Genomic DNA, 54,671 nt, shown 5'->3' with positions numbered 1-54,671 from the left:
GCTCGGTGGCGCGGGAGGTGCCGCGCTCGCCGAGCGAGAGCTCCTCCTACCGGGTCGGCCAGTCGGACGCCGCCAAGCTCCGCGAGGCCGCCCAGGAGGCCCGCCGCTGGGACTCCAAGTACGGTGGCGGGGACTGGCGTTCGTCGATGGTGCCGGAGTGCCTGCGGGTGGAGGCGGCGCCGCTGCTGCTGGCCTCGTACAGCGACGCGGTCGGCCGGGCGCTGTTCGGCGCGACGGCCGAACTGACCAGGCTGGCCGGGTGGATGGCCTTCGACACCGGGCAGCACGAGGCCGCACAGCGCTACTACATCCAGGCCCTGCGACTCGCCCGGGCCGCCGCCGACGTGCCGCTCGGCGGGTACGTGCTCGCCTCGATGAGCCTGCAGGCCGGCTACCGGGGCTTCGCCGAGGAGGCCGTCGACCTCTCCCAGGCCGCGCTGGAGCGCAACCGGGGCCTGGCCACCGCCCGGACCATGAGCTTCTTCCACCTGGTGGAGGCAAGGGCCCAGGCCAAGGCCCGCAATGCGGCGGCGTGTGCGACGGCGCTCGGCGCCGCGGAGAGCGCACTCGAACGAGCGCGCGCCGGGGACCCCGATCCGGCGTGGATCGACTTCTACGCCTACGACCGGCTCGCCGCCGACGCCGCCGAGTGCTTCCGCGACCTCGGTGTGCCCTCCAAGGTCCGGCAGTTCACCCGCGAGGCGCTGGCCAAGCCCACCGAGGGCTTCGTCCGCTCGCACGGCCTGCGGCTGGTGGTCTCGGCGATGGCCGAGGCGGAGGCGGGCAACCTGGACGCCGCGGTCGCCGCCGGCGAGCGCGCCGTCGAGGTGGCCGGCCGGATCTCCTCGCAGCGCAGCCGGGAGTACGTGGTGGAGATGCTGCGTCGACTGGAGCCCTTCCAGGGTGAACGCCGGGTGCGGGAGTTGACGGAGCGGGCGCGGGCGGTGATCGTCGCTCCGGCGTGAGCGGCGCGACGTCGGCGGTAAATCAGATGCACCTGCGGGAGAGGCCTCGCTAAGGTCTCTCTCGTCCAGGTGCGCAGGCAGAGGTTACTTCCACTGTTAATGGGCGGGTCGCGGGTTCGAGTCCCGTCATCGGCTTCGGGCCGGTGTAGCTCAGTTGGTAGAGCAGCTAAATGTCACCTCAGCCGACCTCGAACTCTGGACACCTATACGTGAATAGAATTCCGCACCTCCCGGTGCGACGGCAGCGGTTACTTCTGGTAGGCGCCGGTATTCCGGTGCAGCGGTTCGAGCCCGCGAAACACCGCCGCCAACCTGATCTCGGGAGGCATCGCGCTTCGGAGTGCCCGGTGCGCAGGCGGGGGTTACTTCGGATCTTGCGGTTCCGGGTTCAAGTCCCGGGCGTGCCGTGCGTGAGTGCGGCCGCTAGCTCAATTCGGTAGAGCACAAGGCATACACCTCCGCCGGCGTCGGCCGTCCAACGGTCGACATGATCTCGGGCACCCCTCACCGCGTCATGCCTCCCTCCCGTCGACACCACCGACAGACCGAGGGGGGCTGTTGCATGTCCAGGTTCAACATCCGTCAGGCCAAGGCGGGTCCGAGTTCGCCGGTGACCACGACCGGGCAGCGCGGCCGCGCCCACGAGGGCGGCGTCGGCTACGTCCGGGACCGCAAGTCCGAACTCTTCCTCCTGTCGATCGCCAACATGGTCGGCCAGGACACCTTCTACGAGCGCGGCGGCGACCGCGACGACCGCTACACCGCGCTGGTGCGCGAACTCGCCGTCGCCGACCCGGAGTGGACCCTCGGGCTGCTGCGCTGGCTACGGTACGGGGCGCAGATGCGCACCGCCGCGCTGGTCGGCGCCGCCGAGTTCACCCGGGCCCGGTTGGACGCGGGCGCCCACGGCCACTCCCGGCAGGCCGTCGACGCCGTGCTGCGGCGCGCCGACGAGCCCGGCGAGCTGCTCGCGTACTGGACCTCGCGCTACGGCCGGGCGCTGCCCAAGCCGCTCAAGCGCGGCGTCGCGGACGCGGTGCGGCGGCTGTACGACGCACGCTCGCTGCTCAAGTACGACACCGCGGCCAAGGGGTACCGCTTCGGCGACGTCCTGGAGTTGACCCACCCGACGCCGGACCCGGACAAGCCCTGGCAGGGCGCACTGTTCGGCTACGCGCTGGACCGCCGGCACCGGCCGGAGGAGGCTCTCCCGCCCGCGGCCGTCCCGCTGCTGACCGCCAACCGCGAGCTGCTCGCGCTGCCGGTCGAGGAGCGCCGGGCGACCGTGACCGCCGAGGACGGCGCCGAGCGGCTGGCCGCCGCCGGGCTGACCTGGGAGGCGCTGGCCGGTTGGCTGCAGGGCCCGCTGGACGCCGCGGCCTGGGAGGCGATCATCCCCTCCATGGGCCCGATGGCGCTGGTGCGGAACCTGCGCAACTTCGACAGGGCCGGGGTGTCGGACGCGGTCGCGGCCGGGGTGGCCCGGCGGATCTCCGATCCGGGCGAGGTGCGGCGCTCGCGCCAGTTCCCGTTCCGCTACCTGGCCGCCTACCGGCACGCGCCCTCGCTGCGGTGGGGGCACGCGCTGGAGACGGCACTCGGCCACTCGCTCGCCAACGTGCCCGAGCTGCCCGGCCGCACGCTGATCCTGGTCGACCGCTCCGGCTCGATGTTCGACCGGCCCAGCGCCCAGACCCAGCTCAACCGGGCGGACTCGGCGGCGATCTTCGGCACCGCGCTGAAGGTCCGGGCGGCCGAGGCCGATCTGGTCGAGTTCGGCACCACCAGTCGGGTGATCGAGGTCGGCCGCGGCGAGGCGGTCCTGCGCGTGCTGGATCGTTTCAGCAGCCTCGGCGGCACCAACACCGCCCAGGCCGTCCGCAGCCACTACCGGGGCCACGACCGGGTGGTCATCGTCACCGACGAGCAGACCGGCTTCGGCTACCGGGGCAGCGATCCGCTCTCCGCGATCCCGGCCGGCGTCCCGGTCTACACCTGGAACCTGGCGGGCTACGCCCAGGGCCACGGCCCCAGCGGCGGCGCCAACCGGCACACCTTCGGCGGCCTGAGCGACGCGGCCTTCCGGCTGATCCCGCTGCTGGAGGCGGGGACGAACGCCGGGTGGCCCTGGGAGGCCTAGCCGACGGGGGACGGCGGTGACGCGCGGGGCCGGGGGCCGGCGCGGCACGCCGAGACACGGCCGGGGGGACGGTGTGACGCGCGAGGTCGGGGGGCCGAGCGCGGCACACCGTGGCCGGACGAGAAGAGGGGGGAAGCGGCGGCGCCCGGGGTCGGGGGACCCGGCGCGCCGCACCGCGGCCGGCGGGGAGACCGGCCGCACGCTGCGGCGGCGGGCCCGGCAGGGCCACCGCCGCAGCGGCGGAGCCACCAGGGGGAGGCTCCGCCACACCCGGGGTGGGCGGCGACACACTGCCGCCCACCCCGGCGTGCCAGCACGTGAACGGGCGGGGGGACCAAGCAGCCGCGCGGCGGAGCCTTCACGGGCCGACCGGCGTGCGGGGAAGCGGCTCCACCCGACGGCACGACGCACTCTCGACCCCCACCCGTCCCCGTGGCAGCATCGGCGGCAGACGGGGCCGGGCGGCAGACAGGAGCGCGAAGTGGCGGGCGAGTTCGATGTCGTGGTCGTGGGTGGCGGGATCGTCGGGCTGGCCACGGCCCATGCGCTGACCCTGGCCGACCCCGGTCTGCGGATCGCCGTACTGGAGAAGGAGCCCGGCTTCGCGGCCCATCAGACCGGGCGCAACAGCGGGGTGATCCACAGCGGTGTCTACTACCGCCCCGGTTCGTACAAGGCCCGGTTCGCCGTCGCGGGCGCCGCCGAACTGGTGGCGTTCTGCCGCGAGCACGGCATCCCGTACGAGGTGACCGGCAAGCTGATCGTGGCCACCGACGCCGCCGAGCTGCCCCGGCTGTCCGCGCTGGCCGAGCGGGGGCGGGCGAACGGGATCCCGGTGGCCGAGCTGGACCGGGCCGGGATCGCCCGGCACGAGCCGGAGGTCAGCGGCCTGGCCGGACTGCACGTCGGGACGACCGGCATCTGCGACTTCCCGGCCGTCGCGACGACGTACGCCCGGCTGGCCCGGGAGGCGGGCGCCGAGCTGCGGCCCGGCACCGAGGTGCGGACGGTGGCCAGGCGGAGGGACGGCGTGACGGTCGGCACCGCCGCCGGGGAGCTGCGCGCCCGGGTGCTGGTGAACTGCGCCGGGCTGCACAGCGACCGGATCGCCCGGCTGGCCGGGGACGACCCCGGCGTGCGGATCGTGCCGTTCCGCGGCGAGTACTACGAACTGACCGAGAAGCGACGGGACTTGGTGCGCGGCCTGGTCTACCCGGTGCCCGACCCGGCCTTCCCCTTCCTCGGCGTGCACCTCACCCGGGGCGTCCACGGGGACGTCCACGTCGGCCCGAACGCGGTGCCCGCGCTGGCCCGCGAGGGCTACGACTGGCGCACCGTCCACCCGCGCGACCTGGCCGACACCCTCGCCTTCCCCGGCACCTGGCGGATCCTGCGCCGACACTGGCGCTACGAGGTCGGCGAGCTGCACCGCTCGCTGTCCAAGCGGGCGTTCACCACCGCCGTCCAGCGCCTGCTGCCCGCCGTGACCGGCGCCGACCTGGTGCCGACCACCGCCGGGGTACGGGCCCAGGCGGTGGCCCGGGACGGCTCGCTGCTGGACGACTTCGCCTTCGCCGGCTTCGACCCGGAGGACCCGCGCTCCCCGCGCCGCACCGTCCACGTGCTGAACGCCCCCTCCCCCGCCGCGACGGCCTCGCTGCCGATCGGCCGCGAGGTGGCCCGCCGGGCGCTGGCCGCGCTGGAGGCGGGCGGCTGAGCCGCTCCTGGCCGGATCGGGACGGACCGGGCGGCTGGAACCCGCGGACGAGCCGCCCGGCCGCAGCCCGGATGAGCCCCGTCACACACCCCGACGGGTGCCCCGCACGGCCCCGTAGACTCGGGTGATTGTGACTGCCACCGCCCCGATCCCCCAGCAATCGCCGTCCGCCCGGATGTCCGCCGCGCCGGCCGCCTACCCCGCGCCGATGTACCCGCACAAGGCCACCGAGGCCCAGCACCGCGAGCGGCGCGTCCGCAGCTTCCAGCCGCGCCGGGGCCGGATGACCAACGCCCAGGCGGGCGCCCTGGACCGCAGCTGGGAGGCGTACGGCATCCCGATCGACGGCAGTCCGCTGGACCTGCGGGAGCTGTTCGGCGGTCTGCCGGTCACCCTGGAGATCGGCTTCGGCATGGGCGAGACCACCGCCGCGATGGCCGCCGCCGACCCGTCGACGGGCATCCTCGCCGCCGACGTGCACACCCCGGGCCACGGCAACCTGCTCGGTCTGCTGGAGCGCGACGGTTCGCAGAACGTCCGGCTGGCCGCCGGTGACGCCGTCATCCTGCTGCGCGACATGCTGCCGGACGCCTCGCTGGCCGGACTGCGGGTCTACTTCGCCGACCCGTGGCCCAAGCCCAAGCACCACAAGCGCCGGCTGATCCAGCCGTCCTTCCTCGACCTCGTGCTGCCCCGGCTCGCCCCCGGCGCCCTGGTGCACTGCGCGACCGACTGGGAGCCGTACGCGGAGCAGATGCTCGCCGTGCTGTCCGCCTCGCCGGAGCTGGAGAACCTGCACCCGGAGGGTGACGGCACCGGCTGGCTGGAGCCCGCGGACCACCCGGACGGCAGCATCCCCGGCTACGCACCGCGTCCGGCCTGGCGACCCGTCACCAAGTTCGAACGCGCCGGGATCGCCAAGGGCCACGTGGTCCACGACCTGCTGTTCCGCCGCCGCTGAGCCCCCGGCCGCCGTTCGAACAGGCGGCGGCCGACTGAGCGGACCGTCGCGCGACCGGCGGACGGTTCGTCCCGAGTCCTCCCGACGGGCGGCTGCCGTGGCCTACCCTGTGCCGCATGGGCAGCCCGTCCGGCGGCGGGTTCCGGACGCCCGGCCGCGCCGCCGCCGACGTACCGGGGACGGCCCCGCGCACCGGCGGCACCCGGACCATCCCGGGGCCCCGGGGGCGCCGGGCCCACCGGCTGCTGCCCCGGCCGGGCGGCGCGTTACCGCCGGCCGGCTCCGTCTCTCCTGTCTCTCCCGCCGTGACGAGCGCGTCCGCGCCGCCGCCGGGTCGCGGCCGCTCGATGGCGCTCTCCTCGGTCACCGCGACCGCCGTGCTGATCCTGATCGGCTGCGGGGTGCTGATCCTGCACCTGGTGCAGCGGCAGACCGGCACGGTCGGACTGCTGGTCGGCCTGGGCCTGGCGATGGTGCCGCTGCCCTTCGTGCTCGGCGGCCTGGCCTGGCTCAACCTCACCGCCCGGGTGCCGCTGCGGCACACCGTGTTCTGCCTCGGCTGGGGCGCCTGCGCAGCCACCACGGTCGCGATCCTGGCCAACAACTGGACCGCCGACTACCTGACCGCGCACCCGGGCCGGCTCGGTGAGCTGCTCGGCGCCGGGATCGCCACCCCGCTGATCGAGGAGAGCGCCAAGGCCACCGCCCTGGTGGTGCTGCTCCTGCCGCTCGGCCAACGGCTGCGCTGCCACGGCCGCCGCACCGGGCGACCCTGCGCACCGTTGCTGCAACGGTCGCCCACGTCCCGGCGCCCCCACCCGTACGAGCGCCGCCCGGCCGGGCCGCACGCCCGGGGCCGGCTGCGGCTGCGCCCCTACCTGCGGCCGCTGCCGTACCTGTGCCCGGCCCCGCTCGCCGGGGGCACCCCGCACCGCCGCTCCCGGCCCCGCACCCTGGCCGCCGGCGTGGTGCTCGGCGGGATGACGGCCTGCGGCTTCGCCTTCGTCGAGAACGTCCTCTACCTGGGCCGGGCCTTTGCCACCGACCAGCGGAACCGGCTGGACAACATCGGCCTGGGCGACCGGCCCAGCCTGCGGGACTTCGACAGCACCGTGCAGACCTTCGTGCTGCGCGCCCTGCTCTCCCCCTTCGCCCACCCGCTGTTCACCGCGCTCACCGGGATCGGCCTGGCCGTCGCCCTGACCACCGGGCGGCGCTGGCTGGCCCGGCTGGCCGCGCCGGCCGGGCTGCTGCTGGCGATGGTGCTGCACGGCGCCTGGAACGCCGCGGCCGACCTGGGGACGGACGGGTTCCTGGTGGTCTACGGGGTGCTGATGGTGCCCTGCTTCGCGGCGCTGGTCTGTTTCGCGGCCTGGGCGAGATCCCGGGCGGCCCGGCATGGCTCGCGGCGCGGGCGGCGGGTGGCCGGGGCGGCCTGAGAGCCCTGCTCGGCGCCACCGGCGGAGGCGCCCGAAGAACCGATTTCCCATCTCGGCGACTTCCACGTATTGTTGTGTTCACCGACGCGGGGTGGAGCAGCTCGGTAGCTCGCTGGGCTCATAACCCAGAGGTCGCAGGTTCAAATCCTGTCCCCGCTACTCAGTAGCAGAAAGGCCCGGAGGATTCTTCCTCCGGGCCTTTCGCGTTCCCGGGTACGGGCAGAGCACGTTCCTGCCACGAACCTGTAACAGGGGCCGGATCCAAGATCTGCTGTCCGAGGCCTCCCCCATACTGCTGAGGAAAAATTCATCCAGTTGGGGGCGGCAGGGCCGTGCCCCGGGACAGGAACCACCTCATGCTGTCGAAGCGCCTGGTCAGCACCGCCGCGATCTGCCTTCTGCTCGGAGCGGGCACCGCCGCCTGCGGCGACAACAAGGACAAGTCCGCGGACAAGGCCGCCGCGCCCGCGACCGCCGCCGCGACCACCGCCGCCGCGACTCCGACCGCTACGCCGACGCCGACCCCGACCGCCCCGACGCTGGACACCGACAAGCTGACCGCGCAGGAGATCGAGAAGCAGGCCAAGGACGCGCTGGCCGCCACCACCGCCCTCAGGATGTCCGGCACCATTGCCGACCAGGACGGCAACATGGACATGGACCTGGCCATGGACAACAAGGGCCAGTGCAAGGGCACCATGTCCCTGCCGGGCATGGGCAAGATCGAGATCATCAACGACGGCAAGGCCTCCTACATCAAGGGGGACAGCGCCTTCTGGACGGCCGTCGGCGGCAAGGACGGCGGCAAGGCCGCCGAGCTCTTCAAGGGTCGTTACCTGACCGGGTTCGACAGCGACCCGAAGATGAAGATGATGACCAGCTTCTGCAACCTCACCGACTTCAGCAAGCAGATCGCCGACGGCAAGACCAAGAAGGCCGAGAAGGGCACTCCGGGCAACATCAACGGCCTGAAGACCTTCAGCCTCAAGGTCACCGACGACTCGGGCGAGCTGTCGACGCTCCACATCGCCACCGAGGGCAAGCCCTACCCGGTCCAGATCGAGACGGACTCGGCCAAGGACGGCAAGACCACGATCAACCTCACCGACTTCGACAAGCCACTGACCGTCCAGGCCCCGCCGGCCGACAACACGATCGACTTCTCGAAGTTCAAGGACCAGATCAAGACCGCCTGAGCAACGGCCGCGAATAATCCGTTGCCCTTCCGCCGGTGGGCTGCCTACAGTGGCGGCACACTGAAAGGAGGTGATCCTGAATTGAGTTCCATCAGGATGCGTGAGGTGGCTGCTCGCTAGAGCCGCCCCTGCCTGCGCAGGGTTAGGCCCTGAGGCCTCCGGCAGGCGAAATCCATAGCAGTCACCCGGCCCGCGGGCTCACCGGTACATCCCCGGTGCCTCGGCGCCAGGCCAGTGCACGGGCCGGCGTCGGGGAGCAGCCCGCGGGTCGTCTGCGTTTCCGGGCACGCACCGGCCCCGTCGTAGCCGGGCCGCCCCCGGGCCGTTCCCGTGGTGGGGCCGCGGCGCTAGAGTCGGCGCGGCCCCACCACGGGAACGACGGGGCGCAGCGGCGCGGACACTGGGGGTGGGCGATGGCGAAGGCACGACGGGTCGGCACGTCGGCGCTGCGGACGGCGCAGCGGGCGGCCGCCGGGGTGCTCGGCGGGACGGGACTGCTCGGGCTGCTGCTGTTCGCACTCGGCCGGGAGCACGCCTGGCAGGCGCTCGGCGGCGGGCTGGTGGTGGCCGGGGCCTCGACGGTGGTCGGCGGTGCGCTGGGCTTCCTGTTCGGGGTGCCCCGGGTGAAGAGCGGCTCCGGCGAGCCGCAGGGCTCGTACGCGCCGAACACCAACCTGGAGCAGGTGTCGGACTGGCTGACCAAGGTGCTGCTGGGCGTCGGGCTGACCCAGCTCGGTTCGCTCGGTGAGCGACTGCACCAGCTCGGTACGGCACTGGCCCCCGCGCTCGGCGGGGAGGACGCGGCGGTGCCGTTCGCGGCCGCGCTGGTGCTGTACTTCCTGGTCCTCGGCTTCCTGGCCGGCTGGCTGGTGACCCGGCTCGCGCTGCCGCAGGTGCTGACCGACGCGGACCAGGCGCTGGACCTCTTCCTGGCCGGGCAGGACCGCGACCGGCACGGCGACAAGGTGGGCGCGGACGACCTGCGGGTGCGCGCGATGCAGCACCTCGGGCTGCTCGGCGGCAGTGCCGAGCAGCCGGCGGCGCTGGCCGCGCAGTTGCCGCCGTCCTCGGGCTCCCCCGCCGGGCCGGAGGGCGTGGTCGCCGAGGTCCGCTCCACCGCGAGGCGCTCGGCGCTGACCGTCGACCAGGTGCGGGACCTCTTCGCGGACGGCTCCGAGGGCCGCCGGATCCAGGCGCTCGCGCTGATGCAGGGCGACCCGTCGCTGGCGGACCTGCCGAGCGTGCTGGACGCGATCGAGCACCCGCGCTCGGGCTTCGAGCAGTACCACGCGCTGCTGGCCGCCCGGGGCCTGCTCTCCCGGCTGCCCGGCACCGAGGCGCAGCGGCTGCGGGACTCGGTGGCGGCGCAGTTGGTCGACCCGCGGGGGATTCCGTACGGGTCGGACCGCAGTTGGCTGGCGGAGAAGATCCTGTCCCGGCTGCAGGTGGCGGCACTCGTCCCGGCGCAGGCTTCGCCGCCTTCGTCGGCGGCCCGGCCGGCTCCGCCGGTACCGTCGGCGCCGTCGGCACCGCCCGTTCCGCCGGCCGGTGACGACTCCTAGACGGTGAAGCGCAGTTCGGGCTGCTCCCAGGGGGTCTTGGCCTGCGGCGGGCGGGTGCCGGTGCGCTCGGCGCCCAGCTGCCGGTAGAAGCCCTCGGCGGGCGGGTGCGAGACGACCTTGACCGCCGCGATCCCGGACTCGCGGGCGCGGTCGAGCATGTCGGTGATCAAGTGCCGCCCGATGCCGAGCCCTTGGGCCTCGTCCGCGACGAACATCAGGTCCAGCTCGGCCGGTTCGCGGATCAGCGCGTAGAAGCCGAGCAGCCGGTCGTCATCGGTCACGGCCATCCGGACCTCGTGGCGCTCCACGTAGTCGGGCGTCACGACGTAGCCGTCGATCATCGCGAAGTACGCGCCGCGGTAGGCGCTGGAGGCCTGGATCAGCGCGGTGAGCCGGTCGGCGTCGGCCGGCCCGGCGGGCCGGGTCGTGGTCTCGCTCATGCGAGCGAGTATAGGACCGAACCGGGCTAGTGGCTATTACCGACCCGGCTGTCGCCGAGCTCCCGGCGGCGGTGGTCGGCGGCCCGCAGCACCAGCACCCGGCGGGTGCGGCCGTCCCCGCGGGGGACGCGGCGGACCTCGCTGGATATCCGGTGCTCGCCGAGCGCGTACCGCAGCCGGTCGAGGTGCCCGCAGCGGCGCCCGTACCCGTCGCACAGCGGCTGGACGCGGACCTCGCCGTCCGCGGCGGTGACCCGGACCAGCTCGGCCAGTGCCGCCAACTGGCACTCGGGGCCGAACAGTTCGGGGTAGGCGAAGAGCAGATAGCCGCTCAGGGTGAGGGCGAAGGCGCCGTCCGCGAAGGGCAGTCGGGGCAGCGCGGCGGCCACGTACCGCTGCGGGTGGGCGGCCGAGTCGACGGTGAACAGCCGGCGGGCGCGGTCCCAGCTGCGCAGGTAGCGCTCCGACCGGCAGCGGCCGGTCGCCGGGTACAGGTGCGGGCGGGCCGCCATCGCGGCGGCCATCGAGTCCCGGGCCGCCAGGGCGTGGTCCGCCACCTCGGGCAGCGGCAGGGCGTACGCCGGGTCGGCGGCGATCACCCGGCAGCCCAGCTCGCGCGCCTCGGCGGCCAGGCCCGCCGCGCCGCCGGGGCAGTCCAGCACCGGCCCGGGCAGGGCGGCGAGCAGGGCGCGGGTGAGGCCGAACATCGCGCAGTACTCGTCCAGCGGACGGGAGGTGATCAGGATGTCGGGGTTCGGCGCGGAGGTCCGTGCGGCGGCCACCCGGCCATCCGAACACGGGCCGGCCCCGACCGCATCCGGAGCGCGGGCGGGGCCTCGAACGGTGGACCGGGCCTGGGCGGGTTCAGCGCCCGAGCAGGCCCAGGGCGGCAACCCGGTTGACGTTGGTCAGGCCGCGGACCAGCCGCGCGGTGAGGAAGACCAGCAGCACCCCGACCATCGAGAACGCGGCGATCTGCCAGGGGCCCTCGACGTAGTGGACGTGCCGGACGTGGTGGCTGTCGGTGAAGTCGAACAGCTGGTAGCCGCGCCAGGGGGTGTAGGTCGGGAAGACCCACTGGTAGAGCGGGTAGAGCGCCATCACCCAGCCGAGCAGCAGGAACGTCAGCGTCACCGCGAAGCTGAACACCGCCCACGGGAACATCACCACCTGGTACAGCACGGCCTTCCAGCCCGCCGCATCCGCCAGCCGCGCGGTGATCCCGCCCCAGTTGCCCGGGCGGACCGGCCGCACCGGCGCCGGGCCGGGCACGTCCAGGCCGAGCATGCCGCGCACCCGGGCCCGCTCCGCCCGGCCCAGGCCGCGGGCGATGTTGGTCAGGCCGGCCAGCACCGGCAGGCCGAGGACGGTGACGACGGTGCTGAGGCCGAAGCAGAACAGGGTGATCGCGACGGTGAAGCCGGCGATCGCCACCGGCAGGCCGGTGAGCACGTAGCCGATCTCGCGGTAGTAGTGCGCGGAGAACGGCGCCCGCCAGAAGGCCGGCGGCCGCTCGGTGCGGCGGGCCCGGGCGGTGTGCGGGCCGTCGTCGCCGTAGCCACCGTGGACGTCCCACTCCTGGTCCAGCATGCTTCGGCTGCTGCTCATCTCCGGCCCCGGCCCCTCGTTCTCGCGGTCGTTCGTACTCCCTGACACCCCATAGTCTGGCCGAGCCGCAGCTCAGGGGGCATCCGGGGGACCGGCGGATCGGGGGTGGGGTTAACCCCCGGCCGGGTCCGCTTCCGGGGTCAGGACGGCACCGAAGGGCCGGGCCACTCGTCGACGAGCAGCGAGTACAGGTACGAGTCCGACCAGACGCCGCCCTTGTACAGGTCGTGCCGCACCCGCCCCTCCAGCTGGAAGCCGAGCCTGGTGAGCACCTTGGCGGAGGCCGTGTTGTCCACGTCGACCCGGGCGGCCAGCCGGTGCAGCCCGAGCGGGCCGAAGGCGAACTCGCAGAGCAGCCCGGCGATCTCGCCCGCGTAGCCGCGGCCCCACACCCCGCGGCTCAGTACGTAACCGAGGTAAGCGGAGCGGTACTTGCCGAGGGTGAGGCTGGCGTGCGCGATCGGCGGCGCGTCCGCCGGGTCCGCGGCGTCCTCCCGCCGGACGACGGCGAGGCGGTAGGTGTCCCGCTCCCCGGCCATCGCCTCCTCCAGGTACAGCTCGATCTGGTCGGCGCAGGTCTCCCGGTCGCGCGGCTCGAAGGGGAGGTAGCGGGTCACCTCCGGGTCGCTGTACAGCGCGTGCAGCGCGTCCACTTCCTCCGGGGTGTGGTGGTACTCGCGGATGGCGAGCCTGGGGCCGGTGAGGCGTACGGGGACCATGGCTGCCGACCCTACCTCCGTCCGACGACTACCGTTCGGAACATGAACGACGAAGACCTGCGGCTCGCCCCGCGCACCAGGGCCGCCGACCTGCTCGACTGGGCGGCCGAGCAGGACCGCGCGCCGGTGGCCGAGGAGCCGCTGCGCACGGTGCTGGCGCTGCTGGAACTGGGCGAGGGCAGGATGCACGACGGCTGGCCCGAACTGACCTCCAACGCGGTGGAGCACCTGCTGTACGAGCGGCTCCACCTCTACGTCCAACCCGCCCCGGAAGCGGACCCGCTCGCGTACGGCGACGCCGTACGGCTGCTGGTCGACCACCAGCGGGCGGCGAAGCGGCTCAACGCCAAGCGCCAGGAGCGGCTGCACGCCGAGGCCGAGTGGCAGGGCGAGGTCGCGGCCGGGCTGCTGCGCCGCGCCGACCTGGTCACCTGGCCGCGGCTGTACGCGGTGCTGCTGCACGCCCACGGGGTGGACACCACGGACGAGGCGGCGGTGCGGGACTGGCTGGCCGGCTTCGCCGGGCTGGGCGAGGAGGAGCGGCTGGCCGGGTTCGAGGCGCTGGTGCCGACCGGCTGGCTGGACGAACCGGACGAGCAGGGCTGGGGACCGGGCCGGGTGCTGTCGGTCGGCATGGCCACCGACGGCGCGCGGCGGCTGCTGGAACAGGGCCTGATGCGGCGCAGCTACCGCAACCTGGCCGAGCTGAACGCGCTGGGGCGGCCGATGCCGGACGAACTGGCCGGGGACTTCGGGGAGTTCGAGACGGCGGCGGCCGAGGTGGCGCTCGACCTGATCGGCGAGTGGACGGTGCCGGGGCTGCCGCGGCTGCTGGTGGAGGAGTTCCCGGAGCTCGCGCCGGAGCCGGGGGCGGAGGAGATCGACGCCTACCTGGCGCAGCTGCCGGCGGAGTCGGCGGAGTGAACGGCCGAGGGCCCCGGGTATCCGGGGCCCTCGGGCGTCGCGTCAGGGTCCCCGGTTCTCGTCGGGGGCTCCCGTCAGGGGTTCAGGTGGTTCCCGTCAGGGGTTGAGGCCGCGCTGCTGGAGCCAGGTCTCCGGGTCGACCGGGGCGCCGCCGCCCGGGCGGACCTCCAGGTGCAGGTGCGGGCCGGTGACGTTGCCGGTCGCGCCGACCTTGCCGATCTGCTGGCCGGAACCGACCGCGCCGGAGCCCTTGATGATCGAGGAGAGGTGGCAGTACCAGATCTCGGTGCCGTCGGGCAGGGTCTCGACGATCCGGTAGCCGTACGCGCCGGACCAGCCGGCCGAGGTGATGGTGCCCTGGCCCACCGCGTAGACCGGGGTGCCGGTGTCGGCGGCGAAGTCCAGGCCGGTGTGCAGGTGGGCCCAGTAGCGGGCGCTCTGGCCGTAGTGGGCGGAGAGGTTGTAGTCCTTCACCGGCAGGGTGAGGGCGGCGGCCTTGGCGCGCTCGGCCTCGTCGGCGGCGCGCTTGGCGTCGGCCTCCTTGGCGGCGGCCTTCGCCTCGGCCTCCTTCGCGGCCTCCAGACGGGCGCTCTCCTCGGCGGCGGTGCGCTGGCTGTCGGCCTGCTGCTGGATGCGGGCGGCGAGCGCGAGGCCCGGGTCGGCAGCGAGGGTCACCGGGGCCTCGTCCGCGGCCTCGACGGCGGGCGCGGCGGCCGGGGTGGCGGAGGCGAAACCGGTGGCGCCCAGGGTGGCGGCGACGGCGGTGACGCCGAGCAGCGGGGAGGCCCCGCGGGTCTGACGCGGCATCCGGTGGCGGTTGGCCTCGGCCTCCGGGGCGAAGTCGTCGGTGCCGAGCGACTCGGTTCCGTCCGGGCCGGGGTGGTCGAGGAGCTGGGTACCGGCTGCGGGGCCGGCCGGGTGTGCCGGGGTGTGCGTCGACGCCACGGGGGCGCGCTCCTTTCCTTCCTTCGCGCCTACCGGGTTAGCTGACGGGTTCGGAGCAGGAAGGTCTCCTACGGCCGGGCCGGGGCCCCGCCGATTCACCCCAAGGAACGTGGTTCCCCGGCTCCCTGACCTGCCCGGAGGCCGGTCGGCGGGATTAGGCGACGGCGCACGGTGCCGTCTGGGTACGGCATTGACGACCGCGCTGCGTTATCAAACGTTAATCCTAGGAGGCCCTGATTCCAAGCCATCCGTCCGGGACGACCGGGGAGCAGGCGGTCGGACGCCGACGAACGAACCGTCATTCGCCTGGCCCATCTGAGTACTCCTACTCATGTGCGGCCCGGCCGCGCTCCCGCATCCTGACGGCATGAGCGCACCGATGCAGTCACGCACCACGGCCGCGTACTTCGTCCAGGCCGTCCTCTCGTTCGCGATCTCCGGCTCGACCCTCGCCGTCGGGGTCGCCTGCCTGCCCGTCGGCGGGTGGACCAGGGCCTTCCTCGGGATCGGCCTGCTCTACACCGTCACCTCCGCCTTCACGCTGGCCAAGGTGATCCGGGACCGGCAGGAGTCCTCGGACACTGTCGCCCGGGTCGACCAGGCCCGACTGGAGAAGCTGCTCAGCGAGCACGACCCGTTCCGGGTCGAGGGGGCCTGAGCCGTTCCCGGGACACCGGGGAAAGGGGTTGACGGCTACGGCTATTAGCCATAGCTTTATGGCTATCGGCAGCACCGACCCCGTGGAGGACCACCGTGAACGGCACCATCACCCCGAGCACCCAGTACCTCGACGTCCCCGGCGGCCGGATCGCCTTCGACGACACCCGGCAGGGCGACGGCACCCCCGTCGTCCTGCTCCCCGGAATGCTCGACAGCCGCCGCGCCTACCGGCACCTGCACCCGCTGCTCACCGCCGCCGGGCGCCGGGTCATCACCATGGACGTGCGCGGCTTCGGCGAGTCCTCGATCGTCTGGGACGACTACAGCCCGGCCGCCGTCGCCACCGACGCCCTCGCCCTGCTCGACCACCTCGGCATCGAGCGGGCCGTCCTGGTCGGGCAGTCCTACACCGGGGCGACCGTGGTCAAGCTCGCCGGGGACGCGCCCCAGCGGGTCGCCGGAATCGCGCTGATCGACGCTTTCGTCGAGCACCGGGCCAACGCCCTGATGCGCGGCGTGATGGCCGTCATGGGCAGCGCGATGGTCCACTGGCCGGCCGTCTGGGGCTTCTACCTGCGCAAGATGGCCTTCCCCGGCCCCCGACCCGCCGACCTCGACACCTACGTGGCCGGGCTGGTCGCCGACCTGCGCACCCCCGGACGCAAGACCGCCACCCGCGGACACGTCACCGGGGACTCCGCGCCGATCGGCTGGTGCGCGGCCGTCCGCTGCCCCTCGCTCGTCCTGATGGGCAGCAAGGACCCCGACTTCCCGGACCCGGCGGCCGTCGCCGAGCGGCAGGCCACGGCGCTGGGCACCCGGAAGGTGATGATCAAGGGGTCCGGCCACTACCCGATGGCCGACAACCCGCAGGCCGTCGCGGACGCCCTGCTGCCCTTCCTCGCCGAGCTCGCCTGAGCCCGCTGAGCCCACCGAACCGCAGCCGTACGGAGAAACCGAACCCATGCCCCGAGTAGGACTGACCCCGGACCAGGTCGTCGACCACGCCCTCGCCCTCATCGACGAGCAGGGCGCCGAGGCCCTCACCCTGGCCTCCGTCGCCGCCCGCGCGGGAGTCGCCACCCCCTCCCTCTACAAGCACGTCAGCGGAGGCCTGACCGAACTGCGCCGGCTGATCGCCGTCCGGGTCACCGAGGAACTGGCCGACCGGCTCGCCGAGGCCGCGGTCGGCCGCAGCGGCGACGACGCCGTCACGACCGTTCTTCGCGCCTACCAGGCCTACGCCACCGAACACCCGCACCGCTACACCGCCCTCCCCCAAGCCCCCCAACCCGACGACGACCTCACCCGCGCGGCCACCCGCCTCGTCGGCGTCATCATCGCCGTCCTCCGCTCCTACGGCCTCGACGGCCCCGAGGCCATCCACGCCGCCCGCACCGTCCGCTCCCTCGCCCACGGCTTCGCCTCCCTCTCCATCACCGGCGCCTTCCAACTCGCCGAAGACCTCACCACCACCCACGACCGCCTCGTCACCACCCTCACCACCGGCCTCCGCACCTGGCCGAAGGCGGAGGAAGAGGAGTAGGAAGTCGGGCCCGCCGACTTCTGGCGCAGGGCGGCCGGCAGTCGGGAGGGCCGGGCTCTGGTGCGGGGCGGGTGGGGGTTGGGAGGTTGGTGGGGGTGGACGGGCTAGTGTGGCGGGCTGACTGGTGGTCATGACAGGGGACCGCCCACGCTTGGCGGAGGTCCCGATGCCCGCACTGATGGCGAGGGTGCGGCGGTGGTACGGGCGGCTGCTGGACGGGGACATACGGGCGGGGCGGGTGGCGCTGGGGGTGCTGCTCGGGGTGACGGTGGTGCTGGGGGTGCTGCCGATCCTGATGCCGTACGGGTGGCCGCCGTCGGCGTTGGTACTGCCGGTGGTGGGTGGCGGGCTGGTGCTGCGGCGGGGGCAACTGCTGGTGCTGGTGTGCGCGGCGCTGGCGGGCAGCGGGCTCGGGGCGGCGGTGCAGGACCCGCGCGGGGTGCGGCTGGGGGTGACGGTGGTGCTGGCCGCGACGGGGGCGACGGTGCTGACGGCGAACCGGTTCCGGCACCGGCTGGGGCTGCGCGGCACCCAGGGCGACACGATGCTGCTGGAGCTGGCCGAGCACAACCGGACGCTGGCCCGCCTTCCGGAGCGGCTGCTGGACTGGCACTTCGACAGCGAGCTGGCCCCGGCCGGTGACGCCTCCTTCTCCGGGGACTTCCTGCTCTGCGCCCACCGCCCGGAGGAGGACCTGCTGGAACTGGTGCTGGTGGACGTGTCGGGCAAGGGCAGTCGGGCGGCCGCCCGGTCGACCCACTTGTCGGGCGCCTTCGCGATGCTGCTGGGCCGGGTACCGCCGGACGCGTTCCTGCCCGCCGCCAACGACCACCTGGTCCGGATGGGCTGGGAGGACGACTTCGCCACCGCCGTCCACCTGGCGCTGCACCCGGCGACCGGCCGTTACCGGCTGTTCAACGCGGGCCATCCGCCGCCCGTGCGGTACTGCCGGAGGAACGGCTGGCAGCCCTCCGAGCACGGCGGCCCGGCGCTGGGCCTGGTGCCGGGCGCGCCGTACCCGCCGGTGTCCGGGCGGCTGGGGTACGGCGACTCGCTGCTGCTGTTCAGCGACGGCCTGGTGGAGGTGCCGGGCCGGGACCTGGACGAGGGGGTGGGCCGGCTGCTGGCCGCCGCCGAGCCGGAGGTGCGCACGCACCGGCCGCAGCAGCAGCTGGTCCGGGGCGCGGCGAGCAGACTGGTGCGCACCGTCGCGCAGGACGTCGCGGACGACCGCACCCTGGTGCTGGTGCGGCGGCTCGGTACGGCCGGTCCGTCCGGTCCGGCCGTGACCGGTTGAGCCGCACGGCGCCGCAAGAGACAGCGCCGGCCCCGGCCGGACGACGCGGCGCCGCTGCTCCCGCACCGGACCCCGTCCGTTCCGCAACGCCGTGCACACACGCCCCTCACATCCCGGGACGCGAATCGGCCATCACCCGTACCGTCGACCCGGGCCGGAAGACCCTGGACGAACGATCACGGACCTCCTCGGACCCCCGCGATCGGGGTCGAACGACGCTGGATTGACGGCGTATTGACTCGATATTGACGAGATCCGGTCACTTGGCGAGATCCGTTCACACCTACGTAGGATCATCACCCTAGAATTCGCGGCGTGACGATGACTCAGTGGTCCGTAACGGCAACCGGCGTACTCGCCGTCCTCGCCCTCGTGGCCGCCGCGCGGTACCACGCCGTGTCCGTCACCCACCGCGGCCGGGCCGACCGGCTGCAGGACGAACTCGCCCGGCTCCAGGACCAGCTGACCGCCGAACTCTCCCGCCGGGGCGCCGACCTGGCCGCCGTCCAGCAGGAGCAGGAGCTCACCGCCTCCACCCAGCGGGCCTTCCTCAGCGTCGCCCGCCGCATCCTCGTCATGGCCCACGACCAGCAGGCGCTGCTCGACGAGATGGAGCGCACCCACGACGACCCGGCCCTGCTCGAAGGCCTGCTCAAGGCCGACCACGCCGCCGCCCAACAGGCCCGGCTGGCCCAGACCCTGGCCGTCCTGTGCGGCGCCCGGGCCGGACGGCACTGGCCGGAACCGGTCACGCTGGAGGACGTGGTGCGCGGCGCCCAGTCGCGGATCCTGCCGTTCCAGCGGGTGGTGGTCCGCAGCCGGATCGAGACCGCGGTGGTCGGCGCCGCCGCCGAGGCGCTGATCCACGCCATCGCCGAGCTGCTGGACAACGCCACCCGCTACTCCCCGCCCAGCACCCAGGTGTTCGTCACGCTGATGCCGGTGCACAACGGCGCGGTGATCGAGATCGACGACGGCGGCGTCGGCATGCCGGAACAGGCCGTCGCCAAGGCCGCCGCCGCGCTCGCCGGCGGCAGCACCCTGGAGGTCTCCCGGCTCGGCGAGGTACCTCAGTTGGGCCTGGCCGCCGTCGGCCGGCTCGCCGAGCAGTACGGCTTCCGGGTCACCCTCAGCTCGGCGCCCTCACCGTACGGCGGCGTGCGCGTCGTCATACTGCTGCCGAACGCCCTGCTCACCGAGCCGCTGCCGCCCACCGTCCCCGGCCTCGGACCGGACGACCGGGCGTTCAGCCCCGACTTCCGGCCGGCCGCTCCCGCCGGCCACCCGACGGCCGGCCACCCGCTGGTGGAGACCCCACCCACCGGCCGGCCCCCCGCCGCCGGCGACACCCCGCCGCCGCTGCCCCGCCGGAGCCACCGGCGCGACCGCGCGAACCGGCCCGCCCAGCACGCCGCTCCCCCGCCGCCCGCCCCGCCGTACCGCTCGGCCCGGGACGCGCAGGCGTTCATGGCGATGTTCCAGGCCGGGACCGCCAGCGGCCGGTCGGCCGCCCAGGCCCGGGCCCAGACCCCGCCCGGCCCCCACTGACCCTTCCCGCCCTGCTCCCCCGTCCCCCCCGACTTCCCCAGCCCTCCGGAGAGTTCCATGACCACCACCCCTGATCTCGGCTGGCTGCTCGCCGACATCATCGCCGTCCCGCAGGTCCAGCACGCCGTCGTCGTCTCCAACGACGGCCTGGAGATCGGCCGCAGCGCCGGCATCCCCCGCGAGGACGCCGAACGGCTCGCCGCCGCCTGCTCCGGACTGCAGTCGCTGGCCCGCGGCGTCGCGGCGGGCTTCGGCGGACCGGGCAGCGCCACCCGCCAGATCATCATCGAGTACGGCGGCGGCTACCTCTTCATCGTCGCCGCCGGGGCCGGCGCGCACCTGGCCGTGGTGACCAGCGAGGCGGTGGACGCCGGGCTGGTCGCGTACCAGATGCAGGTCCTGGTCGAGCGGATCGGAACCCACCTCACCAGCCCGCCGCGGGTCGACCACGCGGCGGGGGGCCACCGGTGAACGGGCCCGTCCGGCCCTACGTCATCACCGGCGGGCGCAGCCGCCCCACCCGGGCCGACCTGGCCATCGAGAGCCTGGTCAGCGCGTTATCCGACCCCCCGGAACTGCCCGAGCACGTTCTGCTCAACCGCGAGCACCGGCGCATCCTCGGGCTCTGCCACAGCCTGCTCTCCGTCGCCGAGGTGGCGGCCCACCTGGGGCTGCCGCTCGGCGTCGTCAAGGTGCTGGTCGGCGACCTCTGGGACCTCGGCGCCGTGCAGGTGCTCCCGCCCGTCCCGCAGGCCGAACGCCTGCCCACAACCCTCCTGGAAGAGGTGCTCGTTGGCCTCCGCCAACTCCGCTGAAGCCCCCGCCGACGTGCCGGCCGAGCCGCAGTACCTGCCGGCCTCGGTGCAGGGCGCGGTGAAGATCCTGGTCACCGGCCCGTTCGGGGTCGGCAAGACCACCCTGGTCGGCTCGCTCAGCGAGATCACCCCGCTGCGCACCGAGGAGACCATGACCGCCGCCAGCAGCGGCGTGGACGATCTGACCGGGCACAGCGGCAAGACCACCACCACGGTCGCGCTGGACTTCGGCCGGATCACGCTCAACTCCCGGCTCGCGCTGTACCTGTTCGGCACGCCCGGGCAGCAGCGGTTCTGGCCGCTGTGGGACGACCTGTCGCGCGGGGCGCTGGGCGCCATCGCGATGGTCGACCTGCGGCGGCCGGACGAGAGCTTCGACGTGCTCGGCCGGCTGGAGGAGCAGCGCATCCCCTTCGCGGTGGCGGTCAACACCTTCCCGGACACGCCGACCTACCCGGAGGAGGAGCTGCGCTCGGCGCTGGACGTGCTGCCGGACGTGCCGATCCTCTACTGCGACGCGCGTGACCGGCGGCAGTCCTACGACCTGCTGATCGACTTCGTGGACCACCTGCACCGCAGCTCGCTCCTGGAGCTGCAGCGATGACCGCTCCCGAGCCGCCGCAGGCCCCCGGCTGCCCGGTCGCGCACGGCGGGGGCCCGTACGACGGCGCCTCGAACGGCGCGCCGCACGGCGGGGTCTCCAACGGCGCGACCGCGTACGGCGGCGGGCTGCCGGTCGGCGTGCCGCTGACCCCGCTGTACGGGCAGGCCGTCGCCGACGACCCGCACGGCCTGTACGCCCGGCTGCGCGAGCGCCACGGGCCGGTCGCGCCGATCGAGCTGGAGCCCGGGGTGGAGGCCTGGCTCGTCCTCGGCTACGGCGAGCTGCTCGAACTCACCCGCAACGAGGCCCTGTTCTCCAAGGACTCGCGGCACTGGCGGGTGCCCGCCGAGGGCCGGCTCGCCCCCGACTCGCGGCTCCAGCCGATGACCGCCTGGCGGCCCACCCTGCTCAACCTGGACGGCGCCGAGCACCAGCGGCTGCGCGCCGCCGTCTCGGACACCCTGGCCCAGATCGACCACCGGCAGCTGCGCGAGACCACCGAGACCGCCGCCGACGGCCTGATCGACAGCTGGGGTCCGGACGGCACCGCCGACCTGATCGGCCAGTACGCCCGTGCGCTGCCGCTGCTGGTCTCCACCCAGCTGGTCGGCCTGCCCACCGGGGCCGGACCGCGGATGGTCGAGCTGATCAGCCACTTCGTGGACAGCGGGCCCGAATCGGTGCGCGCCGCCGGGGAGTTCCAGCAGATCCTGGCCGACTTGGTGCGCCGCCGCCGCTCCGCGCCCAGCGCCGACCTCACCTCCTGGCTGCTCGCCCACCCGGCCGGGCTGACCGACGAGGAGGCGGTGCACCACCTGGTGGTGCTGATGGTCGCGGGCAACGAGACCTGCATCAACTGGATCGGCAACACCCTGCGGCTGCTGCTGACCGACCGGCGATTCCGGGCCACCCTCACCGGCGGCCGGCTGACCGTCTCCGACGCGCTGGAGGAGGTGCTCTGGCGCGACCCGCCGACGCAGAACTTCCCCGGCCGCTGGGCCACCGGCGACACCGTGCTCGGCGGCCAGTACATCAGCGCCGGCGACATGCTGGTGCTCGGCCTGGCCGCGGCCAACGCCGACCCGGCCGCCCAGGGCGCCGCCTCCGCCGCCCAGGGCTCGCTCGGCGGCAACCGGGCGCACCTCGCCTGGGGCGCGGGCCGACACGTCTGCCCGGCCCAGCACCCGGCGCGGATCATCGTCGAGACCGCCGTCGAAACCCTGCTGCACCGTCTGCCGGACCTCCAACTCGCCGTCCCGTCGGGTGAACTGGCCTGGCGGCCGTCCCCGTGGTCGCGGGCACTGGTCGCCCTGCCGGTGCTGTACAGCGCCTTCACCCCGCCCCGCCCGCCCGCCCCCGAGAGGCCCGCATGGACACCGCCGACGGCTCCCCCGGAGCCCGCCCCGAACCCGTCCGGCTCGACCCCTTCGGCCGCGACCAGCACGGAGAGAACGCCCGACTCCGGGCAGCCGGCCCAGCGGTCCTGGTGGAACTCCCTGGTGGGGTGGTGGTCTGGGCGGTAACCCACCACGACACCCTGCAGTCGCTGCTGGCCGACCCCCGGGTCGGCAAGAACGCCCGGCTCTGGACGGACTTCCGGGAGGGGCGGCTGCCGGAGGGCTGGCCGCTGCTCAACTTCGTCACCGTACCGGGCATGGTCACCGCCGACGGCGAGGACCACCGGCGGCTGCGCGGGCTGGTCAGCCAGGCCTTCACCCCACGCCGCATAGCCGCGCTGGCGCCCGCGATCGAGGCCCGGACGGTCGCGCTGCTCGACTCGCTCGCCGAAGTGGCGAAGCGGGAGGGCGCGTTCGACCTGCGCGCGCACTTCGCCTACCCGCTGCCGATGCAGGTGATCGGCGAGCTGCTCGGCCTGGCGGTGGAGCAGCAGGACGAACTGCACGCGCTGTCCGACACCCTGGTCTCCAGCTCGGCCACCCCGGCCGCGGCCGTCGCCGCCCAGCGGGACCTGAACGCGCTACTGGCCTCGGTGGTGGCGGCCAAGCGGGCCGATCCCGGCGACGACCTGACCACTGACCTGATCGCCGCCCGGGCGGCCGGGGAGGGGCTCAGCGAGGCCGAGCTCGTCGGCACCCTGCTGCTGATGCTGGTGGCCGGGCACGAGACCACGCTCAACCTGATCACCAACGCGGTGCGGGCCCTGCTCGCCCACCCCGACCAACTGCGGCTGGTCCTGGACGGCGCCCAGCCGTGGTCGGCGGTGGTGGAGGAGACGCTGCGCCACGACTCGCCGGTCGGCCAGTTCCCGCTGCGCTACGCGAGCGAGGACATCGAGGTCGGCGACGTGGTGATCCGGCGCGGCGAGGCGCTGCTCGCCTCCTACGCGGCGGTCGGACGCGACGCCGGGCACTACCCGGACGCCGACCGCTTCGACCTGACCCGGCAGCCCGCCCGGCACCTGTCGCTGGGCCACGGCCCGCACTTCTGCCTCGGCTCGGGGCTGGCCCGGCTGGAGGCGGAGACGGCGCTGCGGCACCTGTTCGAGCGGTTCCCGGGGCTGGCGGCGGCGCCGGGGCGGGTGAACGAGCCGATCGGGTCGTTCGTCAGCAACAGCGTGCGGACGCTGTGGGTGACGACCTGAGGGTGCTGACCGTTCAGAGGGTGACGGTGTTCGGAGGGTGACGGTCCGTGTCACCCGGTTACCTGGGGGCGGCCCGGGTCGTTCGGCAGGGCATGAAGAAACTCGCCACCCTGGCCGCCCTCACCATGGCGGGCCTCGCCCTCGCCGCCCCGGCGGCCTCCGCCACCACCCAGACCGCCAGCTCGCCGGACGCCACCGGCGGCATCACCGACGGTCTCAACCTGTCCCCCGCCGACCTCGCCCTCCATACCGCGGGCAAGCTCCCGGTGGTCGGGCACGCCGCCCACGAGGTGGAGGCCGTCGGCACCAACCAGATGTCCCACCCGGGGCTCAGCGGACAGATCGGCTGACGGTCGGGGACCGGCTGACCGACCCCCGTCCGGTCAGCCGGTCGCCCTCTGCCGCTCAGCCCTCGGAGAGGGCGTTGAGCTCCTGGTAGGTCAGCCCGCCGTCCAGGGAGGTGTACGTGCCGCTCGCGTACACCTCCTCGGCCGCGCGGCGGACCGCCGCGTACGCCGCCTTGCCCAGCCCGGGGCCCAGGCTGATCCGGGCCACGCCGAGCTTCGCCAGTTCGGCGACCGACGGGGAGCCGGGGGCGGCCAGCACGTTCAGCGGGGCGGGGACGGCCGCGACCAGGGCGGCGATGGTCTCCGGGTCGGCGACGCCGGGGACGAACACGCTGTCCGCGCCCGCCTCGACGTACATCCGCAGCCGGCGGACCGCCTCGTCGAGCCGGCCTTCGGGCTCGCCCAGGCCGCGCAGGAACACGTCGGTGCGGCCGTTGACGAACAGGTGCACGCCCGCCGCCCCGGCCGCCGCCCGGGCGGCCGCGATCCGCTCGGCGGCCTGCTCCGGGGCGTACTCGGCGTCCTCCAGGTTCACGCCCACCGCGCCGGTGGCGAGCAGCGCGGCGACGGTCTCGCCGACCCCGGCGGCGGTGTCCGCGTAGCCGCTCTCCAGGTCCGCGGTGACCGGCAGGCCGACCGAGCGGACCACCTCGGCGGTCCGGGCCAGCACCTGGTCGCGGTCGGCGCCGCCGTCCGGGCTGCCGAGCGACCAGGAGACGCTGGCGCTGGCCGTCGCCACCGCCTTCGCCCCGGCCGCGGCCACCAGCCGGGCGCTCGCCGCGTCCCAGACGTTGGCCAGCACCACCGGCTCGCCGGGGCGGTGCAGTTCCTTGAGCAGCCGGGCCCTGTCCTGCTGGGTGGTCATCTCGGCTCCGCTCACGTCGCTGCCGGGCTCATGCGGGTGGCCACGCCGATCCGGTTCCAGGCGTTGATGGTGGCGATCAGGGCGATCAGCTGGGCGAGTTCGGTCTCGTCGAACTGCGCGGCGGCCTCCTGGTACACCGCGTCCGGCACGTGGCCCCGGGTCAGCAGGGTGACCGACTCGGTGAGGGCCAGCGCGGCGCGCTCGCGGGCGGTGAACCAGGGGGTCTCGCGCCAGGCGGGGAGGGAGACCAGACGGTGGTCCTGCTCGCCGTTCTTGCGGGCGTCGGTGGCGTGCATGTCGATGCAGAAGGCGCAGCCGTTGATCATCGAGGCGTGCACCTTGACCAGCTCGGCGATCACCGGGTCGACGCCCTGCCGGGACGCCCGGTCCACGGCGATCATGGCCTGGTAGTAGTCGGGCGCGAGCCTCGGCATCGCCAGGCGCTGCTCCGGCGCCGGCACCGGGCCGTCGGTGGCGTTCGGAGTCTCGTTCGTCGTCGTCATGACTACCAGCGTAGGAGCGCAGTGGCCTGCCGTCCTGGTGCATTCGGCACCGGGTTCCTTGGGCCATTTCCGGTGCACGAACAGGAGTGCGATGATCGCCGAGGGGGTTCCCGCCGGGATCCCCGGCAGGACGAGAGTAGGGGGAGACGGGACCGTGTGCACGGCGTTCGTCAGCATCGAGCCCGGGGCGGCGGTACCGGTGCTGCTGCTGTCCGTCCGGGACGAGTACCTCGGCCGCGGCTGGCTGCCGCCCGACCACCACTGGCCGGACCGGCCCGGACTGCTCGGCGGGCTGGACCTCGCGGCCGGCGGCACCTGGCTGGCCGTCGACCCGGCCCGGCGCACCGCCGCCTGCCTGCTGAACGGCTTCGGCCCGCTCGCCCCCGCCGACGCCCGGCTCAGCCGCGGCGAACTGCCGCTCACCGCCGTCCGACAGGGCGGGATCGGGCACCTCGACCTCACCCCGTACGACCCCTTCCACCTCGTCCAGGTCAGCCCGGACGGCGCCCGGGTCACCAGCTGGGGCGGCGGACGGCTGGAACAGCACGAACTGCCCACCGGCCTCAGCGTGGTCGTCAACGACGGACTGGAGGGGACGGCCGCCAACCGCACCGCCTCCGAACGGATCCGGACCCTGATGGCCGCGCGCGCCGACCACTTCCGGGCCCGCTTCGCCGCCGCGCCCAGACCGGAGCCGACCGCCGACGGCACGGCCGCCGGGGCCTGGGGCGCGTGGCTGCCGATCATCACCGGTGACGGGCTGGCGCTGGACGAGGACGCCGCGCTGATCCAGCGGCGGGACTTCGGCGACGGACGGATCTGGGGCTCCTCCTCGGTCTCCCTGCTCGCCCTCGGGCCGGAGCTGCTGCGCTACGACTTCGCTACCGCGCCGGTGCCGGCGGACGGGTCGGGGTGGCAGCAGGTGGTGGCATGAACCGGACGGCGCGGAAAAGGACTTGAACCTGACGCTGCGGTAGGCGGCATCGTGGGCGTCTGTCGACCCCTCGCCCCCGCAGGAGGCCAGCGATGCCCACGATGCCCACCCCGCCCGCGACGGACCGCCCCCGCCGCCCCTGCGCCCTGCTGCCCGCCGTCCTCGCCGTCACCCTGCCGCTGGTGGGCGCCCCGCTCACGGCGACCGCCGGAATGCTGATCGGCGGCGCCGTGCACCAGGTGGTTCCGGCCGACGCCGTCCCGGGCGCCGTGGCCGGGATGCTGGTACGCCGACTCGGGGCCGGTGTCGCCCGGACGTACGCTCGATGAACTTCTGGCGGCAGGGCTGCCGGGCGTCTACATGCCGGTAGTAGCTTCGCGGGGGCCCCCGGAATCGGCCGGCCGCAGACCCCCTGAGCGAAGGTGCGCGATGTCCACCCTGACCTACCCGGAAGCGATAGGCGTCGGCCTGCTGCAGGGTGTGACGGAACTCTTCCCGGTCTCCAGCCTCGGCCACAGCATCCTGCTCCCCGCCGTGATCGGCGGAAAGATCCAGCAGGACCTCGACATGACCGCCGACGGCTCCTCCTACCTCGCCGCCCTGGTCGCCCTGCACCTGGCCACCGCGCTCGCCCTGGTGGTCTTCTTCTGGCGGGACTGGGTCCGGGTGGTCAGCGGCCTGATCAGCTCCGCCCGGCACCGCCGGGTGCAGACCCGGGACGAGAAGCTCGCCTGGCTGCTCATCATCTCCACCATCCCGGTCGGAGTGGCCGGCCTGGCTCTGGAGAAGGCGCTGCGGCACGCGCTCGGCAAGCCCGTCCCGGCAGCGGTCTTCCTCGCCCTCAACGGGCTCGTGCTGCTCGGCGCCGAGCGGCTCAAGCGCGGCGGCACCGGCCGCCGCCGGGCCGGGCACGCCGCCCCGGTCGACGAGCCGGGCCTGGACCCGGCGATCGCCTCCGACGCCCGGCTGACCAAGCTCAGCTTCGGCCAGGGCACCTTGATCGGCGCCGCCCAGATCCTCGCGCTCTTCCCCGGGATCAGCCGCTCCGGCGTCACCATGAGCGCCGGCATCCTGCGCGGACTGCACCACGAGGACGCCGCCCGCTTCTCCTTCCTGCTCGCCACCCCGGTCATCCTGGCCGCCTCGGTGCTCAAGGTGCCCGAGCTGTTCAAGCCGGAGAACTCCGCCGTCCTCGGCCCCGTCGCCGCGGGCAGCGTCGCGGCCTTCGTCGCGGGCTACGTCTCGGTGCGGTTCCTCACCAAGTACTTCGAGACCCGCAGCCTGACGCCCTTCGCCGTCTACTGCTTCCTGGCCGGCGTCGGCAGCGCCGTCTACCTGTCGATCTGAGCACCGGTCGATCTGGACCCGCGCGTCCGACGGGCCGTCCGGCAGGCTGCCGGACGGCCCGTTCCGCGTCTACGCGGTGAGGCCCAGGGCGGCCAGGCGGGTCGGGTCGGTGAGGATGTCCATGGCGGTGATCCGACCGTCGCAGATGGTGAAGGACATGACCGACAGCGGGCGGCCCTCGGCGAAGGAGACCACCCCCGGCGAGCCGTTGACCAGCACCAGGCGCCCCGCGGCGGCGAAGCGGGCGAAGGTGATCGCCTGCGAGGCGACGTCGGCTGCGCCGCGGCGCAGCAAGCTCGGCACCAGCGTCCCGCCGTCGGAACGGGCCACCACCTCGGGGTCGAGCACGGCCAGCAGGGCATCGAAGTCACCGCCCCGGGAGGCGGCCATGAAGGCCTCCACCACCTCGCGCTTGCGGGCGTTGTCGGAGTCGGCCGCCGGGGTGGCGTCCCGCACCCGGCGGCGGGCGCGGCTGGCCAGCTGGCGGGTGGAGGCCGAGGTGCGGCCGAGCACCTCGGCGATCGCGTCGAACATGTCGTGCAGCACGAAGGCCACCCGCTCCGCCGGGGAGAGCGTCTCCAGGATCACCATCAGCGCGATCCCGACCGAGTCCGCGACCAGGATCTCGTGCACCGGGTCCAGCGCCGTCAGCCCGCTGACCACCGGGTCCGGCAGCCGTACCTGCCCCTCCTGCTCGGGCAGCGGGTCCTCCCGGCGGGAGGCCCGGGAACGCAGCTGGTCCAGGCAGACCCGGCCGACCACGGTCGTCAGCCAGGCCCCGAGGTTGCGCACCTCGCTCACGTCGCTGCGGCTCAGCTTCAGCCAGGCCTCCTGGACGGCGTCCTCGGCCTCGGCCACCGACCCGAGCATCCGGTAGGCCACGGACCGCAGTTGGGGGCGCTCGGCCTCGAAGCGCCCGGCCAGGAGATCCGTCCCGGAAAATTCCTCGCTCACCTGTCACATCCTCACGTCGGCATCCGTCGGACCGGTGACGGACGCTAACCGACCACGAGGAACCCACGGTGACCACCGCCCACGCTACCGCCCGCAGGAAGAACCCCGCCCTGTTCTGCCGGACGCGATGAAGGGCATCCAGAACATCGACAAGGCCATGCACCAGGGCGGTGTCTCCCCGCAGGTCCTGGAGCTCGTCCACCTGCCCGCCAGCCGGATCAACGGCTGCGGCGCCCGCGTGTTCGCGGGCGTCCAGGGCGCCAGGAAGCACGGCGAGACCGGCGAGCGGCTGCACGCCGTCGCCGCCTGGCGCGAGGCCCTGTTCTTCACCGACGAGGAGCGCGCCGCCCTCGAACTCACCGAGGCCGCGACCCGGATCGCCGATCGCACCGGCAAGGCCGTCCTGGACGACGTCCGGGACGCCGCCGCCGACCACTTCAACGAGGAGCAGCTCTCCGCGATCATCCTGATGATCGCGCCGACCAACTTCGTCAACCGCCTCAACACCACCATCGAGGAGCCCGCCGGCGCCACCTGGAGCTGACTGGCGACAGGCGACAGGCGAGAATGGAGCCCTTGACATCCTCCCCGCCCTAAGGAACGGGGAACGGCAAGCCTCCTTTCCTGGCATCCTTCCGCACCGCAAGCGCATCGTTGTACACCACCCGTGCACACCCGAACGTCCGAGCCGGCGCGGCACGCTGACCCGCCGTCGGTAGATGCGACAGGAGTACCGAAGATGCACACGATCAACCCACCGAAGGCCACTGACAACAACCTCCGCCCGAACCTCCGAAGATCACTCCGCCGCTTCGCGGCTCCGAGACAAGGACCCTCCCCCACCCTCCGGGTAGGGGGACCCCCGTCCCCCCGGCCTGAAGGCCGAGGCCTCCTGAGAGAACACCCGTGAACGGCTCCTGGACCTCCTTCGGCGGCGACCTGCACCTGGACCTCACCGAGCGGCGCGCCGCCGGCACCGGGCTGCGGGCCGCCCTGGAGGACGCCCTGCGGGAAGCGGTCCAGGCCGGCCGGCTCGCCCCCGGCACCCGGCTGCCGTCCTCCCGGGCCCTCGGCGAGGACCTCGGCATCGCCCGCAACACCGTCGTCGAGGCGTACGGCCAGCTCACCGCGGAGGGCTGGCTCAGCTCCCGGCAGGGCTCCGGCACCACCGTCGCCCGGCGGGCCGCGCCCTCGCCCGCCGTACGGCCGGCCCGGCCGCAGGAACGGCGGCGGACCGTCCGGCACGACCTGATGTCCGGGCGGCCCGACCTCTCGCTCTTCCCCCGCACCGCCTGGCTCGCCGCCGCCCGCCGCGCCCTCGCCACCGCGCCGCACGAGGCCCTCGGCTACGGCGGCCCGCTCGGCCGGATCGAACTGCGGGAAGCGCTCACCCACTACCTGGCCCGGGTCCGCGGCGTGCGCACCGACCCGGACCACCTGCTCGTCTGCAACGGCGTCCAGCAGGGCCTCGGCCTGCTCTGCGCCGCCCTGCGGGAGCGCGGGGCCCGCTCGCTCGCGGTCGAGGAGTACGGGCTGCCGCCGCAGCACGCCGTCGTCCGGGCCGCGGGGCTGACCACCGCGCCGCTGCCGCTCGACTGCGAGGGCGCACAGGTCGAGCACCTCGGCCCCCGCAACGGCGCCGTGCTGCTCACCCCGGCCCACCAGTACCCCACCGGCGCCCCGCTGTCCGCCGACCGGCGGGCGGCCGCGGTGCGGTGGGCGCGCGAGCAGGACCGGTACGTGATCGAGGACGACTACGACGGGGAGTTCCGCTACGACCGGCAGCCGCTCGGCGCGATGCAGGCGCTCGACCCGGAACGGGTGGTGTACGCGGGCACCGCCGCCAAGAGCCTCGCCCCCGGCCTGCGGCTGGCCTGGCTCGCCCTGCCGGACGCGCTGGTCGAACCCGTCGCCCGGCTGAAGGTGCTGGCCGACACCATGTCCCCGGTGCTCGACCAGCTGACCCTCGCCGAACTGATCACCTCCGGCACGTACGACCGGCACGTACGGCGCTGCCGCCTGCACTACCGGCGCCGCCGCGACCGCCTCGTCGCCGCCCTCGCCGAACACGCCCCGCACGTCCGGGTCACCGGCATCGCCGCCGGCCTGCACGCGGTCCTCCAACTCCCGCCCGGCTCCACCCCCGAGCCCGAACTCCTGGCCCGCGCCGAAGCCTCCGGCCTCGCCCTCAGCGGCCTCGGCTGGCACCGTGCCGCCCCGGCCGACGAGGCCGCCGCGCCGGCCCTGGTGATCGGCTACGCCACCCCTCCGGAACACGCCTTCCCGGCGGCCCTGGACGCCCTGTGCGACCTGCTGCGCCGGGCATGAGACGAGGGATCCGCCCCCTCCCCTGATCGCCCGACCCGCAGCGGGAGAGCAGCGGAAGACTCCGCTGCCTCCGCGCCGACTACCTGTTGCGACTGCCCAGTTCGAACAGCAGGATGATGAACCCGGCGAAGACATGGATGCCCGCGGTGTAGATCACCAGGCGGTGGTAGACCCGCTTGTTGGCCCACTTTCCGGCATCCATGGTCTTCGGGCCGGCGGGGGTGTCGGCGACGGCAGCAGTCGTGGTCGTGGTGGTGGTGGGATCGTCCATGGGGATCTCCTCCAGGGGTCTGACGGTAGGTCAGTGGTTCGCTGCGGGGCCGCCGCCGAGGCAGAGTTCGCCGCCGGGGCTCTGCAGCAGGGTGTGGATGAAGAGCAGTTCGACGCCGGTGTCGGACTCGGCGGCGATGCAGTGCGGAGTGAGCGAGTCGTAGTGGGCGGAGTCGCCGGAGGCGAGGTGGTGGACGCGGTCGCCGAGGGTCAGCCGCAGGTCGCCCCGCAGGACGTACAGCCACTCCTCGCCGGGGTGCACCCGGACCACCGCGTCCTGGACGCCCGGCGGGACGTGCACCCGTAGGGCCTGCATGGCGCGGCCGGGGGCGCCGGCCCGTCGGTAGCCCCAGCCGCCGGCCCGGCCGGGCTCTATGGCGCCGCCGCGGACCACCGGGTCGGGCTCGGCCATGGTCTCGCCGAGCAGCCCGGAGACCGAGGTGCCGTAGGCGCGGGCGAGGCCGAGGAGGACGGGCAGGGAGGGCTGGCGGCGGCCGGTTTCCAGCCGGGACAGATAGGCTGGGGAGAGTCCGACCCGCGCCGCCGCGACCTCCAGGGTGAGCCGGCTGCTGAGCCGGTGCTCGCGGAGGCGGGCGGCGAGGCCGGCGACTTCCTGGTCGTCGAGCTGGTCACCCGCGGCGGGGGTGCCGGTGGGGCTGGTGGTCATGTGACCAGTGGACACCTCACGTGCCGCACGGGCAAGAATTTTGCCTCAGAGGCAAAGCCTGCCCGAACGCCCCTTCGCGCCGCTCACGGCCGGGGAATGTTGCGCAGATTGCTGCGGGCCAGGTCGATCATCCGCCCGACGCCGCCGGAGAGCACCGTGCGCCCGGCCGCCAGCGCGAAGCCCTTCAGCTGGGCGGCGGTGATGTACGGCGGGATGGACAGTGCGCTGGGGTCGGTGACCACGTCCACCAGGGCCGGGCCGGGCCGCTCCAGCGCCTCCGCCAGGACCTCCCGGACCCGGGCCGGCTCGGCGACCCGCTTGGCCGGGATGCCCATGGCCCGCGCGATGCCCGCGTAGTCCACGTCGCCGTTGTCGATCTCGAACTCGGGGTAGCCGGAGACCAGCATCTCCAGCTTGATCATGCCGAGCGCGCCGTTGTTGAACACCACCGTCTTCACCGGCAGCCGGTGCTTGGCCACCGTGAGCAGTTCGCCGAGCAGCATGCCGATCCCGCCGTCGCCCGCCATCGCGACCACCTGCCGTCCGGGGCAGGCGAGTTGGGCGCCGATCGCGTGCGGGAGGGCGTTGGCCATGGAGCCGTGCAGGAAGGAGCCGATCACCCGGCGGCGGCCGTTCGGCTGCAGGTAGCGGGCGGCCCAGACGTTGTTCATGCCGGTGTCCACGGTGAACACCGCGTCCGGGGCGGCCACCTCGTCGAGCACCGAGGCGACATACTCGGGGTGGATCGGCAGGTGCTTCTCGATGTCCCGGGTGTAGGCGCCGATCACGTCCTCCAGCGCCCGGCAGTGCTTCCTCAGCATGCCGTCCAGGAAGGAGCGGTCCTTCTTCTCGTCCAGCAGCGGCAGGACGGCCCGCAGGGTGGCCGCGACGTCCCCGTGCACGGCCAGCTCCAGCGCGGTGCGCCGGCCCAGCCGGGTGGCGTCGTGGTCGACCTGGACGGTACGGGTCTGCGGCAGGAAGGAGTCGTACGGGAAGTCGGTGCCGAGCAGCAGCACCAGGTCGGCGGAGTGCAGCGCCTCGTGGCAGGCGCCGTAGCCGAGCAGGCCGCTCATCCCGACGTCGTAGGGGTTGTCGTACTGGATCCATTCCTTGCCGCGCAGCGAGTGCCCGATCGGCGCCTTCAGCGCCTGCGCGGCCTCCATCACCTCGGTGTGCGCCCCGCGCACCCCGGCGCCGCAGAACAGGGCGACCCGGCGGGCCGCGTTGAGCAGCCGGGCGAGTTCCTGCACCTGGGACCAGGGCGGCGCGGCGACGGCCTGCTCGGTGAGGAAGTGGCTGGTTCCGGTCGGCCCGGCGGCGGGGAGGGCGGCGACGTCCCCGGGAAAGGCGAACACCGAGACGCCGTGCGAGCCGATCGCGTGCTGGATCGCGATCCGGAGCAGCCGGGGCAGCTGGGCGGGGGTGGAGAGCATCTCGCACCAGTTGCTGCAGTCGGTGAACACCCGCTCGGGATGGGTCTCCTGGAAGAAACCGGTGCCGATCTGCCCGGACGGGATGTGCGAGGCGAGCGCGAGCACCGGCAGGCCGCTGCGCTGGGCGTCGTACAGGCCCTGGATGAGGTGGGTGTTGCCGGGGCCGCAGGAGCCGGCGCAGACCGCGAGGCGGCCGGAGAGCTCGGCTTCGGCGGCGGCCGCGAAGGCGCCGGCCTCCTCGTTGCGGACGTGCACCCAGCCGATGCCCTCGGCGCGGCGGATCGCGTCGACGACGGGGTTGAGGCTGTCGCCGACGACGCCGTAGACCCGCTCCACCCCGGCCTGCCGGAGCACCTCCACCATCTGTTCGGCCACGCTCGCCACGGGAGTACTCCTTCGGTCGCCGCAGGACACCTGCACCCTCCGACGGGCCGTGGAACGGCGCACTCGGGGTGGGACGAACGGGTGAGGGCGACGGGCGGGCGAGGGCGACGGACGGGCGAGGGCGACGGACGAGGGGCCGCTCCGCGCGACGGGAGCGGGCCCTGAGCGGCCCGGGGCGGCCCCGGCGGCTACTCCGCCGCCAGGTGGTCCTGCTGCCCCAGCTTGCCCGCAGCCAGCCCCGCCTGGGGCTGGCGGCGGCCCGGCTCACGGCCGGGGGGCTGGGCGCAGCGTTCCTGGGCGGGCGGGGAGGTGGTGGGCAGGGTGACCGGGGAGCCGGCCTTGACCTGCACCGCCTCGCCGTCGTGCCGCAGGTGGAGCACCTCGCCGCGGCGCAGCGTGTAGGTCGTCCCGTCGTGGGTGATCTGCACGCCGAGCAGGTGCCCGCGCACCAGCAGCGAGAAGCTGAGCTTCATCAGCCCGGAGGGCAGCCGGGGCCGGAAGTTGAGCGTCTCGCCGTGGTCGCGCAGGCCGCCGAAGCCGGCCACCAGGGCGATGCAGGCGCCGGCGAGCGAGGCCATGTGGAGGCCGTCGCGGGTGTTGCCGCCGAGGTCGTGCAGGTCCATCAACGCCGCCTCCGCCGTGTAGTCGTAGGCGAGGTCGAGTTGGCCGACCTCGGCGGCGATGACGGCCTGGGTGCAGGCGGAGAGCGAGGAGTCGCGGACGGTCAGCCGCTCGTAGTAGGCGAAGTTGCGGGCCTTCTGCTCGTCGGTGAAGGCGTCGCCGCGCACCTGCATGGCGAGCACCAGGTCGGCCTGCTTGACCACCTGCTTGCGGTACAGGTCGAAGTACGGGTAGTGGAGCAGCAGCGGGTACTTCTCCGGCTCGGTGTTCTCGAAGTCCCAGACCTGGTGGTGGGTGAAGCCGTCGGCCTGCGGGTGGACGCCGAGGTCCGCGTCGTACGGGATGTACATCGCGGCGGCGGCGTCGCGCCAGGCGGCGGTCTCCTCGGTGTCGACGCCGAGGGCGCCGGCCTCGCGCGGGTGGCGGACGGCGGCCTCGGCCGCGGCGCGCAGGTTCGTCTGCGCCATCAGGTTGGTGAAGACGTTGTTGTCGGCGACGGCGCTGTACTCGTCGGGGCCGGTGACGCCCTCGATCCGGAACTTCCCGGCGGTGTCGTGGTGACCGAGCGAGCGCCACATCCGGGCGGTCTCCACCAGGAGTTCGAGGCCGTACTCGCGCTCGAACTCCTCGTCCCCGGTGGCCCGGACGTAGCGGGCGACGGCGACGGCGATGTCGGCGCCGATGTGGAAGGCGGCGGTGCCGGCCGGCCAGTAGCCGGAGCACTCCTCGCCGCGAATCGTGCGCCAGGGGAACACCGCGCCGGCCAGGCCGAGTTGGGCGGCCCGGTCGCGGGCGAGCGGGAGGGTGGTGTGCCGCCAGCGCAGGGCCTGGTTGACGGCGCTGGGCAGGCAGTAGGTGAGCACCGGCAGGACGAAGGTCTCGGTGTCCCAGAAGCTGTGCCCGTCGTAGCCGGGGCCGGTCAACCCCTTGGCGGGGATGGCCCGTTCCTCGCTGCGGGCGCCGGCCTGCAGGACGTGGAAGATGCCGAACCGGACGGCCTGCTGGAGTTCGACGTCGCCCTCGATCTCGACGTCGCTGGTCCTCCAGAACTCCTGGAGGAAGTCGGCCTGTTCGGCGACCAGGCCGTCCCAGCCGGTGTACCGGGCGGCGGTCAGCGCGGCCTCCACCTGGTCCCGGACGGCGGGCAGCGAGCGGGTGCCGGACCAGCCGTAGGACATGAACTTGACCAGCCGCAGCCCCTGCCCGGCCCCGAGCACGGTGGTGACGCTGATCCGGCAGTGGTCGGCCTCGGACTCCGCGACGGTGTCGAGCTTCTCCGGGCCCTCGATGACGTGGTCCATCCCGGCCGCGACCCGGATGCCGCTGAAGCGGGTGCGGTGCACCAGGACGGCCTTGGTGCCGCTGGCGTGGTGCGCCTCGGCCTGCAGCGGGGCCTCCAGGACGGCGGCGGCGCGCGGGTCGCCCTCGGGGCCGCCGGGCAGCTGCTCGTTGGCGACCAGCTCGGACTGGAGCACGATCCGCACCGGCCCGTCCACCGCCTCGATGCTGTACTCCACGGCGGCGATGGCGCGCTGGGTGAGCGAGACGAGCCGGGAGGAGCGCACCCGGATGGTCCGCCCGGCCGGGGACATCCACTCGGCCTCGCGGTGCAGCATGCCCTCACGGAAGTCCAACCAGCGCTTGTGGCTGAGGAGTTCCCCGTAGCGCAGGTCGAAGGGCTCGTCGTCCACCAGCAGCCGGATGATCTTGCCGTTGGTGACGTTGATGACGCTCTGGCTGGACTCCGGGTAGCCGTAGCCGCCCTCGCCGTACGGGAGCGGGCGCAGTTCGAACACGCCGTTGAGGTACGTGCCGGGCAGGCCGTGCGGCTCGCCCTCGTCCAGGTTGGCGCGCAGGCCGATGTGGCCGTTGGACAGGGCGAAGACGGATTCGGCCCGGGCCAACGCGGCCAGGTCCAGGCCGTGTTCGGTGATCTGCCACGGATCGATGGTGAAGTTGTCAGCAGGACTCACGACTTGCCCCCCAGCAGCTCGGAAAGGTCGTCGACGACCACGGTGGCGCCGTCGCGGCGCAGTTCGGCGGCCTGCCCGGTGCGGTTGACCCCGACCACCGCGCCGAAGCCGCCGGCCCGGCCGGAGGCGACCCCGGCCAGCGCGTCCTCGAAGACGGCGGCGTGTGCGGGGTCGACGCCGAGCTCGCGGGCGGCGTACAGGTAGGTGTCGGGGGCGGGCTTGCCGGGCAGGCCCTGCTGCTTGGCGACCACGCCGTCCACGATCACGTCGAACAGCTCCAGGATGCCCGCCGAGCGCAGCACGTCCCGGCAGTTGGCGCTGGAGGAGACCACCGCGCTGGGCAGTCCGAGCGTGCGCAGCCGGTGCACATAGGCGACCGAGCCCTCGTAGGGCTCGACCCCCTGCTCGTGGATCAGCCGCAGCACGGTGTCGTTCTTGGCCCGGCTGATCCCCTGCACGGTACGGGCGTTCGGCGGGTCGTCCTCGGCCCCCTCGGGCAGGTCGATGCCCCGGCTGTGCAGGAAGGCCCGGGTGCCGTCGAGGCGCGGGCGGCCGTCCACGTAGGTGTCGTAGTCGTTGACGTCGTCGAAGGGGACGAACTGCCCGCCGGTGCGGGCGGCTTCGGCGCGCAGAAAGGCGTCGAAGGTGTCCTTCCAGGCCGCGGCGTGAACCGTGGCGGTCTGGGTGAGCACCCCGTCGAGGTCGAAGAGGAAAGCACGGATGTCGTCCGGTAGCCCCAGCATGGATGCAGTCTTACCGTTCCTAGCGATGTTGGCCAGTGCTGGCCGAATCGCATGAAACCGGACAGGTGGTCCGGTGCTCCTCCGAACGGTCTTGGAGAGCGGGGAACAGCGCGAGCTGGTCGCCGTGGCGCGGTCGGGTCTTGTCGCCCTGGCAGGGCGTGCTCGCTGTCCTGGGTGGGCTCGCGGTCCCACGTGTTCTCGGGATGGATGCGGCCTGGCCGGTAGCTCTCCCCACACGATCCTCCGGTCGTGTGCGGGTCACACCTGGCCGACGCCGGATCCGGTGTCCGAGAGCACGTCGTCCAATCGCCACCGAGACGCCGTGGTGCCGGGTGGCCGTGATTGTGGTGGTCTGGTGCTGGAGCGTTGTCAACCCGGGATCGCACGGGATGCCGCCCATTCCCGGCGGCGCGTCGCGGGAAGGGCGGCTTCCGGTTGCCCGCCGGGCCGGGCGGTGGTTACGGCGAGTCGGGCATCTGCGCCTCGGGCGCCTGGATCACCGAGAAGACGGCGCCCTGCGGGTCCCGGACCACGGCCATCCGGCCGGACTGCATGTCGAACGGCGGCTGGATCACCGCACCACCGGCCTTGACCAGGGCGTCCACCACGGAGTCGGTGTCGTCCACCGAGAAGTACGTCATCCAGTGCGAGGGCATGTCGGCCCCCAGGTACCCGGGGACCTTCTGCATGCCGCCGACGGTGCGGTCGCCGACGTTCAGCGAGAAGTAGCCGTCCATGCCCTGGATGGTGGCCGGGCGCAGCCCGAGCGCCGGCTGGTAGAAGCGGCCGGCCGCGTCGGTGTCGGTGGTGTTGAGCTCGTTCCAGACCAGCGCGCCGGGCTCGTTGACCACGCCCGCGCCGATGAAGTCCATCGCCTGCCAGACGCCGAACACCGCGCCGGTCGGGTCGGCGGCGACCATCATCCGGCCGATCGTGCCGACGTCCATCGGCTCGTAGAGGATCGTGCCGCCGGCCCCGGCGATGGACCGGTTGGCCTCGTCGGCGTCGTCCGAGGCGATGTAGGTGGTCCAGGCGACGGGCGGCACCGGCTGGCCCTCGGGCGCCGACTGTGCCATGATCCCGGCGACCGGGCGGTCGTTGAGCGTGCACACGGCGTAGCCGCCGAACTCGGCCGGGCCGATCTCGCCCTGCCAGCCGAACAGGTCACGGTAGAAGTCGAGCGCGGCCTGCTGGTCGCTCGCCATCAGGTCGATCCAGCACGGGGTGCCGGGCTTGTACGGATCGGTCACTACGGGCATCGTTGGGCCTCCCGGAGGCGGTGGTGGCCGGCTGTGGTGTGTCGGTCGGGCGGCGGCCCGGCCTGGACCGGTCCGGCCGTCCGCGCGGACGGCCGTACGACGGGGGTACACCGCCCACCTTCGGCCCGCCGACGCGTTCCCGCCACCGGACGGCGCCCTGGCGGGCGACCGGCGCCCCGACGGGGTGCCCGTTACCGGGGCACGGACCGGCCGCCGGAGCTCACTCGGGGTCGTGCCGCTTGGCGGTGACGAAGTACGGCTGCACCTTGCCGCTCTGCGCGTAGTCCTTGAGCCGGACCAGCAGTTCGGCCCAGGTGCCGGCCACCATCGGCACGCCCTCCTCGCTGCCCGGCTGCCAGCCGCCGTGCCGGAACAGCAACCGGGTGCGCTCGGGCTCGTCGGGCTGGTCGGCGAGGTCCCAGCTGATCCAGGTGCCCGCCCAGTGCGGCGGGAAGGCCCCGGCGTTTGCCCACACCACCCGCTCCGGGTCGGCCCGCTCGCGGCGCAGCCGGAAGGGCTCGGGGACGCCGGGGAAGTCGAAGAGCAGCACGTCGTCCTCGCGGTCCACGGCGGTCGTCCACCAGCTGGTCAGCCCGTCGTGGGTGTTGAGCGCGGCGAGGACGACGTCCCGGGGCGCGGCGATGTCGATCTGCATGGCGATCTCGGGCATGGGGTCCGCCTTTCGGTGCCGTGGTGGTCCCCTCCCGGGGCGCACAGGCCCCAGGCCCACCATGGCACGACCCCCGGGGCCACGCGCCCCGGAGGGCGCCGGTCCCGGGGGTCGTCCCCGCGCTGTCCGGTGGTGGCGGTCAGCCGCCGCTGCCGTAGGTGGTGTTCGCACAGATGTCGTCGTCGGCCGAGCGGGCGTCGTTGGTGACGGTGGTCGGCAGCGGCTGCGGGGCCGTCGGGGTGCCGGGGGTGGTGCCCGCGGCGGGTGTGCCGGCCCCCATGCCGGTGGTCGCCGCGAAGTCCTGGCCGACGATCACCGAGATGCCCCGCGCGCTGCTGGGTTCCAGGCTGGCGCCCGGGAACAGCGCGGCGACCTTCTCGGCGTTCGCCTTCTGGCTGGAGCTGTACTCGATCGTGGTGGTCTTCTGCTTGGTGCTCGCCGCCTGGCCCGCCGTGCTGGCGGTGAACTTGGCGGCCTTCAGCTGGTCGGTCGCCTTGCCGGCCAGGCCGTTGACGGTCGTCCCGTTGTAGACCGCCACCTTGACCGCGGAGTTGGTGGCGTCCCCGGCCGGGGCGGGCGGGGTGCTGGGCGCGGCCTGCGACGGCGCGGCATTCGTGCTGGCGGGGGCGTCCGGCTGCTGGCCGGTGGCGTTCTGGCCGTCGATGGTCTGGTCGGCCTTGAGGGTCTCCCAGAGCTTGTTGGCGTCCGGCTGGACCAGGTCGATGTTGGCGTCCTGGGTACGGTAGCGCCAGGGCGCGGTGACGAACTTGAGGTCGTGCATGTCGATGTTCTTCAGCGACAGGCCGAAGGAGAGCAGCTTGTCCGCGGAGTCCAGCCCCGGGTCGACGGTCAGCGACTTGGTCGCCGCGTCGGCCAGCGGCAGCAGGTTGGTGGGGCTCAGCCCCTCCTTCTTCATCTTGGTGGCGAGCGAGCTCATGAAGGCCTGCTGGCGCTTCATCCGGCCGATGTCGGAGCCGTCGCCGATGCCGTGCCGCAGGCGCACGTAGTCGAGCGCCTTCTGGCCGTCCACGGTCTGCTTGCCCTGCGGCAGGACGAGGTCGCCCTTCTTGTGCAGGTTGGGGTTGATGTCGCCCTCGTAGATCGGCTTCGGCAGGCATATGTCCACGCCGTTGACGGCCTTGGTCATCGCGGCGAAGCCGTTGAAGTCGACCACCATGGTGTGGTCGACCCGGATGCCGGTGACCTTCTCCACGGTGTTCTGGGTGCAGGCCGGGTTGCCGCTGTCGCTGCCGCCGACCGAGAAGGCGGCGTTGAACAGGTCGTTGCCGCCCTTGGTCCACTTGCCGTTGGGCAGCTTGCACGACGGGATCGGGACGATCGTGTTGCGCGGGATCGAGATGCCCACGGCGTGCTTGTGGTCGGCGTAGACGTGCAGCAGGATCGTGGTGTCCGAGCGGGCGCCGCCGTCCTCGCCGCCGCCGAGGTCGGAGTTGTTGCCACCCCGGCTGTCGGAGCCGATCAGCAGCACGTTGACCGGCTTGTTGCCGTCCGCGTCGGCCTTGGCCTCCGGCGGGCGGTCGGTGGATATCGCGTCCGCGTCGAAGGACTTGATGTTGGCGTTGAGCTTGAAGTAGATCGCGCCGCCGGTGCCCGCGATCAGCACCAGCACGCCCGCCGCCGACCAGGCGACGATCTTCTTCACGTTCTTCTTGGGCTTGGCATTCTTGCGCGCCGCCGCCCGGCCACCGCCCGCGGCCCCGGAACCGCCGCCGCCCTTGCTCTGCGCGGCGCGGCGGGCCTCCGCCCGGCCGCCGCTGCGCGGCCCGGGCACGGAGCCCGAAGCGCCTTCCGTCGTGGGCACGTCCTCGCCCCGAGCCGGGCTCTCGCCCTTCCGACCTGACATGCGCGTACCTTTCACCGACGGAAGCGACGCCCCGGACGATCTGGCGCACCGCACACAGAAGAGACGGACGAGGCCCCTCCCAGGTTGTACGTACGAAGGTCGGTACAGACCGACCATCGCGGCTTCCGATCATATTGAGAGCGAAGACGATCACAGCCCTCAGGTACACCTACAATCCCTGACACCACGCGACAGTTTGCTGACATACCACCTGAAAACGCCTGATTCGGACGGGCCCGCACCGCCTGGAAGACGGCAGGGGGTCTCACCGTCGGACCGGGCCTCGCTCGGGGCCCGCACGGGCGGATCGGCCGCCGGGTCGCCCGTCACGGGGTGGCGGGGGTGCTCGGTTCATCGGTGGCGAACGCGGCCGAAGTGAATCGCCGTCACATTGCCACGTGTCGAGACGCCTGACGGACAGTCCGGACCTCTCCAGCAGGCCCCTGGGCCCGCCCCGGCCGGAACGGCCGGGCGCCCTGGCGCGCCTTGACACCGCCGACCAAGTGTCGGCGGGCATCCGTCCGGCATGACATCCGCCATGGCCCGCGAGGTGCCGGAGCCGCGGCGGCCGCCTTTCGGTCAGGCGCGCGCGATCTGACGGAGTTTTTGACAAGTCCGACAACAACTGCCACGATCCTCACCATGGCACGCCCGCGGAAGTTCGACACCGAGGCCGCGATCGACGCGGCCATGAACACCTTCTGGACCAAGGGGTACACCGCGACCTCGACCGACGACCTGGCCGAGAGCACCGGCATGCTGCGCGGCAGCCTGTACAACGCCTTCGGCGGCAAGCGGCAGCTGTTCGAGCTGGCACTGCGCCGCTACCGGGAGGGTGGCGCGGGCGGCGACCGCGCCATGTCGGACGACCAGCCGCCACTGGAGCGCATCCGGCAGTTGCTGCGCACCGGGGTGGACCGGACCGCGACCGACCACCGGGGCTGCCTCGCGGTCAACACCGTCACCGAACTGGCGCTGCGCGAGCCGGAGCTGGCCGAACTGGCGCGCCAGGCCTTCGTCCCGCTGGAGGCCCGGCTGACGGCGGCGGTCGAGGACGGCCGGCTCCGCGGCGAGATCCGCTCGGACCGCCCCGCCCGCGTGCTGGCCCGCCAGGTGATGGCCGCCTTCCACGGACTGCTGCTGCAGGCCAAGGCCGGCTTCGAGTCCGAGTCGCTGCACGCGACCATCGACGCCGTCGTCGACGACCTGCGCTCCTGACCCTCCCCGCCGGGCGACCCCCGGCGCTTTTTCCGCCCGAATTTTTGGCACTTCCACCAATAACAGCCCGCACCGGAGGTCGCACCCGATGTCCATCCTGTCCCGCCCGCTCCGCCCACCCCTGCTGCCCGTCATCCTGGCGGCCTTCTTCATGTACGGCTTCGACGGCAACGTTGTGAACGTCGCCCTGCCCGCCATCCGCGGCGGCCTCGGCGCCGGCCAGGCCGCGCTGGAACTGGTCGTCGCCGGCTACGTGTTCAGCTACGCCACCGGGCTCGTCCTCGGCGGACGACTCGGCGACATCCTCGGCCACCGGCGGATGTTCCTGTCCGGGATGGCCGCCTTCACCCTGGCCTCCGTCCTGTGCGGACTGGCCCAGTCCCCCACCCAGCTGGTGCTCGCCCGGCTGTTCCAGGGCCTCACCGCCGCCGCCATGGTGCCCCAGGTGCTCGCCCTGATCACCACCGCCGTCCCCGCCGAGGGCCGGCCGCGCGCCCTGGCCTGGTTCGGCGTGACCGGCGGACTCAGCGGTGTCTGCGGCCAGCTGCTGGGCGGCGTCCTGCTCGACGGCGACCTCCTCGGCCTCGGCTGGCGCGCGGTCTTCCTGGTCAACCTGCCGGTCGGGCTGATCGTCCTCGCCGTCGCCGCCACCGTCCTGCCGCGCACCACCGCCGGCCGCCGCCCCGCCCTGGACGGCATCGGCGTGCTCGCGATCTCCGGCTCGCTGGCCCTGGCGCTCGTCCCGCTCGTCCTCGGCCGGGAGGCCGGCTGGCCGCTCTGGGCCTGGGCGATGCTCGCCGCCGCCGTGCCCGCCTTCCTGGCCGCGCTGCGCTGGGAACGCCGCCTCGCCGGCCGCGGCGGGCAGCCGCTGCTCGACCCGGAGCTGTTCCGCGGCCGGGTCTTCCGGACCGGGCTGGCCGTCAACGCCGCCTTCATGGCCTTCTTCGCCGGGTTCGTCTTCGTGATCAGCCTCACCGTGCAGACCGGCTTCGGCTACAGCCCGCTGCGCTCCGGACTGGTCTTCACCCCCATGGCCGTCCTCGCCATGGTCGCCTCCCTGACCGGCAAGCGTCTGATCCCCCGCTACGGGCTCCGCGTCCCCGTCGTCGGCGGGGCGGTCACCGCCCTGAGCCTGCTGCTGACCGCACTCGCCCTGCAGACCGACGGGGAACGGCACGCCCTCCCCTGGCTGCTGAGCACCATGGGCCTGATGGGCATCGGCAACGGCCTCGTCCTCCCGTCCCTGATCGGCGCCCCGATGGCCGGCATCGCCCCCGAACGCGCCGGCACCGCCTCCGGCACCCTCTCCACCACCCAGCAGTTCGCCGCCGTCACCGGCGTCGCGACCATCGGCGGCACCTACTTCGCGGTCCTCGACCACCACACCCACGTCACCGCCGCGGCCGCCGCCACCTGGCTCGCCCTCGCCGCCGTCCTCGTCATGATCGCCCTCACCCTCCGCCTCTCCCGCGCCACCAAGGCCCCGACCCCCGCCCCGGTCCCGTCTCCCCAGGGGGCGACGCCCGCGACCGCAGGTCGGGGCGCCCCCGTCGAGCGGGTCCCGGCGCTCGGCGCCTCCGTCCACCCGGACCCGGCTCCGGAGGTGTGACGGCCTCAGGGCCTGTGGGACCGCGGCCGGATGCACCATGATCCGGCAGCGGCAAGTGGCTGCCGCGGCGCCTGCTGGCGGCGGATCCCGAGCGCGGCGCCGCACTGCTCGACGCCTACGCCCGGCTGGGCACTTCGCAGGAACCCGCGCCGCTGGTCGAGGCCGCCTCGGCGATTCTGGACCTCGTCGGCGGCCCGCTCCGCGAGGGATGCCGCCGGGCCTGGCAGGGCGTCATCGAGTCCGTCGGCGTCGGCCGCTGAGCGCGACGCCCGACTGACCGGAGGTCCGCCGGAACGACCTCCATCGCGCGGGCCACCAGGGGCTCGAACCCTGAACCCGCGGATCGGACGATCGATCCTGAGCACGGTGCGGCCGGCTCGAACGGGCTGCCTGCTGTTGTTTCCGCAGCTCGGCGTACTGCTGCGGCTGAGTGACAAGGGTGCGGCTCCCCGAGGATGTTCACGATGTGACGAGTCGAGCCCTCTTAACTTCTTCTGATACCCGACTGTGTCGCCCTGCGGGCGGTTGCCCGCGTCCGCCACCCATGGAGGTCATCGGATGAATCTTCGGCCCTGGGTTGCAGCATCGCTGGCGGGTGCGGCCATCGTCCTCGCGTCCGCGCCTGCAGGCGTCGCCGCGCCGGCGTCCACACGGCACGAGTCCGGCTCCCGGTGGCCCCAGGACGAGGACGGGGAAGGGCGAGAGGAAGGGGGCGGGGAAGGGGGAAGACGTGGGGAATGGGGTGGGGGCGGGGAATGGGGCGGGGGCGGGGACGGGCACCCCTATCGCTACAGTCCCTGGCGCCACTGCTTCAGCGCCCGCCGCGTCGTGCTCATCGACAAAACCCTCAGGGCGATTCTGACCAACAGCCGGCGTGGGCCGGAGGCTCTCGTTCTCCAGGGGAGCTCCTCGTCCTCGTCCTCGTCGTCGTCGCCGGAGGCACCGTGGGACAACTTTTCCGTTTCCACGTACTTGGACGTGGATTATCCCACCAACACCAGCGGCCAGTATGAGTTTCAGATTCGCGGCTTTTTCAGGGAGCACCCGGTCTTCGTGGTGAAGGCCTTCGGCCGCCACGAGCGAGCCTTCCCCTTCGCAGCCGCCCGCTGCGTCGACGACTACTACGACGACGACCACCGCCACCACGACGGTGACCGGGGTGACCAGGATCGTCAGCACGATGGTGCGGCTGCCGACGGGGGTGGCCCGTCCGCCGCCCCGTCGCCCCAGGAGTCCGGCTCGCCGTCACCCACTCTCGGCTCCGGAGGCACCAGCCTTCCTCTTCCGCCCGATGATGCGGCTGTCGGCAGGAACGTCGGTCGTCTGAGCGCGAAGCGCCTCGGGATCGCGACCGGCGGCTTGCTGATGGTTCTGGGAGCACTGGCCACGGCCTGGCTCCGCCGACGCCGCCGGCAGCGTGCCACTCGGCCGGCACAGGGACCGGCAGCACCTTCGACCCCTGACGTCACATCACCTCAGGAGCCCGAGGTGCCGCCGACCCAGCCGTAGCGATGGCGAACGGCCGGCCTCCCGGCGGAACCGGTCAGGAGGGGCTGCTGCTCGCGGTGGAGTCCGCCGTGGCCGAGGGGCTCGGGCGGGGGTCGTGGGGGCAGATCCAGTTGGGATTCTTGATCCCGAAGCTCAGACCCCACTCCCTGTCACAGCCGCCCCAGTACGCTCCCACCCAGCCGCAGTAGGGGCCGCCGTAGCTGTAACAGGGGCGCGCCGATTCCTGCGGGCCCGGATTCGTGGAGAGCGGCCAGGACGATTCGGCGTTGCTCAGCGACGTGCCGGAGACGCCGACCATGCGGACCCGCGTGGCATCGGAGCCGTGGGGCGTCCGGTCCATGAGGAGGAGGGGCAGGCCGAAGGCCGAGACGGAAGCCGCCACCGTCGCAGCAGCGAGAGCGCCACGGGTCAGGCGCATGACTGTTCCTCCTGGCTTTGTGGTCTGTGGCAGGTGTGGACGAACTCTGCGCACGAGCGCCGCCGCCGAGAGCGCCGGAGTTGAAGGTATGGTCTGGAAAACTCCCCGGCAGCCAGCGAACCGCCAATCAGGCGGCCTTGCTCCGGTTCTTCACTCGAAGGGTCTCGTCTCCTTGAGACGCTGCGGCGGTCGGCGAGACCGTCGGGCCTACTTCGGGCTCACCCGCACCCGGGAAGACGGAAGCGCCCTGCCCGGCAAAGCCGGGTCAGGGCGCTGAGTCGCAGGTCCGCGGAGGTGAGAACGCCGCCGGGAAGAGTGGGCCACCAGGGGCTCGAACCCTGAACCTACGGATTAAAAGTCCGCAGCTCTGCCAATTGAGCTAGTGGCCCGCGGCCCTTTGCCCCGGCTGGATCCCGGAGGTCCCGGGTGGGGAGGGCCACGGCGATCCTACCCGGTGGGGCCCAGGGCTCCGCCAGTGGATTGGGTGGACGCGCCGGGTTCCCGGGGCGGGGCTTGAGGCGGGGTGTAGTGGGCGGCGCGGACGCGGCGGAGCCAGGCTTCGGCGGGGCGCGGATCGGGGGCGTCGGGCAGGACGCCGGGGCGGGCGAGGCGTTCGGCGGCGTCGGCGAGCAGGGATTCGGCGGTATCCGGGCGGTCGGCGATGCGTTCGCCGAGGTCACGGACGTGCTCGGGGTCGGGCAGCCGAATCAGGTGCCGGCCGGTCTCGTGCAGCCGGACGGCCTGTTCGACCAGCCGGACCAGGTGCCGGGCGTGCTTGGCGGCCCGGCGCCGGGTGACCGGGTCCCCGGTGTCGCGGGTCAGCAGCTTGCGGAACTGCTGGTCGGCGTAACCGAGATAGGCCTTGCGGACGGCCGGCCTGCTGAGGAACGTCGAGCGGATCCCGACCAGTTCGCGACCGAGCGGGGTCACGGTCTCGTACAGGTCCTCCGGCAGCCAGACGAGTTCGGAGGCGGTCGGATTGCAGGACAGCGCCAGGCGGCACCACTTGGCCGCCTCGTGCAGGGTGACGTCCGGCGCGGTGGTGACGTGCGACTCGGCCGGGCGGTGCAGGCCGTGCAACTCCTCGGTGGGGGTGGCGAACAGGCCCAGCCGGTCGACGTCCGAGCCGGCGTGGGCGAAGCCGTACGCGGTGGAGCCGACGATGCCGGACAGCAGGACGGTGCCGGGTGTGGCGGACACGGACGGACTCCTCTCGAACGGACGGGCGACTACCGCACCCGCTCCGGAATCCTCTCCGGAACGGGCCGCGCCGGGCGAGCGATTTCCGGTCCGGGGTCCGCCCGGCCGCCGATACTGGCCCCATGGAGCACGATCCCCACCGGCAAGCCGTCGACGTCGAGAAGCTGCGGGCCTGGTGGTCGCACCGGCAGTGGCTGGACCGCCCGCGCACCGGGGCGTCCGCCGCCGAGGTGCTGGCCGCCACCGGCTGGGCCCGCTCGGTGGGCGGCGCGGCCCCGTACCTGGGCCTGTTCGCCCGGGCCGGGCTCGGCCGGGCGGCGGTGGACGCGGCGGTGGCCGCCCTGGAGGTGCACGAGCTGCCGTCCGCGCGCGGCTGTGCGTACGTGCTGCCGGCCGCCGACTTCGCGCTCGGCCTGGCGGCCGGCGCGGCCGCCCCGGCAGGTGAACTGGCCGCGGCCCAGAAGCACCTGGGAGTCGCCGGGGGCGAGGTCGAGCAACTCTGCCTGGCCGTCGAACGGGTGCTGGCCGCGGACCGGCCGCTGGACCCGGCCACGATCCGGGAGGCGGTCGGCGACGCCGTCCGCCCGCTCGGCGAGGCGGGCCGCAAGCGCGGGCTGGCGACCACCCTGCCGCTCGCCCTCGGGCTGCTGCAGTCGCGCGGGCGGATCCGCCGGGTGCCGGTCAACGGCCGTCTGGACCAGCAGCGTTACGGCTACGTCTGCTGGGACCAGCCGGTCCGCGGCGACGCCGTCGACCTCGCCCGCCGCTACTTCTCCTGGGCCGGCCCGGCCACCCTCAAGCACTTCCGCTGGTTCTCCGGCTTCACCGCCGCCACCGCCAGACGGGCCGTCGCCGAGGCCGGACTGGTCCCGCTCGCACCCGGCTCCGAGTTCCTGCTGCCGCCCGAACTCGCCGAGGAGTTCGCCGGGTTCGAGGTGCCGAAGGATCCGCACTACACCCTGCTGGCCGGCATCGACGGCATCCACCTGCTGCACCGCGACCTGCCCCGGCTGCTCGACCCCGCCGACGCGGCCCGCCCGCTGCCGGCCGGAAAGGCCGGGCGCACCTTCGGCGGTGAGGCCGACCCGCAGACCCACCTGGTGCTCGACCGCGGCCGGATCGTCGGCCTGTGGGAGTACGACACCGAGCGCGCCGAGATCGTCCACCAGCTGTTCGTCCCGCCCGACGACGCGCTGCGCGCGGCGGTGGCCCGGACCGAGGCCTTCGTCCGGGACGAGCTCGGCGACGCCCGCGGCTTCAGCCTGGACTCGCCGAAGAGCCGCGCTCCGAAGATCGCGGCACTGCGGGCGACGACGGGTGTCCCCGGCCGAACCGCCGGGTAGCGTACCGATCATGTCGACCACCACCACCGACGAGGTCCTGATCGTCACCGGCGCCGGCCGCGGCATCGGCGCCGCCACCGCCCTGCTGGCCGCCCGCCGCGGCTACCGGGTCTGCGTCAACTACCGTACGGACGAGGCCTCGGCGGCCGCCGTGGTGGACGCGATCCGGGCCGAGGGCGGCACCGCCCTCGCCGTCCGGGCCGACGTCACCCGCACCGCCGAGGTGGAGCGGCTGTTCACCACCGTGGACACCGAACTCGGTGAGCTCACCGGGCTGGTGAACAACGCGGGCACGCTGGAGAAGCAGTGCCGGCTGGAGGACATCGACGAGGACCGGCTGAACCGGATCTGGGCCGCCAACATCACCGGCCCGTTCCTGTGCGCCGCCCAGGCCGTCCGCCGGATGTCCACCCGATACGGCGGGCGCGGCGGCGCGATCGTCAACGTCGGCTCGGCCGCCTCCCGGATCGGCTCGCCGAACGAGTACGTCGACTACGCGGCCGCCAAGGGCGCGGTGGACTCGATGACCCGCGGGCTGGCACTGGAGGTCGCCGCCGAGGGCATCCGGGTCAACTGCGTCCGCCCGGGCCTGATCCACACCGACATCCACGCGCTCGGCGGCGAGCCCGGGCGGGTCGAGCGGGTCGCGCCGAACCTGCCCATGCGGCGCGGCGGGCAGCCGGAGGAGGTCGCCGAGGCGATCCTGTTCCTGCTCTCCCCGGCCGCCTCGTACACCACGGGGGCGTTCCTGGAGGTCGCCGGGGGCCGCTGAGGCCCCCGCCGGCCAGGCCGGCTCGGCGGTTCCCGGGGCGCGGGGCTTCAGCGGACGGCCCTCTCCGGTTTCCTTCCGCCGATCCGCCCTCGCCCGTACGGTGGAGGCCATGACCGACGCCTTCATCGACATCCCCGGTGTGCGCAACTTCCGTGACGCGGGCGGAATCGGCACCCTCCGCCGGGGTGTGCTGTACCGCTCCGGGTCCTTCCACACGCTCACCGAGGAGGGCGCCCAGAAGCTCAAGGACCTCGGCCTGCGCACGGTGATCGACCTGCGCAGCCCGTTCGAGCTGGAGGTCTGGCCGGACCAGCGGCACGGCCTCGACCACGAGACCCTCAGCCTGCCGACCCTGCCCGCCAACCGCGAGGACGTGGACCGGCCCTGGCCCGAGAGCCAGGCCGACCTCTACACCTTCATGCCCGAGACCGCCGGCCCCTCGCTCGCCGCGCTCATCCGGCACCTGACCGACCCGGCGGCGCTGCCGGTGCTCGTGCACTGCGCGGTCGGCAAGGACCGCACCGGGCTCACCATCGCCGTCCTGCAGTCCCTGCTGGGCGCCTCCGACGCCGACATCACCGCCGACTTCCTGCTGTCCAACCTCGGCCTCGGCCTGGACCAGGGCCCCGTCCCGTACGTCGACGAGACCGGCTCCGAGCGGCTCTCACGCCCGGTCAGCGCCGAGCACATCGCCTCCTCCCTCGGCTGGATCCGCACCCACCACGGCACCGTCCCGGCCTACCTCCACGCCCACGGCGTCACCGAGGCCGAGCTGAACGCCCTGCGCGCCAACCTCTCGGTCTGACCACAGAGCGCTCCCGACCGCACAGGGCGCGTTCCTACCGACGCTCGAAGCGCCACCACTGGGTCGGCGCGTCGACGTCCTCCCACTGCTGGACGCCCGCGTCCGGCTCCGCCGGGGCGGTCAGCGGCTTGCCGCTGATGAAGCTGGTGACGGTGTACGTCCCCGGCGCGTCGACGTGGGCCTCCAGCAGCCACTCCTGGGCGCCGAAGGCGTTGGCGGACCACAGCTGGATCGGGACGCCGTCGTCCGGGGAGGCGCCGGTGACGTCCAGGCGCTTGCCGCCGGCGGCGTTCTCGATGTGGAACAGCGCGCCGCCCGGGTGCACGGCGGTGAGCTGCCAGAGCTGGGCGTCGGAGCCGTCCTCCGCGCCCACGCGGACGCGGGCGCCGCTGCGCCGGGAGCCCTCGGCGACCTCCAGCAGCAGGCCGCTGCCGACGTTGCGGATCCGGTAGCGGCCGTCGGTGATCGCGGGGTCGGCCGCGCCGTCACTCGCGCTGTCACTCGCGCTGTCAGTCGCTCGGTCAGTCATGTCCGAAGTCTCCCACCGGGCGCCGACAGGCGGACTCGTACCCGAATACAGCGGCCAGCACCGCCGCCACGGCGCCCACCTGGTCCAGCGCCGAGGCCGCGGTGCCCAGCGGGACGGTCGCCAGGACCGCGGCGGCGCCGATCAGCCGGGGCAGGTGGGGGCGCAGGCCGAAGAAGCGCCGCACGGCGGTGTTCACCACCAGGTACAGCGTGACGCCCCCGGCCAGCGCGAGGGCCTGCGGGAGGGTGATCGCCGCGTCGGGGTGGGCGACCGCCGACTTCACCCCGGCGGCAAACAGCAGCACGCCGAGCAGCAGCCCGAAGTGGCCGAGGTAGTAGACGGTGACCGCGGCCCGGTTGCGCTCGGCGGAGGGCAGCGCGGCCATGTGGTGCTCGGCGCGCGCGTCGTCGTCGTGCCCGAAGTACGCCCACCAGAGCCCGACGCAGACGGTCAGGCTGAGCAGCGCGACCGCGATCAGCGCGGGTCCGAACCCGGTCGTCCCGGCGCCGGCCCCGACGGCGATCACCGACTCGCCGAAGGCGATGATCACGATCAGCCCGTGACGCTCTACGAAGTGGTCAGAGCGCAGCCGGAACTCGGGCAGCCGGTCCACCTTCGGGGTGACGAACTGCATCGCGAAGGCCGCCACCCAGAAACCGAGTTGGACCGTCCCGGTGAGGTAGCCGCCGACCACCACCAGCGCGGTGACGACCAGGTTGGACGCGCCCATCCGCAGCACCGCGACGGGCGTCACCCCGGCGGCGATGAACATCCCGGTGTGCAGGGCGACCACCAGCAGGTACGCCCAGCCGAAGGCGGCACCGCCGCCCTCGAAGGCGTGCGGCACGGACAGCGCGATCACCAGGAAGGCGCCCATCGCGAGCATCAGCAGCCCGCGCTGCCCGTGGGTGCGCGGCGGCATCGCGTTGGTCAGCCAAATAAAGGCGTCGTACATCCACCAGATCACCCCGAGCATCACTAGCACCTGGGCGAAGCCCTCCAGGGTGAGGTGGTGGACCAGGCTGCCGGTGAGCTGGGTGACGGTGAAGACGAAGACGAGGTCCAGGAAGAGTTCCAGCGGCGCCACCTTCAGGGCGGGCTCGGAGAGCTCCTCGGGACCCCGGGCATCAGAAGCATCAGGGGAAGCAGGGGAAACAGGGGACGCGGTCACCGCGCGAGTATCCGTCACCGAACCTGAGCCCGGGGGCGTTTCCGGCGGACGGGCTCCGCCGCCTATGCTGCGGCGAATGTCCATCGAGCAGAACCCCGAGCGGAACCCGCAGCAGAACCCCGGACAGAGCCCCGAACAGACTCATGGTCAGTTCCCCCCGCAGCGTCAGCAGCCCACCCTCCTCGACGCGGTGGCCGAGCTGGAGGCGGTGGTCGCGGCCGGGGACGACGAGCGCCTCGGCCCGGCCCTGGGCCTGGTCGGCGGGCTGTTCGGCCCCGCCGAGCCGGCCGAGCGGCAGGCGGCCGGACCCCGGCTGGCCGCGCTGCTGCCGGACGCCCCACCGTTCCCCCGGGCCCACCTGGCCATGATCACGGGCGCCTGCGTGGAGTACGGCGCCGACCCGGTGGCCTGCTCCGGCCCGGTGCTGGCCGGCCTGCGCGGGGCGCTGACCGGCGCGCAGCGGCTGGTCGAGCGCTGGGCGCAGACGGGTGGCGGCCCGCTGCCCGACTGGGAGGAGGACGATCCGGCCGAGGCGCACGCCCGGATCGAGGACCCGGCGCACCTCGACGAGTGGAACGCGCACCTGGCCGTGGTCGCCTGGTGGACGCTGCACCTGTGGCAGCAGGCCGCCTGGGCGGTCTACGCGCACGCGCCGGTCCGGGCCGAGGCCCGCGCCTCGGGCGTCACGGCCGTACTGCTGGAGCTGGCGGGCCGGTACGAGGGCGGGCAGCACGACCTCAAGGGTCTGGCCCACCTGGCGCAGGTGCTCGACGACGAGCCGCTGCTGGTGCTCGACCGCCCCACCGGCACCGGCTACCTGCTGCGGATGAGCGGCCTGAGCGACACCTTCCAGTTGCACACCCTGCTCGCCGACCTGCTGATCGGCGGCGGCCACCTGCCCGGCACCCCGCAGGACCCGGAGGTGGTGGCGCTGGCCCGGACCGAGTTCCTGGACGGCCGCCGGCTGATCGCGACCGGCGCCTTCAACCTGGTCGCGCCGGACGGCTCCTGGCTCTGGAACGAGGGGACGCCCGACGACATCCCGGTGCTGGACGGGGTGCGCACCCTGGTACTGGAGCCGCTGCCGTACGAGCGCACCTGGTCGGCCGGGCGGTTCATCCAGGAGATCCCGGGCGACCTGCGGCTGGAGCGGGTGCTGGACCCGGTGGAAACGGCGCCGCTGCTGGCCCGGATGGTGCCGGGGATATCGGTGGTGGGGGCCTTCGGGTAGAGGCCCCGGCCGGCCGTCGCGTTCGCCGGGTTAGGGTCGGAAGTCGACGCAGCCCCTCCGGCCGCGGCCGTGACGAGTGACGAGTGGAGTCGACGATGGCGAAGGTCCCGAACGTGCTCTCGGCCGCCGCGCCCGCGGCGCTGACCGCGGCGAGCGGTCTGGTCGGCGGTTACGGCGTCGCCCGCTGGAGCGGGCGGCGCGAACTGGGCGGCGCGGTGCTGGCGGTGGCCGGCGCCGGGGCGGCCGCGCAGTGGCGCCGGAGCGCGGGCACGGCCACCGCGGCGGCGCTGACCGGCCTGTACGTGGCGGCCTTCGGCGGCTCGCACCCGCTGGCGAAGCGGATCGGCGCCTGGCCGTCCGTCTTCGCGGTCACCGGTGTGGTCGCGGCCGCCTCCACGGCCGCGACGGTGCTGGCCGCCCGCAAGCGGTAGCCGGCCCCCGTCTACCGGACCGCCGCGCCGAACCGGGCCTCGAAGGCCGCCCGGTTCGCCGAGACCGGTGAGCGGTCCCAGACCGCGAACACCACCTGCTCGAAGGCGGCCCCGTACCGGGCCAGCGCGCCCTCGAAGGCCTCGGCGACCTCGGCCGGGTCGTTGCGGAACACCCCGCAGCCCCAGGCGCCGAGCACCAGGGCGCGGACCTCGTGCCGGGCCGCCGCCGCGAGCACCCGGACGGCCCGCTCGGCGAGCACCCCGCGGACGTCCGTACCGGGCGAACGCCGTTCCAGCTGACCGGCGTTGGGCGCGGGCGAGGTCAGGAAGGTGACCGGGTACGGCCGGGCCAGCAGGGCCCCGCGCCCGTCCCTGATCACCGGGACGTCCGGCGAGACGATCACCCGGTGGCTGTACCGCAGGTCGGTCGAGGCCCGGTGCGCCTCGTAGTAGTCGGGCGCCTCCAGCAGGCAGGAGTACAGCAGCGCGCTGCGGCACAGGTCCTCCTCCTGGGCACGGGCGCCGCGCAGGTAACCGCCGCCGGGGTTGCGCGCGGAGGCGAAGTTCAGCACCCCGACCGGCCCGGCACCGGCCGCGACCAGCCGCCGGGCGGCCTCGATGCTCCCCTCGGCCGTCACCTCGATCCGCCCGGCGGCCGGACCCGGCCCGGGCTCCCCGGAAGCCGACAACTCGTCCAGCGCGCGCGGCGCGTACGAAACCGTGCCGGCCTTCGCCGCCGTCAACTGCTCTCCCACCGGCACGAGTTCGCCGCCGGCCGTCCGGTAGCTCCCCCGCTCGGCGATCTCCTCGTTCACCCGCGCCATGTCATGCAGTCTGCTGCTCATGTCCGTGACGCTACGGGACTACCGCCGTGCCGCGCCACAGGTTATTCTCACTTCCAGAACAACACCTCGGGGGCGTGCACACGGAGGTGTCGGGGGGGTGTCGGGGGAACGCGAAGGGCCCGCTCCGGGGGACGGAGCGGGCCCTTCGTGTGATCGGTCGGTCAGTCAGTCCGGCCGGCGGTCTACCACCGGCCGTACGACGTCAGTTCTTCCAGCGCGGCTTGCGGTCGTCGCGGCCACCGCCGAAGCCACCGCGGTCGCGGTCGAAGCCGCCACGGTCACGGTTGAAGCCACCGCGGTCGGCCTGCGGACGGCCGCCGGAGCGGTGGTCGTCGCGGCGCGAGAACGGACGGCTGCTGCCGGCGCGCTCGTCACGGTCCCGGCCGAAGGACGGGCGGTCGCCGAAGGACGGGCGGTCGCCGAAGGAGCGGGCCGGACGGTCGCCGAAGGAGCGGCCGCCGCGGTCGTCACGGTCACGGTTGAAGCCACCGGAACGACGCTCGTCACGGTCGAAGCCACCGGAGCGGCGCTCGTCGCGGTCACGGCCGCCGCCGAAGCCACCGGAACGACGGTCGTCACGGTCACGGTTGAAGCCACCGGAACGACGCTCGTCACGGTCGAAGCCACCGGAGCGACGGTCGTCACGGTCACGGCCGCCGCCGAAGCCACCGGAACGACGGTCGTCACGGTCACGGTTGAAGCCACCGGAACGACGCTCGTCACGGTCGAAGCCACCGGAG

The 54,671-nt window shown here is 73.6% G+C and carries 55 protein-coding genes, 2 tRNA genes and 1 riboswitch (1 of these 58 running past the window's edge); of the genes, 34 read left to right on the top strand and 23 right to left on the bottom strand.

The window, feature by feature from the left end; translation table 11 throughout:
• The 8 genes from ACIRYZ_RS30265 to ACIRYZ_RS30230 form a co-directional block, all read left to right on the top strand.
• Window positions 1-965 carry the 3' portion of an MFS transporter gene (locus ACIRYZ_RS30265; RefSeq protein ID WP_387630986.1) on the top strand. 463 nt of this gene lie to the left of the window's left edge, so the window shows 965 of its 1,428 coding nt (coding positions 464-1,428); its start codon lies off the left edge, out of view; the stop codon is at window positions 963-965.
• A gap of 562 nt (window positions 966-1,527) precedes the next feature.
• The gene (locus ACIRYZ_RS30260; RefSeq protein WP_402950238.1) at window positions 1,528-3,105 is read left to right on the top strand and encodes a TROVE domain-containing protein; all 1,578 of its coding nucleotides are present in this window, start codon (window positions 1,528-1,530) and stop codon (window positions 3,103-3,105) included.
• Window positions 3,106-3,586: 481 nt separating this feature from the next.
• On the top strand, window positions 3,587-4,822 hold the full coding sequence (gene lhgO / locus ACIRYZ_RS30255; protein ID WP_402950235.1) for an L-2-hydroxyglutarate oxidase: 1,236 nt from the start codon (window positions 3,587-3,589) through the stop codon (window positions 4,820-4,822).
• Between the two features lie 175 nt (window positions 4,823-4,997).
• Complete coding sequence (gene trmB / locus ACIRYZ_RS30250; RefSeq protein WP_402950266.1) at window positions 4,998-5,783, top strand: tRNA (guanosine(46)-N7)-methyltransferase TrmB; 786 nt, start codon at window positions 4,998-5,000, stop codon at window positions 5,781-5,783.
• Window positions 5,784-5,899: 116 nt separating this feature from the next.
• Window positions 5,900-7,222, top strand: a complete 1,323-nt coding sequence (locus ACIRYZ_RS30245) for a PrsW family intramembrane metalloprotease (protein WP_402950232.1) — start codon at window positions 5,900-5,902, stop codon at window positions 7,220-7,222.
• Between the two features lie 85 nt (window positions 7,223-7,307).
• Window positions 7,308-7,381 (top strand) — tRNA-Met (locus tag ACIRYZ_RS30240).
• A 197-nt stretch (window positions 7,382-7,578) separates the two neighbouring features.
• Complete coding sequence (locus tag ACIRYZ_RS30235) at window positions 7,579-8,418, top strand: hypothetical protein (RefSeq protein ID WP_402950229.1); 840 nt, start codon at window positions 7,579-7,581, stop codon at window positions 8,416-8,418.
• A gap of 413 nt (window positions 8,419-8,831) precedes the next feature.
• Window positions 8,832-9,980, top strand: coding sequence for a hypothetical protein (locus tag ACIRYZ_RS30230; RefSeq protein ID WP_402950226.1), 1,149 nt, complete (start codon window positions 8,832-8,834; stop codon window positions 9,978-9,980).
• Here the strand turns inward: ACIRYZ_RS30230 and ACIRYZ_RS30225 are convergent.
• The 4 genes from ACIRYZ_RS30225 to ACIRYZ_RS30210 all read right to left on the bottom strand — a co-directional run bounded on the left by ACIRYZ_RS30225 (window position 9,977) and on the right by ACIRYZ_RS30210 (window position 12,747).
• Window positions 9,977-10,420, bottom strand: a complete 444-nt coding sequence (locus tag ACIRYZ_RS30225; RefSeq protein WP_402950223.1) for a GNAT family N-acetyltransferase — start codon at window positions 10,418-10,420, stop codon at window positions 9,977-9,979. The two genes, ACIRYZ_RS30230 and ACIRYZ_RS30225, sit on opposite strands and share 4 nt — an antisense overlap.
• 26 nt (window positions 10,421-10,446) lie before the next feature.
• Window positions 10,447-11,202: a hypothetical protein gene (locus tag ACIRYZ_RS30220; protein ID WP_402950221.1), complete on the bottom strand. Its 756-nt coding sequence runs from the start codon at window positions 11,200-11,202 to the stop codon at window positions 10,447-10,449.
• Window positions 11,203-11,284: 82 nt separating this feature from the next.
• Window positions 11,285-12,028, bottom strand: a complete 744-nt coding sequence (locus ACIRYZ_RS30215) for a sensor domain-containing protein (RefSeq protein ID WP_402950218.1) — start codon at window positions 12,026-12,028, stop codon at window positions 11,285-11,287.
• 140 nt (window positions 12,029-12,168) lie between these two features.
• A complete protein-coding gene (locus ACIRYZ_RS30210) occupies window positions 12,169-12,747 on the bottom strand; it encodes a GNAT family N-acetyltransferase (protein ID WP_402950215.1) in 579 nt (192 codons plus the stop codon).
• A 42-nt stretch (window positions 12,748-12,789) separates the two neighbouring features.
• Here ACIRYZ_RS30210 and ACIRYZ_RS30205 point away from each other — a divergent pair, with 42 nt between their 5' ends.
• Window positions 12,790-13,671: a hypothetical protein gene (locus tag ACIRYZ_RS30205; protein WP_402950212.1), complete on the top strand. Its 882-nt coding sequence runs from the start codon at window positions 12,790-12,792 to the stop codon at window positions 13,669-13,671.
• A gap of 96 nt (window positions 13,672-13,767) precedes the next feature.
• Here the strand turns inward: ACIRYZ_RS30205 and ACIRYZ_RS30200 are convergent, their stop codons facing one another.
• Window positions 13,768-14,616, bottom strand: a complete 849-nt coding sequence (locus tag ACIRYZ_RS30200) for a M23 family metallopeptidase (protein ID WP_393037822.1) — start codon at window positions 14,614-14,616, stop codon at window positions 13,768-13,770.
• 12 nt (window positions 14,617-14,628) lie between these two features.
• A riboswitch (cyclic di-AMP (ydaO/yuaA leader) is annotated at window positions 14,629-14,787 on the bottom strand.
• Window positions 14,788-14,983: 196 nt separating this feature from the next.
• On the opposite strand from ACIRYZ_RS30200, the gene ACIRYZ_RS30195 reads away from it, so the two are divergent.
• The 11 genes from ACIRYZ_RS30195 to ACIRYZ_RS30145 all read left to right on the top strand — a co-directional run bounded on the left by ACIRYZ_RS30195 (window position 14,984) and on the right by ACIRYZ_RS30145 (window position 24,038).
• The gene (locus ACIRYZ_RS30195; protein ID WP_402950209.1) at window positions 14,984-15,274 is read left to right on the top strand and encodes a YiaA/YiaB family inner membrane protein; all 291 of its coding nucleotides are present in this window, start codon (window positions 14,984-14,986) and stop codon (window positions 15,272-15,274) included.
• Between the two features lie 95 nt (window positions 15,275-15,369).
• Entirely contained in the window at window positions 15,370-16,194 is an 825-nt protein-coding gene (locus ACIRYZ_RS30190; RefSeq protein WP_402950206.1) for an alpha/beta fold hydrolase, read from the top strand.
• A gap of 46 nt (window positions 16,195-16,240) precedes the next feature.
• Window positions 16,241-16,822, top strand: a complete 582-nt coding sequence (locus ACIRYZ_RS30185; RefSeq protein ID WP_402950203.1) for a TetR/AcrR family transcriptional regulator — start codon at window positions 16,241-16,243, stop codon at window positions 16,820-16,822.
• 166 nt (window positions 16,823-16,988) lie between these two features.
• Window positions 16,989-18,119, top strand: a complete 1,131-nt coding sequence (locus ACIRYZ_RS30180; RefSeq protein WP_402950200.1) for a PP2C family protein-serine/threonine phosphatase — start codon at window positions 16,989-16,991, stop codon at window positions 18,117-18,119.
• A gap of 321 nt (window positions 18,120-18,440) precedes the next feature.
• Window positions 18,441-19,667, top strand: a complete 1,227-nt coding sequence (locus tag ACIRYZ_RS30175; protein ID WP_402950263.1) for a sensor histidine kinase — start codon at window positions 18,441-18,443, stop codon at window positions 19,665-19,667.
• 57 nt (window positions 19,668-19,724) lie between these two features.
• Entirely contained in the window at window positions 19,725-20,138 is a 414-nt protein-coding gene (locus ACIRYZ_RS30170) for a roadblock/LC7 domain-containing protein (protein WP_387618830.1), read from the top strand.
• Window positions 20,135-20,482 (top strand): DUF742 domain-containing protein, encoded by a 348-nt coding sequence (locus ACIRYZ_RS30165; protein ID WP_393037807.1) that lies wholly within the window; start codon window positions 20,135-20,137, stop codon window positions 20,480-20,482. Before ACIRYZ_RS30170 ends, ACIRYZ_RS30165 begins: the two co-directional genes overlap by 4 nt.
• Window positions 20,460-21,086: an ATP/GTP-binding protein gene (locus ACIRYZ_RS30160; RefSeq protein ID WP_393037804.1), complete on the top strand. Its 627-nt coding sequence runs from the start codon at window positions 20,460-20,462 to the stop codon at window positions 21,084-21,086. The genes ACIRYZ_RS30165 and ACIRYZ_RS30160 overlap by 23 nt, the downstream gene beginning before the upstream one ends.
• A complete protein-coding gene (locus ACIRYZ_RS30155; RefSeq protein WP_402950195.1) occupies window positions 21,083-22,609 on the top strand; it encodes a cytochrome P450 in 1,527 nt (508 codons plus the stop codon). Before ACIRYZ_RS30160 ends, ACIRYZ_RS30155 begins: the two co-directional genes overlap by 4 nt.
• Window positions 22,594-23,688, top strand: coding sequence for a cytochrome P450 (locus tag ACIRYZ_RS30150; protein WP_402950193.1), 1,095 nt, complete (start codon window positions 22,594-22,596; stop codon window positions 23,686-23,688). Before ACIRYZ_RS30155 ends, ACIRYZ_RS30150 begins: the two co-directional genes overlap by 16 nt.
• Window positions 23,689-23,735: 47 nt before the next feature.
• Window positions 23,736-24,038, top strand: coding sequence for a hypothetical protein (locus ACIRYZ_RS30145; RefSeq protein ID WP_402950191.1), 303 nt, complete (start codon window positions 23,736-23,738; stop codon window positions 24,036-24,038).
• Between the two features lie 55 nt (window positions 24,039-24,093).
• Here ACIRYZ_RS30145 and ACIRYZ_RS30140 read toward each other — a convergent pair whose 3' ends face one another.
• Both ACIRYZ_RS30140 and ACIRYZ_RS30135 read right to left on the bottom strand, forming a co-directional pair.
• The gene (locus ACIRYZ_RS30140; protein ID WP_402950189.1) at window positions 24,094-24,900 is read right to left on the bottom strand and encodes an isocitrate lyase/phosphoenolpyruvate mutase family protein; all 807 of its coding nucleotides are present in this window, start codon (window positions 24,898-24,900) and stop codon (window positions 24,094-24,096) included.
• Between the two features lie 11 nt (window positions 24,901-24,911).
• Entirely contained in the window at window positions 24,912-25,403 is a 492-nt protein-coding gene (locus ACIRYZ_RS30135; RefSeq protein WP_402950186.1) for a carboxymuconolactone decarboxylase family protein, read from the bottom strand.
• 154 nt (window positions 25,404-25,557) lie between these two features.
• Between ACIRYZ_RS30135 and ACIRYZ_RS30130 the strand changes: the two genes are divergently transcribed.
• The 3 genes from ACIRYZ_RS30130 (at window position 25,558) to ACIRYZ_RS30120 (ending at window position 27,684) form a co-directional block, all read left to right on the top strand.
• Window positions 25,558-26,337 carry an NRDE family protein gene (locus ACIRYZ_RS30130; protein ID WP_402950183.1) on the top strand — a complete coding sequence of 260 codons (780 nt, stop codon included), beginning with the start codon at window positions 25,558-25,560 and terminating at the stop codon, window positions 26,335-26,337.
• Between the two features lie 92 nt (window positions 26,338-26,429).
• The gene (locus tag ACIRYZ_RS30125; protein ID WP_402950180.1) at window positions 26,430-26,666 is read left to right on the top strand and encodes a hypothetical protein; all 237 of its coding nucleotides are present in this window, start codon (window positions 26,430-26,432) and stop codon (window positions 26,664-26,666) included.
• Window positions 26,667-26,766: 100 nt separating this feature from the next.
• On the top strand, window positions 26,767-27,684 hold the full coding sequence (locus ACIRYZ_RS30120; RefSeq protein WP_402950177.1) for an undecaprenyl-diphosphate phosphatase: 918 nt from the start codon (window positions 26,767-26,769) through the stop codon (window positions 27,682-27,684).
• A gap of 69 nt (window positions 27,685-27,753) precedes the next feature.
• Here the strand turns inward: ACIRYZ_RS30120 and ACIRYZ_RS30115 are convergent, their stop codons facing one another.
• Window positions 27,754-28,638 carry a sigma-70 family RNA polymerase sigma factor gene (locus ACIRYZ_RS30115; RefSeq protein WP_402950174.1) on the bottom strand — a complete coding sequence of 295 codons (885 nt, stop codon included), beginning with the start codon at window positions 28,636-28,638 and terminating at the stop codon, window positions 27,754-27,756.
• A gap of 127 nt (window positions 28,639-28,765) precedes the next feature.
• On the opposite strand from ACIRYZ_RS30115, the gene ACIRYZ_RS30110 reads away from it, so the two are divergent.
• Window positions 28,766-29,182 carry a carboxymuconolactone decarboxylase family protein gene (locus ACIRYZ_RS30110; RefSeq protein WP_402950171.1) on the top strand — a complete coding sequence of 139 codons (417 nt, stop codon included), beginning with the start codon at window positions 28,766-28,768 and terminating at the stop codon, window positions 29,180-29,182.
• A gap of 49 nt (window positions 29,183-29,231) precedes the next feature.
• On the opposite strand, the gene ACIRYZ_RS30105 is transcribed toward ACIRYZ_RS30110, so the two are convergent.
• Window positions 29,232-29,366, bottom strand: a complete 135-nt coding sequence (locus ACIRYZ_RS30105) for a helix-turn-helix domain-containing protein (RefSeq protein ID WP_402950260.1) — start codon at window positions 29,364-29,366, stop codon at window positions 29,232-29,234.
• A gap of 178 nt (window positions 29,367-29,544) precedes the next feature.
• Between ACIRYZ_RS30105 and ACIRYZ_RS30100 the strand changes: the two genes are divergently transcribed.
• Window positions 29,545-30,966, top strand: a complete 1,422-nt coding sequence (locus tag ACIRYZ_RS30100; protein WP_402950168.1) for a PLP-dependent aminotransferase family protein — start codon at window positions 29,545-29,547, stop codon at window positions 30,964-30,966.
• Window positions 30,967-31,045: 79 nt separating this feature from the next.
• Here ACIRYZ_RS30100 and ACIRYZ_RS30095 read toward each other — a convergent pair whose 3' ends face one another.
• From ACIRYZ_RS30095 to ACIRYZ_RS30060, 8 genes are all read right to left on the bottom strand, one after another.
• A complete protein-coding gene (locus ACIRYZ_RS30095) occupies window positions 31,046-31,237 on the bottom strand; it encodes a DUF6126 family protein (protein ID WP_393037771.1) in 192 nt (63 codons plus the stop codon).
• Between the two features lie 30 nt (window positions 31,238-31,267).
• Window positions 31,268-31,903 (bottom strand): helix-turn-helix domain-containing protein, encoded by a 636-nt coding sequence (locus ACIRYZ_RS30090; protein WP_387618788.1) that lies wholly within the window; start codon window positions 31,901-31,903, stop codon window positions 31,268-31,270.
• 83 nt (window positions 31,904-31,986) lie between these two features.
• Complete coding sequence (locus ACIRYZ_RS30085; RefSeq protein WP_402950255.1) at window positions 31,987-33,699, bottom strand: pyruvate dehydrogenase; 1,713 nt, start codon at window positions 33,697-33,699, stop codon at window positions 31,987-31,989.
• Between the two features lie 209 nt (window positions 33,700-33,908).
• The gene (locus ACIRYZ_RS30080) at window positions 33,909-36,314 is read right to left on the bottom strand and encodes a glycoside hydrolase family 65 protein (protein ID WP_402950165.1); all 2,406 of its coding nucleotides are present in this window, start codon (window positions 36,312-36,314) and stop codon (window positions 33,909-33,911) included.
• The gene (locus ACIRYZ_RS30075) at window positions 36,311-37,057 is read right to left on the bottom strand and encodes an HAD family hydrolase (RefSeq protein WP_402950162.1); all 747 of its coding nucleotides are present in this window, start codon (window positions 37,055-37,057) and stop codon (window positions 36,311-36,313) included. Before ACIRYZ_RS30075 ends, ACIRYZ_RS30080 begins: the two co-directional genes overlap by 4 nt.
• 458 nt (window positions 37,058-37,515) lie before the next feature.
• A complete protein-coding gene (locus ACIRYZ_RS30070; RefSeq protein ID WP_402950160.1) occupies window positions 37,516-38,316 on the bottom strand; it encodes a VOC family protein in 801 nt (266 codons plus the stop codon).
• Between the two features lie 220 nt (window positions 38,317-38,536).
• On the bottom strand, window positions 38,537-38,986 hold the full coding sequence (locus ACIRYZ_RS30065) for an SRPBCC domain-containing protein (protein ID WP_402950157.1): 450 nt from the start codon (window positions 38,984-38,986) through the stop codon (window positions 38,537-38,539).
• Window positions 38,987-39,125: 139 nt separating this feature from the next.
• Complete coding sequence (locus ACIRYZ_RS30060; protein WP_402950154.1) at window positions 39,126-40,850, bottom strand: LCP family protein; 1,725 nt, start codon at window positions 40,848-40,850, stop codon at window positions 39,126-39,128.
• Window positions 40,851-41,492: 642 nt separating this feature from the next.
• On the opposite strand from ACIRYZ_RS30060, the gene ACIRYZ_RS30055 reads away from it, so the two are divergent.
• The 3 genes from ACIRYZ_RS30055 to ACIRYZ_RS30045 all read left to right on the top strand — a co-directional run bounded on the left by ACIRYZ_RS30055 (window position 41,493) and on the right by ACIRYZ_RS30045 (window position 45,186).
• On the top strand, window positions 41,493-42,068 hold the full coding sequence (locus ACIRYZ_RS30055; protein ID WP_402950151.1) for a TetR/AcrR family transcriptional regulator: 576 nt from the start codon (window positions 41,493-41,495) through the stop codon (window positions 42,066-42,068).
• Window positions 42,069-42,156: 88 nt separating this feature from the next.
• Window positions 42,157-43,677 (top strand): MFS transporter, encoded by a 1,521-nt coding sequence (locus tag ACIRYZ_RS30050; RefSeq protein ID WP_402950148.1) that lies wholly within the window; start codon window positions 42,157-42,159, stop codon window positions 43,675-43,677.
• Between the two features lie 828 nt (window positions 43,678-44,505).
• The gene (locus tag ACIRYZ_RS30045) at window positions 44,506-45,186 is read left to right on the top strand and encodes a hypothetical protein (protein WP_402950145.1); all 681 of its coding nucleotides are present in this window, start codon (window positions 44,506-44,508) and stop codon (window positions 45,184-45,186) included.
• A 34-nt stretch (window positions 45,187-45,220) separates the two neighbouring features.
• Here the strand turns inward: ACIRYZ_RS30045 and ACIRYZ_RS30040 are convergent, their stop codons facing one another.
• The 3 genes from ACIRYZ_RS30040 to ACIRYZ_RS30030 form a co-directional block, all read right to left on the bottom strand.
• Window positions 45,221-45,604, bottom strand: coding sequence for a hypothetical protein (locus tag ACIRYZ_RS30040; RefSeq protein WP_402950142.1), 384 nt, complete (start codon window positions 45,602-45,604; stop codon window positions 45,221-45,223).
• A gap of 316 nt (window positions 45,605-45,920) precedes the next feature.
• A tRNA-Lys gene (locus ACIRYZ_RS30035) sits at window positions 45,921-45,993 on the bottom strand.
• 58 nt (window positions 45,994-46,051) lie between these two features.
• The gene (locus ACIRYZ_RS30030) at window positions 46,052-46,804 is read right to left on the bottom strand and encodes a DNA polymerase beta superfamily protein (RefSeq protein WP_402950139.1); all 753 of its coding nucleotides are present in this window, start codon (window positions 46,802-46,804) and stop codon (window positions 46,052-46,054) included.
• 122 nt (window positions 46,805-46,926) lie between these two features.
• Here ACIRYZ_RS30030 and ACIRYZ_RS30025 point away from each other — a divergent pair, with 122 nt between their 5' ends.
• From ACIRYZ_RS30025 to ACIRYZ_RS30015, 3 genes are all read left to right on the top strand, one after another.
• Window positions 46,927-48,147, top strand: coding sequence for a DNA glycosylase AlkZ-like family protein (locus ACIRYZ_RS30025; RefSeq protein ID WP_402950136.1), 1,221 nt, complete (start codon window positions 46,927-46,929; stop codon window positions 48,145-48,147).
• Window positions 48,148-48,157: 10 nt separating this feature from the next.
• Window positions 48,158-48,919 (top strand): SDR family oxidoreductase, encoded by a 762-nt coding sequence (locus ACIRYZ_RS30020; protein WP_393034889.1) that lies wholly within the window; start codon window positions 48,158-48,160, stop codon window positions 48,917-48,919.
• 109 nt (window positions 48,920-49,028) lie between these two features.
• Window positions 49,029-49,724 carry a tyrosine-protein phosphatase gene (locus ACIRYZ_RS30015; RefSeq protein ID WP_402950132.1) on the top strand — a complete coding sequence of 232 codons (696 nt, stop codon included), beginning with the start codon at window positions 49,029-49,031 and terminating at the stop codon, window positions 49,722-49,724.
• Window positions 49,725-49,758: 34 nt separating this feature from the next.
• Here the strand turns inward: ACIRYZ_RS30015 and ACIRYZ_RS30010 are convergent, their stop codons facing one another.
• Window positions 49,759-50,253, bottom strand: coding sequence for an RICIN domain-containing protein (locus ACIRYZ_RS30010; RefSeq protein WP_402950129.1), 495 nt, complete (start codon window positions 50,251-50,253; stop codon window positions 49,759-49,761).
• On the bottom strand, window positions 50,246-51,424 hold the full coding sequence (locus ACIRYZ_RS30005; protein ID WP_402950126.1) for a low temperature requirement protein A: 1,179 nt from the start codon (window positions 51,422-51,424) through the stop codon (window positions 50,246-50,248). The genes ACIRYZ_RS30010 and ACIRYZ_RS30005 overlap by 8 nt, the downstream gene beginning before the upstream one ends.
• A 76-nt stretch (window positions 51,425-51,500) precedes the next feature.
• On the opposite strand from ACIRYZ_RS30005, the gene ACIRYZ_RS30000 reads away from it, so the two are divergent.
• A complete protein-coding gene (locus tag ACIRYZ_RS30000; protein WP_402950123.1) occupies window positions 51,501-52,655 on the top strand; it encodes a hypothetical protein in 1,155 nt (384 codons plus the stop codon).
• 95 nt (window positions 52,656-52,750) lie between these two features.
• A complete protein-coding gene (locus tag ACIRYZ_RS29995; RefSeq protein ID WP_380609057.1) occupies window positions 52,751-53,086 on the top strand; it encodes a hypothetical protein in 336 nt (111 codons plus the stop codon).
• An 11-nt stretch (window positions 53,087-53,097) separates the two neighbouring features.
• Here the strand turns inward: ACIRYZ_RS29995 and ACIRYZ_RS29990 are convergent, their stop codons facing one another.
• On the bottom strand, window positions 53,098-53,931 hold the full coding sequence (locus ACIRYZ_RS29990) for a TIGR02452 family protein (protein ID WP_402950121.1): 834 nt from the start codon (window positions 53,929-53,931) through the stop codon (window positions 53,098-53,100).
• 97 nt (window positions 53,932-54,028) lie between these two features.
• Between ACIRYZ_RS29990 and ACIRYZ_RS29985 the strand changes: the two genes are divergently transcribed.
• Window positions 54,029-54,671 (top strand): hypothetical protein (locus ACIRYZ_RS29985; protein ID WP_402950118.1); only part of this gene is annotated, 643 nt, incomplete at its 3' end.

This window comes from Kitasatospora sp. NPDC101155 (genome assembly GCF_044768305.1).
Lineage (GTDB): Bacteria > Actinomycetota > Actinomycetes > Streptomycetales > Streptomycetaceae > Kitasatospora.
This window is presented reverse-complemented; position numbering and strand designations above follow the sequence as displayed.

What these genes read in the sequence shown, in the direction of transcription:
- ACIRYZ_RS30260 (WP_402950238.1), top strand. Translation starts at nt 1,528, where the DNA reads ATGTCCAGGTTCAACATCCGTCAGGCCAAGGCGGGTCCGAGTTCGCCG.
- trmB (WP_402950266.1), top strand. Translation starts at nt 4,998, where the DNA reads ATGTCCGCCGCGCCGGCCGCCTACCCCGCGCCGATGTACCCGCACAAG.
- ACIRYZ_RS30245 (WP_402950232.1), top strand. Translation starts at nt 5,900, where the DNA reads ATGGGCAGCCCGTCCGGCGGCGGGTTCCGGACGCCCGGCCGCGCCGCC.
- ACIRYZ_RS30235 (WP_402950229.1), top strand. Translation starts at nt 7,579, where the DNA reads ATGCTGTCGAAGCGCCTGGTCAGCACCGCCGCGATCTGCCTTCTGCTC.
- ACIRYZ_RS30230 (WP_402950226.1), top strand. Translation starts at nt 8,832, where the DNA reads ATGGCGAAGGCACGACGGGTCGGCACGTCGGCGCTGCGGACGGCGCAG.
- ACIRYZ_RS30225 (WP_402950223.1), bottom strand. Translation starts at nt 10,420, where the DNA reads ATGAGCGAGACCACGACCCGGCCCGCCGGGCCGGCCGACGCCGACCGG.
- ACIRYZ_RS30215 (WP_402950218.1), bottom strand. Translation starts at nt 12,028, where the DNA reads ATGAGCAGCAGCCGAAGCATGCTGGACCAGGAGTGGGACGTCCACGGT.
- ACIRYZ_RS30210 (WP_402950215.1), bottom strand. Translation starts at nt 12,747, where the DNA reads ATGGTCCCCGTACGCCTCACCGGCCCCAGGCTCGCCATCCGCGAGTAC.
- ACIRYZ_RS30205 (WP_402950212.1), top strand. Translation starts at nt 12,790, where the DNA reads ATGAACGACGAAGACCTGCGGCTCGCCCCGCGCACCAGGGCCGCCGAC.
- ACIRYZ_RS30195 (WP_402950209.1), top strand. Translation starts at nt 14,984, where the DNA reads ATGAGCGCACCGATGCAGTCACGCACCACGGCCGCGTACTTCGTCCAG.
- ACIRYZ_RS30185 (WP_402950203.1), top strand. Translation starts at nt 16,241, where the DNA reads ATGCCCCGAGTAGGACTGACCCCGGACCAGGTCGTCGACCACGCCCTC.
- ACIRYZ_RS30180 (WP_402950200.1), top strand. Translation starts at nt 16,989, where the DNA reads ATGCCCGCACTGATGGCGAGGGTGCGGCGGTGGTACGGGCGGCTGCTG.
- ACIRYZ_RS30175 (WP_402950263.1), top strand. Translation starts at nt 18,441, where the DNA reads ATGACTCAGTGGTCCGTAACGGCAACCGGCGTACTCGCCGTCCTCGCC.
- ACIRYZ_RS30170 (WP_387618830.1), top strand. Translation starts at nt 19,725, where the DNA reads ATGACCACCACCCCTGATCTCGGCTGGCTGCTCGCCGACATCATCGCC.
- ACIRYZ_RS30155 (WP_402950195.1), top strand. Translation starts at nt 21,083, where the DNA reads ATGACCGCTCCCGAGCCGCCGCAGGCCCCCGGCTGCCCGGTCGCGCAC.
- ACIRYZ_RS30140 (WP_402950189.1), bottom strand. Translation starts at nt 24,900, where the DNA reads ATGACCACCCAGCAGGACAGGGCCCGGCTGCTCAAGGAACTGCACCGC.
- ACIRYZ_RS30135 (WP_402950186.1), bottom strand. Translation starts at nt 25,403, where the DNA reads ATGACGACGACGAACGAGACTCCGAACGCCACCGACGGCCCGGTGCCG.
- ACIRYZ_RS30125 (WP_402950180.1), top strand. Translation starts at nt 26,430, where the DNA reads ATGCCCACGATGCCCACCCCGCCCGCGACGGACCGCCCCCGCCGCCCC.
- ACIRYZ_RS30120 (WP_402950177.1), top strand. Translation starts at nt 26,767, where the DNA reads ATGTCCACCCTGACCTACCCGGAAGCGATAGGCGTCGGCCTGCTGCAG.
- ACIRYZ_RS30110 (WP_402950171.1), top strand. Translation starts at nt 28,766, where the DNA reads ATGAAGGGCATCCAGAACATCGACAAGGCCATGCACCAGGGCGGTGTC.
- ACIRYZ_RS30095 (WP_393037771.1), bottom strand. Translation starts at nt 31,237, where the DNA reads ATGGACGATCCCACCACCACCACGACCACGACTGCTGCCGTCGCCGAC.
- ACIRYZ_RS30090 (WP_387618788.1), bottom strand. Translation starts at nt 31,903, where the DNA reads ATGACCACCAGCCCCACCGGCACCCCCGCCGCGGGTGACCAGCTCGAC.
- ACIRYZ_RS30085 (WP_402950255.1), bottom strand. Translation starts at nt 33,699, where the DNA reads ATGGTGGAGGTGCTCCGGCAGGCCGGGGTGGAGCGGGTCTACGGCGTC.
- ACIRYZ_RS30075 (WP_402950162.1), bottom strand. Translation starts at nt 37,057, where the DNA reads ATGCTGGGGCTACCGGACGACATCCGTGCTTTCCTCTTCGACCTCGAC.
- ACIRYZ_RS30070 (WP_402950160.1), bottom strand. Translation starts at nt 38,316, where the DNA reads ATGCCCGTAGTGACCGATCCGTACAAGCCCGGCACCCCGTGCTGGATC.
- ACIRYZ_RS30065 (WP_402950157.1), bottom strand. Translation starts at nt 38,986, where the DNA reads ATGCCCGAGATCGCCATGCAGATCGACATCGCCGCGCCCCGGGACGTC.
- ACIRYZ_RS30060 (WP_402950154.1), bottom strand. Translation starts at nt 40,850, where the DNA reads ATGTCAGGTCGGAAGGGCGAGAGCCCGGCTCGGGGCGAGGACGTGCCC.
- ACIRYZ_RS30055 (WP_402950151.1), top strand. Translation starts at nt 41,493, where the DNA reads ATGGCACGCCCGCGGAAGTTCGACACCGAGGCCGCGATCGACGCGGCC.
- ACIRYZ_RS30050 (WP_402950148.1), top strand. Translation starts at nt 42,157, where the DNA reads ATGTCCATCCTGTCCCGCCCGCTCCGCCCACCCCTGCTGCCCGTCATC.
- ACIRYZ_RS30040 (WP_402950142.1), bottom strand. Translation starts at nt 45,604, where the DNA reads ATGCGCCTGACCCGTGGCGCTCTCGCTGCTGCGACGGTGGCGGCTTCC.
- ACIRYZ_RS30025 (WP_402950136.1), top strand. Translation starts at nt 46,927, where the DNA reads ATGGAGCACGATCCCCACCGGCAAGCCGTCGACGTCGAGAAGCTGCGG.
- ACIRYZ_RS30020 (WP_393034889.1), top strand. Translation starts at nt 48,158, where the DNA reads ATGTCGACCACCACCACCGACGAGGTCCTGATCGTCACCGGCGCCGGC.
- ACIRYZ_RS30015 (WP_402950132.1), top strand. Translation starts at nt 49,029, where the DNA reads ATGACCGACGCCTTCATCGACATCCCCGGTGTGCGCAACTTCCGTGAC.
- ACIRYZ_RS30010 (WP_402950129.1), bottom strand. Translation starts at nt 50,253, where the DNA reads ATGACTGACCGAGCGACTGACAGCGCGAGTGACAGCGCGAGTGACGGC.
- ACIRYZ_RS30000 (WP_402950123.1), top strand. Translation starts at nt 51,501, where the DNA reads ATGTCCATCGAGCAGAACCCCGAGCGGAACCCGCAGCAGAACCCCGGA.
- ACIRYZ_RS29995 (WP_380609057.1), top strand. Translation starts at nt 52,751, where the DNA reads ATGGCGAAGGTCCCGAACGTGCTCTCGGCCGCCGCGCCCGCGGCGCTG.
- ACIRYZ_RS29990 (WP_402950121.1), bottom strand. Translation starts at nt 53,931, where the DNA reads ATGAGCAGCAGACTGCATGACATGGCGCGGGTGAACGAGGAGATCGCC.